49 protein-coding genes and 1 pseudogene (2 of these 50 running past the window's edge) are annotated in these 56,727 nt (G+C 68.7%); 21 read left to right on the top strand and 29 right to left on the bottom strand.

The window, feature by feature from the left end; genetic code table 11:
• Positions 1-897: the 5' portion of an extracellular solute-binding protein gene (locus ACQEVY_RS40620; protein ID WP_432954919.1), read on the bottom strand. 453 nt of this gene lie to the left of the window's left edge; only the first 897 of its 1,350 coding nucleotides appear in the window; the start codon lies at positions 895-897; its stop codon lies off the left edge, out of view.
• A 172-nt stretch (positions 898-1,069) separates the two neighbouring features.
• Here ACQEVY_RS40620 and ACQEVY_RS40615 point away from each other — a divergent pair, with 172 nt between their 5' ends.
• From ACQEVY_RS40615 to ACQEVY_RS40580, 8 genes are all read left to right on the top strand, one after another.
• Positions 1,070-2,311: an ROK family protein gene (locus ACQEVY_RS40615; RefSeq protein WP_432954917.1), complete on the top strand. Its 1,242-nt coding sequence runs from the start codon at positions 1,070-1,072 to the stop codon at positions 2,309-2,311.
• 365 nt (positions 2,312-2,676) lie between these two features.
• A complete protein-coding gene (locus ACQEVY_RS40610; RefSeq protein WP_432954915.1) occupies positions 2,677-3,483 on the top strand; it encodes an SDR family NAD(P)-dependent oxidoreductase in 807 nt (268 codons plus the stop codon).
• 38 nt (positions 3,484-3,521) lie between these two features.
• Positions 3,522-4,667 (top strand): galactonate dehydratase, encoded by a 1,146-nt coding sequence (dgoD, locus tag ACQEVY_RS40605; RefSeq protein ID WP_432954914.1) that lies wholly within the window; start codon positions 3,522-3,524, stop codon positions 4,665-4,667.
• A gap of 310 nt (positions 4,668-4,977) precedes the next feature.
• Positions 4,978-5,991 carry a hydroxyacid dehydrogenase gene (locus ACQEVY_RS40600; protein ID WP_432954912.1) on the top strand — a complete coding sequence of 338 codons (1,014 nt, stop codon included), beginning with the start codon at positions 4,978-4,980 and terminating at the stop codon, positions 5,989-5,991.
• A gap of 120 nt (positions 5,992-6,111) precedes the next feature.
• A complete protein-coding gene (locus tag ACQEVY_RS40595) occupies positions 6,112-7,197 on the top strand; it encodes a LacI family DNA-binding transcriptional regulator (RefSeq protein WP_432954911.1) in 1,086 nt (361 codons plus the stop codon).
• 389 nt (positions 7,198-7,586) lie between these two features.
• Positions 7,587-8,921 (top strand): ABC transporter substrate-binding protein, encoded by a 1,335-nt coding sequence (locus ACQEVY_RS40590; RefSeq protein ID WP_432954909.1) that lies wholly within the window; start codon positions 7,587-7,589, stop codon positions 8,919-8,921.
• Between the two features lie 10 nt (positions 8,922-8,931).
• Positions 8,932-9,816: a carbohydrate ABC transporter permease gene (locus ACQEVY_RS40585; RefSeq protein WP_432954907.1), complete on the top strand. Its 885-nt coding sequence runs from the start codon at positions 8,932-8,934 to the stop codon at positions 9,814-9,816.
• Complete coding sequence (locus ACQEVY_RS40580; protein ID WP_432954906.1) at positions 9,816-10,754, top strand: carbohydrate ABC transporter permease; 939 nt, start codon at positions 9,816-9,818, stop codon at positions 10,752-10,754. Before ACQEVY_RS40585 ends, ACQEVY_RS40580 begins: the two co-directional genes overlap by 1 nt.
• Before the next feature lie 91 nt (positions 10,755-10,845).
• Here ACQEVY_RS40580 and ACQEVY_RS40575 read toward each other — a convergent pair whose 3' ends face one another.
• From ACQEVY_RS40575 to ACQEVY_RS40545, 7 genes are all read right to left on the bottom strand, one after another.
• Positions 10,846-12,474, bottom strand: a complete 1,629-nt coding sequence (locus tag ACQEVY_RS40575) for a glycoside hydrolase family 43 protein (RefSeq protein WP_432954904.1) — start codon at positions 12,472-12,474, stop codon at positions 10,846-10,848.
• A 235-nt stretch (positions 12,475-12,709) separates the two neighbouring features.
• The gene (locus tag ACQEVY_RS40570) at positions 12,710-13,942 is read right to left on the bottom strand and encodes a MalY/PatB family protein (RefSeq protein WP_432954903.1); all 1,233 of its coding nucleotides are present in this window, start codon (positions 13,940-13,942) and stop codon (positions 12,710-12,712) included.
• A 97-nt stretch (positions 13,943-14,039) separates the two neighbouring features.
• Positions 14,040-15,350 (bottom strand): ABC transporter substrate-binding protein, encoded by a 1,311-nt coding sequence (locus ACQEVY_RS40565; protein ID WP_432954902.1) that lies wholly within the window; start codon positions 15,348-15,350, stop codon positions 14,040-14,042.
• Between the two features lie 117 nt (positions 15,351-15,467).
• Positions 15,468-16,352, bottom strand: coding sequence for an ABC transporter ATP-binding protein (locus ACQEVY_RS40560; RefSeq protein WP_432954900.1), 885 nt, complete (start codon positions 16,350-16,352; stop codon positions 15,468-15,470).
• Positions 16,349-17,257, bottom strand: a complete 909-nt coding sequence (locus tag ACQEVY_RS40555; protein WP_432954898.1) for an ABC transporter ATP-binding protein — start codon at positions 17,255-17,257, stop codon at positions 16,349-16,351. The genes ACQEVY_RS40560 and ACQEVY_RS40555 overlap by 4 nt, the downstream gene beginning before the upstream one ends.
• Before the next feature lie 112 nt (positions 17,258-17,369).
• A complete protein-coding gene (locus ACQEVY_RS40550; RefSeq protein WP_432954897.1) occupies positions 17,370-18,350 on the bottom strand; it encodes a branched-chain amino acid ABC transporter permease in 981 nt (326 codons plus the stop codon).
• 4 nt (positions 18,351-18,354) lie between these two features.
• The gene (locus ACQEVY_RS40545) at positions 18,355-19,605 is read right to left on the bottom strand and encodes a branched-chain amino acid ABC transporter permease (protein ID WP_432954895.1); all 1,251 of its coding nucleotides are present in this window, start codon (positions 19,603-19,605) and stop codon (positions 18,355-18,357) included.
• A 503-nt stretch (positions 19,606-20,108) separates the two neighbouring features.
• On the opposite strand from ACQEVY_RS40545, the gene ACQEVY_RS40540 reads away from it, so the two are divergent.
• On the top strand, positions 20,109-21,011 hold the full coding sequence (locus tag ACQEVY_RS40540; protein ID WP_432955652.1) for a LysR substrate-binding domain-containing protein: 903 nt from the start codon (positions 20,109-20,111) through the stop codon (positions 21,009-21,011).
• Between the two features lie 294 nt (positions 21,012-21,305).
• Here the strand turns inward: ACQEVY_RS40540 and ACQEVY_RS40535 are convergent.
• Together ACQEVY_RS40535 and ACQEVY_RS40530 are read right to left on the bottom strand one after the other, a co-directional pair.
• Positions 21,306-21,571 (bottom strand): annotated as a pseudogene (locus ACQEVY_RS40535) (DUF6192 family protein); the annotation flags it as partial.
• A gap of 100 nt (positions 21,572-21,671) precedes the next feature.
• The gene (locus ACQEVY_RS40530; protein WP_432954894.1) at positions 21,672-22,994 is read right to left on the bottom strand and encodes a mucin-1; all 1,323 of its coding nucleotides are present in this window, start codon (positions 22,992-22,994) and stop codon (positions 21,672-21,674) included.
• Positions 22,995-23,203: 209 nt separating this feature from the next.
• On the opposite strand from ACQEVY_RS40530, the gene ACQEVY_RS40525 reads away from it, so the two are divergent.
• The 4 genes from ACQEVY_RS40525 (at position 23,204) to ACQEVY_RS40510 (ending at position 27,597) form a co-directional block, all read left to right on the top strand.
• Positions 23,204-24,226, top strand: a complete 1,023-nt coding sequence (locus ACQEVY_RS40525; RefSeq protein WP_432954892.1) for a LacI family DNA-binding transcriptional regulator — start codon at positions 23,204-23,206, stop codon at positions 24,224-24,226.
• A gap of 106 nt (positions 24,227-24,332) precedes the next feature.
• Positions 24,333-25,676 carry an ABC transporter substrate-binding protein gene (locus tag ACQEVY_RS40520; RefSeq protein WP_432954891.1) on the top strand — a complete coding sequence of 448 codons (1,344 nt, stop codon included), beginning with the start codon at positions 24,333-24,335 and terminating at the stop codon, positions 25,674-25,676.
• 61 nt (positions 25,677-25,737) lie between these two features.
• Positions 25,738-26,736, top strand: a complete 999-nt coding sequence (locus ACQEVY_RS40515; protein ID WP_432954889.1) for a carbohydrate ABC transporter permease — start codon at positions 25,738-25,740, stop codon at positions 26,734-26,736.
• A gap of 6 nt (positions 26,737-26,742) precedes the next feature.
• Positions 26,743-27,597 carry a carbohydrate ABC transporter permease gene (locus ACQEVY_RS40510; RefSeq protein ID WP_432954887.1) on the top strand — a complete coding sequence of 285 codons (855 nt, stop codon included), beginning with the start codon at positions 26,743-26,745 and terminating at the stop codon, positions 27,595-27,597.
• A 1-nt stretch (position 27,598) separates the two neighbouring features.
• Here the strand turns inward: ACQEVY_RS40510 and ACQEVY_RS40505 are convergent, their stop codons facing one another.
• From ACQEVY_RS40505 to ACQEVY_RS40480, 6 genes are all read right to left on the bottom strand, one after another.
• Positions 27,599-28,573, bottom strand: coding sequence for a formylglycine-generating enzyme family protein (locus ACQEVY_RS40505; protein WP_432954885.1), 975 nt, complete (start codon positions 28,571-28,573; stop codon positions 27,599-27,601).
• Between the two features lie 42 nt (positions 28,574-28,615).
• Positions 28,616-30,958, bottom strand: a complete 2,343-nt coding sequence (locus tag ACQEVY_RS40500) for a SpoIIE family protein phosphatase (RefSeq protein WP_432954883.1) — start codon at positions 30,956-30,958, stop codon at positions 28,616-28,618.
• 114 nt (positions 30,959-31,072) lie between these two features.
• On the bottom strand, positions 31,073-31,597 hold the full coding sequence (locus ACQEVY_RS40495; protein ID WP_432954881.1) for a MarR family winged helix-turn-helix transcriptional regulator: 525 nt from the start codon (positions 31,595-31,597) through the stop codon (positions 31,073-31,075).
• A gap of 82 nt (positions 31,598-31,679) precedes the next feature.
• The gene (locus ACQEVY_RS40490; RefSeq protein WP_432954879.1) at positions 31,680-33,329 is read right to left on the bottom strand and encodes a hypothetical protein; all 1,650 of its coding nucleotides are present in this window, start codon (positions 33,327-33,329) and stop codon (positions 31,680-31,682) included.
• Positions 33,330-33,366: 37 nt separating this feature from the next.
• A complete protein-coding gene (locus ACQEVY_RS40485; protein ID WP_432954878.1) occupies positions 33,367-35,214 on the bottom strand; it encodes a flavin-containing monooxygenase in 1,848 nt (615 codons plus the stop codon).
• Positions 35,215-35,312: 98 nt separating this feature from the next.
• Positions 35,313-35,510 (bottom strand): ferredoxin, encoded by a 198-nt coding sequence (locus ACQEVY_RS40480; RefSeq protein WP_432954876.1) that lies wholly within the window; start codon positions 35,508-35,510, stop codon positions 35,313-35,315.
• A 480-nt stretch (positions 35,511-35,990) separates the two neighbouring features.
• Here ACQEVY_RS40480 and ACQEVY_RS40475 point away from each other — a divergent pair, with 480 nt between their 5' ends.
• From ACQEVY_RS40475 to ACQEVY_RS40450, 6 genes are all read left to right on the top strand, one after another.
• Complete coding sequence (locus tag ACQEVY_RS40475; protein WP_432954875.1) at positions 35,991-36,560, top strand: hypothetical protein; 570 nt, start codon at positions 35,991-35,993, stop codon at positions 36,558-36,560.
• Positions 36,561-36,663: 103 nt separating this feature from the next.
• On the top strand, positions 36,664-36,834 hold the full coding sequence (rpmF, locus tag ACQEVY_RS40470; protein WP_432954874.1) for a 50S ribosomal protein L32: 171 nt from the start codon (positions 36,664-36,666) through the stop codon (positions 36,832-36,834).
• Between the two features lie 5 nt (positions 36,835-36,839).
• Positions 36,840-38,012, top strand: a complete 1,173-nt coding sequence (locus tag ACQEVY_RS40465; protein ID WP_432954872.1) for a GTP-binding protein — start codon at positions 36,840-36,842, stop codon at positions 38,010-38,012.
• Positions 38,013-38,084: 72 nt separating this feature from the next.
• Positions 38,085-38,912 (top strand): class I SAM-dependent methyltransferase, encoded by an 828-nt coding sequence (locus ACQEVY_RS40460; RefSeq protein WP_432954871.1) that lies wholly within the window; start codon positions 38,085-38,087, stop codon positions 38,910-38,912.
• Positions 38,913-39,041: 129 nt separating this feature from the next.
• Positions 39,042-39,401, top strand: coding sequence for a DUF779 domain-containing protein (locus ACQEVY_RS40455; RefSeq protein WP_432954870.1), 360 nt, complete (start codon positions 39,042-39,044; stop codon positions 39,399-39,401).
• Positions 39,402-39,483: 82 nt separating this feature from the next.
• A complete protein-coding gene (locus ACQEVY_RS40450; protein ID WP_432954868.1) occupies positions 39,484-40,725 on the top strand; it encodes a phosphodiester glycosidase family protein in 1,242 nt (413 codons plus the stop codon).
• A 31-nt stretch (positions 40,726-40,756) separates the two neighbouring features.
• Here ACQEVY_RS40450 and ACQEVY_RS40445 read toward each other — a convergent pair whose 3' ends face one another.
• The 10 genes from ACQEVY_RS40445 to ACQEVY_RS40400 form a co-directional block, all read right to left on the bottom strand.
• Positions 40,757-40,951 carry a hypothetical protein gene (locus ACQEVY_RS40445; RefSeq protein ID WP_328773183.1) on the bottom strand — a complete coding sequence of 65 codons (195 nt, stop codon included), beginning with the start codon at positions 40,949-40,951 and terminating at the stop codon, positions 40,757-40,759.
• Positions 40,952-41,074: 123 nt separating this feature from the next.
• The gene (locus tag ACQEVY_RS40440) at positions 41,075-41,935 is read right to left on the bottom strand and encodes a phosphatidylinositol-specific phospholipase C/glycerophosphodiester phosphodiesterase family protein (RefSeq protein ID WP_432954866.1); all 861 of its coding nucleotides are present in this window, start codon (positions 41,933-41,935) and stop codon (positions 41,075-41,077) included.
• Positions 41,936-42,266: 331 nt separating this feature from the next.
• Positions 42,267-43,187, bottom strand: coding sequence for a carbohydrate ABC transporter permease (locus ACQEVY_RS40435; protein WP_432954865.1), 921 nt, complete (start codon positions 43,185-43,187; stop codon positions 42,267-42,269).
• A complete protein-coding gene (locus ACQEVY_RS40430; protein ID WP_432954863.1) occupies positions 43,184-44,563 on the bottom strand; it encodes a carbohydrate ABC transporter permease in 1,380 nt (459 codons plus the stop codon). Before ACQEVY_RS40430 ends, ACQEVY_RS40435 begins: the two co-directional genes overlap by 4 nt.
• 10 nt (positions 44,564-44,573) lie before the next feature.
• On the bottom strand, positions 44,574-45,929 hold the full coding sequence (locus ACQEVY_RS40425; protein ID WP_432954861.1) for an ABC transporter substrate-binding protein: 1,356 nt from the start codon (positions 45,927-45,929) through the stop codon (positions 44,574-44,576).
• 52 nt (positions 45,930-45,981) lie between these two features.
• Entirely contained in the window at positions 45,982-47,658 is a 1,677-nt protein-coding gene (locus ACQEVY_RS40420; protein WP_432954859.1) for a glycoside hydrolase family 13 protein, read from the bottom strand.
• A gap of 425 nt (positions 47,659-48,083) precedes the next feature.
• Positions 48,084-49,055: an ROK family protein gene (locus ACQEVY_RS40415; RefSeq protein ID WP_432954858.1), complete on the bottom strand. Its 972-nt coding sequence runs from the start codon at positions 49,053-49,055 to the stop codon at positions 48,084-48,086.
• A 184-nt stretch (positions 49,056-49,239) separates the two neighbouring features.
• Positions 49,240-50,568 (bottom strand): FAD-dependent oxidoreductase, encoded by a 1,329-nt coding sequence (locus ACQEVY_RS40410; RefSeq protein ID WP_432954856.1) that lies wholly within the window; start codon positions 50,566-50,568, stop codon positions 49,240-49,242.
• On the bottom strand, positions 50,565-51,257 hold the full coding sequence (locus ACQEVY_RS40405) for an SDR family NAD(P)-dependent oxidoreductase (protein ID WP_432954855.1): 693 nt from the start codon (positions 51,255-51,257) through the stop codon (positions 50,565-50,567). The genes ACQEVY_RS40410 and ACQEVY_RS40405 overlap by 4 nt, the downstream gene beginning before the upstream one ends.
• Complete coding sequence (locus ACQEVY_RS40400) at positions 51,254-52,033, bottom strand: sugar isomerase domain-containing protein (RefSeq protein WP_432954854.1); 780 nt, start codon at positions 52,031-52,033, stop codon at positions 51,254-51,256. The genes ACQEVY_RS40405 and ACQEVY_RS40400 overlap by 4 nt, the downstream gene beginning before the upstream one ends.
• Positions 52,034-52,328: 295 nt before the next feature.
• Between ACQEVY_RS40400 and ACQEVY_RS40395 the strand changes: the two genes are divergently transcribed.
• Together ACQEVY_RS40395 and ACQEVY_RS40390 are read left to right on the top strand one after the other, a co-directional pair.
• Complete coding sequence (locus tag ACQEVY_RS40395) at positions 52,329-53,033, top strand: GntR family transcriptional regulator (RefSeq protein ID WP_432954853.1); 705 nt, start codon at positions 52,329-52,331, stop codon at positions 53,031-53,033.
• Positions 53,034-53,197: 164 nt separating this feature from the next.
• Positions 53,198-54,148, top strand: a complete 951-nt coding sequence (locus ACQEVY_RS40390; protein WP_432954852.1) for a phosphotriesterase family protein — start codon at positions 53,198-53,200, stop codon at positions 54,146-54,148.
• Positions 54,149-54,227: 79 nt separating this feature from the next.
• On the opposite strand, the gene ACQEVY_RS40385 is transcribed toward ACQEVY_RS40390, so the two are convergent.
• The 3 genes in view from ACQEVY_RS40385 to ACQEVY_RS40375 are tightly spaced (each overlapping or abutting the next) and all read right to left on the bottom strand, a layout consistent with a single transcriptional unit that may run on beyond the window.
• Entirely contained in the window at positions 54,228-55,340 is a 1,113-nt protein-coding gene (locus tag ACQEVY_RS40385) for an acyl-CoA dehydrogenase family protein (RefSeq protein ID WP_432954850.1), read from the bottom strand.
• On the bottom strand, positions 55,337-56,518 hold the full coding sequence (locus tag ACQEVY_RS40380; protein WP_432954849.1) for an acyl-CoA dehydrogenase family protein: 1,182 nt from the start codon (positions 56,516-56,518) through the stop codon (positions 55,337-55,339). The genes ACQEVY_RS40385 and ACQEVY_RS40380 overlap by 4 nt, the downstream gene beginning before the upstream one ends.
• Positions 56,515-56,727, bottom strand: the 3' end of a protein-coding gene (locus ACQEVY_RS40375; RefSeq protein ID WP_432954847.1) for an NADPH:quinone oxidoreductase family protein. 765 nt of this gene lie beyond the right edge of the window; the window shows 213 of its 978 coding nt (coding positions 766-978); its start codon lies off the right edge, out of view — the gene reads right to left on this strand; the stop codon is at positions 56,515-56,517. The genes ACQEVY_RS40380 and ACQEVY_RS40375 overlap by 4 nt, the downstream gene beginning before the upstream one ends.

Raw genomic sequence — 56,727 nt, 5'->3', positions numbered from 1 at the left:
CGGGTCTGCGTTGATCATGCCGCCGAGCCAGTAGCCGTTGCCGGACATGGCCATGCGGTTCGCGACGTAGGTGGGGCCGTCCCAGGTGTCGGGGTTGGGCTGGATGAGGCTCGGCCCGGTCTTGGTCTTGGCGTACTCGACGTACCAGGTCAGGGCCTTGCGGGCCTCGGGGCTGGTGAAGTCGACCCGGCTGAAGTCATCGGAGAACAGGCTGCCTCCGGCGGCGGCCGTCAGGTTCGTCAGGAGGATGGTGAGGTTCACACCGTTGTAGCTGCCTCCGTACACGGTGGTCTGGCCGTTCTTGCGCTGGACCAGCCGCTTGGCGTTCTCCAGCCACTCCTCGTAGGTGATCGGCTCGGTGTCGGAGGGGTAGTCGACGCCCGCCTTGTCGAAGAGCGCGGTGTTGTACCAGAACATCGCGTCCTGGGAGAAGTCCTTCGCCATGCCGTAGCGGGGGCCCTTGCCCTGGGTCGTGCCGTCGAAGCGCCACACGTCGTTGGCCGGGTCCAGGTCGTCGGTCCTGAGGATGGTCGACTTGGCGAAGTACGGGTCCAGGTCCTCGGCCACACCCCGGGCGGCAAAGTACGGCGCGTCCAGGGCGCCGAGGCCGCGGACCAGGTCCGGAGGGTTGCCGTTGGTCAGCATCGCGATCAGTCGGGTGATGTCGTCCTGAACCACGGTGATCCTGATGCCGAGTTCCTTCTGGGCCTGCTGGATCAGCTCCGGGGAGATGTCGTCGAGTTTGACCATCATCGTGACGCTCTCGCCGCCGCCGGGTGCGGCTCCCGCCGTCGACAGCGCGCAGCCGCTGAGGGCCGCCGCTCCGGCCGCGGCACCGCCCGCCGAGAGGGCGAGGAATCGGCGGCGGCTGGGAGGAGCACCAGGGTGTGCGTGCATGTACGCCTCACCTTCTTGCTGGGAGTTGGGCAGGCCGATGGGAGTCGGCACGGAGCCGAGCGACTCTGGACAACCGGTTTCTATGGAGCCAGGTGGGCAGAGCTTCTTCCTGTCTGGAATCTGCGTCAAGAGTCTTGACGAACTTTCGAAAAGTCTGGGTAACCTCGGCGACATGAGCCACAAGGCCGGAGGGTCGCTCCGGAGTCTGCGGCGAACCAACCAGGAGCAGCTCCTGGCGTTGCTGCTCGATCAAGGTCCCCTGCATCGGGCCGCGCTTGCGCGGCTGGCGGGCGTCTCCCGTACGACGGTGTCGACGATCACCAATGAGCTGATGGAGCGCGGTCTGGTCGCCAAAACCGAGCGCAAACCGACTGCTGATCTCGACGGACGTGCCGGTGATCTGCTGTCGGTCAATCCGCGTGCGGCCGTCGTGGCCGGGATGAACCACACCTTCGACGGCGTGTGGGTGCACCTCGGCGACCTCTCCGCGCGGGAGGTCGCGAGCGCCGGTACGGCCCTGGATCCCGACACCGGGCCGGCCGAGCGGATCGCGGCCGGTGCGTCGATCCTCGAGCGGCTCCTGGACGAGGAGGGACTCGGCCGAGGACAGGTCCTCGGCGTGGGCGTCGGAGTCCCGGGGCCCATTCACCGCGGTACCGGAGTGGTCGGAGTGTCCCTGCCGGGGCAGCCCTGGTCGGATGTGCACGCCGCCGACGAGTTCGAGCGGGCGCTCGGGCTGCCGGTCACCGTGGAGAACAACACCCGCCTCGAAGGCGTCGCCGAGTCCCGCTGGGGCGCGGGCCGCTCGGTGGCGAACCTGCTCTACTTCGGCCTGTCCAGCGGCATCGGCTCCGGGCTGATCCTCGACGGACGCCTGTACCGCGGGGCGGTCGGCGCCGCGGGCGAGCTGGGCCATGTCTCGGTGAGCGTCAACGGCCCCGCCTGCCGCTGCGGCAACCGCGGCTGCCTCGTACTGCGCGCCGGCATCCCGGCCGTACTCGCCGCGCTGCGCCCCGTCTTCGGCGAGACCCTGACCCTCGACGAGATGCTGGACCGCACACTCGCCGGAAACCGCGCGGGCGAGCGGGTGCTAGCCGACGTGGGCACCGTGGTCGGCCAGGCCCTGGCCAACCTGTGCAACCTCCTCAACCCCGAACGCATCGTCGTAGGCGGCGAGTTGTCCCGCGCCGGCGAACTCCTCCTCACCCCGATGCGCACGGCGATCCGCCGCTACGCACTCGCCCTGGTCCGCGAAGTGGACGTGGTCCAGGCGGAGTTGGGCCGTGACGTGCCCGCTGAGTCGGGCCTGGGCGCCCGAGTCGGTGCGCTCGGAGGCGCGGCGCTCGTACTGAGCGAGACGCCGGACCTGGCGGCGGCACTGAACCAGGTGGCGGCCAAGGGGGCGACGGCGTGAAGGGCGGTACGGGGCGGGGGCTGGGCGAGGGGGTGGGGCGGCCGGGGGCTGCGGGCCAGGCGGGCGCCGCAGGCCGAGTTGAGGCCGCAGGCGAGACTGAAGCCTCTACCCAGGCTGGCGCCGCCGTCCGGGTGGAGCCCCCATTCCAGACGGAACCCTCAGGCCTGGCCGGCGCCGCGACGGCGACACCCGCCGGGCGCCCGTCGGCCCCGGCGGAGGCGACGGCCCCGACAGAGCCCCCAGCCCAGACAGGCACCGCAGCCCGGACGGAGCCCCCAGGCCGGGCAGGCGCCGCGGCGACGACGCCCGCAGGGCGCCCGACTAACCCGCCGGCGCCGGCGGACGCGACGGACCCGACGCAGCCGATGGACCAAGCGGTCCCGAAGGACCCCACGGACCCGGCGATCCCGCCACACTCCGCCCCCACCCCCACCCGCTTCGACGGCAAGGTAGCCATCGTCACCGGCGGCGGTAGCGGTATCGGCGCCGCCTGCGCCCGGCGGCTCGCCGCCGAAGGGGCCGCCGTGGTCATCGCGGAGGTCGATGACGAGGCAGGCGAGCGCGTGGCCGCGGAGCTCCGGGCGCGGGGGCAGCGCGCCCGCCACGTGCGCTGTGACGTGGCCGTCGCTGACGACTGGCGGCGGCTGGCCGAGGTCGTGCTCGGCGAGTACGGGCGGGTCGACGTCCTGGTCAGCAACGCGTACGCGCTGATCACCGGCGCCGCGCACGAGTTGGCCGAGGACGACTGGGACCGGGTCGTCGACGTCTGCCTGAAAGCCACCTACCTCGGAGTGCGGGCCCTGCACGCGCCCCTGCTCGCGGCCCGTGGCAGCGTCGTCGCCGTCTCCTCCGTGCACGGGCGCACGGGCGCCCCGGGTTTCACCGCGTACGCCGCCGCGAAGGGCGGACTGGAGGCGCTCGTACGGCAGTTGGCGGTGGAGTACGGCCCGCACCTGCGCGTCAACGCGGTGGCGCCAGGCCCGATCGCCACCCCCCAGTGGGCCCGTACCCCCGAGCAAGGCCGGCGCGCCGAAGCCGCGCGCACGGTCCTCGGCAGATTCGGCGAACCGGAGGAGGTCGCCGCCGCCGTCGCGTTCCTGGCCTCGCCGGAGGCCGGGTTCATCACGGGCGCCGCCCTGCCCGTGGACGGCGGCTGGAGCATCCGGTCCTGAGACCACGCGCGGCGACCCCGCCCGACCAGAGAGGCCCCATGAAGATCGTCAAGATGGAGACATTCCGTGTCCCGCCGCGCTGGCTGTTCCTCCGGATCGAAACCGACGAGGGCATCGTCGGCTGGGGCGAACCCATCGTCGAGGGCCGCGCCGAAACGGTCGCCGCGGCCGTCGCCGAACTCTCCGACCTCCTCATCGGCACCGACCCGCGCCGCATCGAGGACCACTGGCAGGTCCTCGCCAAGGGCGGCTTCTACCGAGGCGGCCCGGTCCTGTCCAGCGCGCTGGCCGGCATCGACCAGGCCCTGTGGGACATCAAGGGCAAGTCCCTCGGCGTACCCGTGTACGAGCTGCTCGGCGGCCCGGTGCGAGACCGCGTCCGCGTCTACCGCTGGCTCGGCGGCGCCACAGCGAGCGAACTGAACGACTCAGCACACCAGGCCGTCGCCGAGGGCTACACGGCAGTCAAGCTGAACGCCTCCGACCAACTGCGCCACCTCGACACCCCCGCCACCGTCCGCGGCATCGTCGCCCGCCTCACGGCGCTGCGCGAGGCGGTCGGCTGGGATGTGGATATCGCCGTGGACTTCCACGGCCGCCTCTCCACCGGCATGGCCCGCCGCACCCTGCCGCTGGTCGAGCCGCTGCTGCCGCTGTTCGTCGAGGAGCCGGTGCTGCCCGAGTTCTCCCGCGACCTGGCCCCATTGGCCGCCGCGACCGCCGTCCCGCTCGCCACCGGTGAACGCCTCTACTCCCGCTGGGACTTCAGAGACGTACTGCCCACCGGGATAGCCGTGGCCCAGCCCGACCTGTCGCACGCGGGCGGCATCTCCGAGGTACGCCGCATCGCCGCGATGGCCGAGACGTACGACGTAACCCTCGCCCCGCACTGCCCGCTGGGGCCCATCGCCTTCGCCGCGAGTCTGCAGATCGACTTCGCGACCCCGAACTTCCTCATCCAGGAGCAGAGCCTGAGCCTGCACGCCCCGTACGACAACCCGCTCCTGTCCCACCTCGTCGACCCGGCCGTCTTCCAGTACGCCGACGGCCACGTCACGCCCCCGCCCGGGCCGGGCCTCGGTATCGAGATCGACGAGGCGGCGGTGCGGCAGGCCGCGACCGAGGGCCACCGCTGGCGCAACCAGATCTGGCGCCACGAGGACGGTTCCTTCGCCGAGTGGTGAACCGAACGGTGTGCCAAGCGGTGCGCCGCGCAGAGCCTGGTCCGGTTCGCGCCAACCGGTTGGAGTAACCGATTACGACGAGATTCAATGGTTCCGTCACCGTGCACAGCAGCTGGAGAACTGACCGCCCTATTGCGGCAGATACGCCGCACTAGCTGCTACGCCGCCCTGCCGCGGCATTGGCGCCTACGCCCGGCACCATCGCGAATCACCGGACCCAGGGAACACCCTGCGCATTGACCGCCCTATGCGTCAGACTTACGGTAGAAGACGCTTTCAGAAAACGTTTCCCCAGCACCTCAGGAGAGTCATGTCCAGCGCCCAGCTGCCGAGGGCCGTGTTCGCCATGGATCCGGTGCACCTCCCTCTGCTCTTTCCTCCGCCGCTCATGGCACGGCTCCAGCAGGTCGCCGAGATCGACACCTCGCTCGTCGTACAGGACTTCACCGCCCCCGACGCCGCCGCGGCACTGGCCAGGACCGAGGTGCTCATCACGGGCTGGGGCTGCCCCCACCTTGATGAGGACGTCCTCGCCGCCGCCCCGAACCTGCGCGCCGTCCTGCACGCCGCGGGCTCGGTCCGCTCGCTGGTCGGCGAGGCGCTGTGGAAAGGCGGGCTCACCGTCTCCAGCGCGGTGACCGGCAACGCGCTGCCGGTCGCGGAGTACACCCTCTCCATGATCCTGCTCGCCGGAAAGGACACCTTCGCGCACCGCGAGCGCTTCCGGGACACCCACGCCTACCCGTCCACCGCCGAGACCGCGGCCACGGGCAATCTCGGCCGCCGCGTGGGCATCATCGGCGCCTCACGCGTAGGCCGCCGACTGCTGGAACTGCTACGGCCCTTCGACCTGTCCGTCGCGTTGTACGACCCCTATGTGGACGCGGACGAAGCAGCCTCGCTGGGCGCCGAGTTGCTGTCGCTCGAGGACCTGCTCAGACGCAGCGACATCGTCAGCCTGCACGCCCCCGACATCCCCGAGACCCACCGCATGCTCGACCGCGACAAGCTCGCCCTCATCAGGGACGGCGGAGTCGTGATCAACACCTCCCGCGGCGCCCTGGTCGACCCCGACGCTCTCGCCGACGAACTGACGAGCGGCCGCCTGAGCGCGATCCTAGACGTCACCGAACCCGAACCACTGCCCGCCGACTCCCCGCTGTACAAACTCCCCAACGTCTTCCTCACCCCGCACATCGCCGGCTCCCTCGGCAATGAGCTGGCCCGCCTCGGCGGCATCGTCGTCGAGGAGCTGGAACGCGTTTCCGCGGGCCTGCCACCGGCCCACGAGGTACGGCACGCAGATCTGTCCCGTGTCGCCTGATCCCGGCCCCGAGCACCAGCCACCGCCTCGGAGAAACAATGGGATACGGTTCCAGCACCGGCCCGGGGCAGAGGCCCCAATCGCCCGGTGGGGAGTCGCAACGGAGAAGGAGCCGCAACGGTGAGCGAGCGCACGGCGTCGGGTGACTCCGGACGGGCCACCATCCGGGACGTGGCGGCACGGGCGGGCGTCTCGGTCGCGAGCGTCTCGCGCGTGCTATCCGGCAACTATCCGGTGTCGGAGGAACTGCGCCGCCGCGTGATGAAGGTGGTCCAGGACCTGGACTACGTCACCAACGCCCACGCCCGCTCACTCGCCGGCGGCGGCACACCGACGGTGGCCATCCTCATCAACAACATCACCGGCGCCGCATTCACCCACGTGGCCAAGGGAGTGGAGGGCGCGGCCTCGTTGCGCGGCTGGCTCTCGCTGGTCGGCACGACCGGAGACGACCCGGAACGCGAACTCGCCCTGGTCAACCTGATGCGCCAGCAGGGCGTCACCGCGGTGATCCTGCTCGGCGGCGCCTACGACTACGACGAGTACCAGCTGAGGATGGCCCGCTTCGCCCGCTCCCTGGACGCGGCCGGCTCGCACCTCGTCCTGGTGGGCAGGCCTCCGCTGGAGGGCGACGTACCAGCGACGACGGTGGACTACGACAACGAGGGCGGCGCCTACGCCATGGCCAGCCACCTCCTGTCCGCCGGCCACCGCCGCGTCCTGGTACTGCCGGGTCACGCCGAACTCACCACCGCCCAGGGCCGGTTGAACGGCGCCCAGCGGGCCTTCGAGGCGTACGGGGTGCCCTTCGACCCGAAGCTGGTGCTGCACGGCCCGTACGACTACGAGCACGGGTATGACGCCGTCGAGGAGAGCCTGCGTCTCGGGCTTGACTTCACGGCGGTGCTCGCGGGCACCGACGTGGTCGCCGCGGGCGCCATGCAGGCCCTGCGTGCGGGCGGGCTCAGGGTGCCCGAGGACGTGTCGATCGTCGGCTACGACGACATCCCGCTGGCCTCGCAGCTCACCCCCCAACTGACCACCGTCCACGTGCCGTACGAGGAGATGGGCCGCGTAGCGCTGCGTGCGGTGGCCAACCGGCGCGAGAGCGGTGCAGGCCGCCGGAGGGGCGGCGACGGCGACCATGTGGTGCTGGGCACGCACGTCGTCGTACGGCAGTCCGTCCAGCCTCCGCCAGTGCCTTAAGGGCCTGGTAGGTGCCACCAGCACGGCAGTCGTAACAGGTCTGATGATTGCTGTTACGTAAACGGCTTCTAAGTCGATCGAAAGCGCTCGAGGGCGCCCCCGGACTGCCACAAGCCCGCGCCTGCGCACCGCTGACCTGTGCTTTCGCTGCCATGCGCGGGCACCACGCGACCACGACGACCTGCCACATCGCCGACAACCGAACTTAACAATTTGCCGTCGGACTCTTGCGTGAAACAGAGCAGGCGACCTACGTTTCACAGCAACCGTTTTCTACAGCTTCCGCCAGAGGGTTTCCGAGACACGAGCCGACGTCTTCCCCGCTCGCCGTCGCCCCACCGAGCCACCCCTCTTCCGCGATCGTCTACGCCTCGAAGGATGACCGTACGATGAACTTCACCAACCCCCGGAGAAGGTTCGCTCGCGCCGCTGTCGCGGGCATCGCCCTGACAGGTCTGCTCGCCGCCTGCGGCGGATCCGGAGACGACGAGCCCGCCGAGTCCTCGGGTCCGGTCACCCTCGACTTCTGGGGCTGGGCCAACGGCCAGGAGGCCGTCGTGAAGGCGTTCAACGCCAGCCACAAGGACATCCAGCTGAAGTACACCAAGGTCACCGACCAGCTGACCATGCAGAAGCAGCTGACGAACGCCGTCAAGGCCGGCAACCCTCCGTGTCTGATGCAGAACACCGGTGAGTACGTGACGAGCTGGGTCTCCCAGGGCGCGCTCGCCGACATCACCGAGTACGTCGAGGGCGAGAAGGACAAGTTCAACCCCGGCTCGTGGGCCACCGGTCAGGTGCAGGGCAAGGTCTACGGCGTTCCCACCGCCTCGGCGCCCGCCTTCACGATCTACCGCACCGACATCTTCGAGAAGTACGACCTGGAGCCGCCCCAGACCTGGGACGACTTCATCGCCGCGGGCAAGGAACTGAAGAAGCACGACATCAAGGTCACCAACTACGCCGGTGAGGACCCGAGCACCCTCGAGGTGCTCGCGATGCAGGCCGGAGCCAAGTGGTACTCCGTCGAGGGCGACTCCTGGGCGGTGAACTTCAAGGACGAGGGCACCCTGAAGGCCGCCGACGTGATCCAGCAGATCATCGACAACGACCTGAACTCCAAGCTCTCCTTCGCCGACTACGCGGCCGTGCAGCGCAACTACGACAACGGCGGCACCGCGACCCGGCAGATCTCCACCTGGCAGATGTCCGGCATGGTGCAGAACTTCACCAAGTCCTTCGGCGACTGGGCGCTGTCCCCGTGGCCGACCTTCAAGGGCGAGGCACCCAAGACTCCGGCCGGCACCAACCAGAGCGGCAACCTGACGCTGGTGTCCGAGCAGTGCAAGAACAAGGAGCAGGCCGCCCAGGCGGCGCTGTGGATGTCCACCGACACCGGCGCGGTCAAGACTATGGCGAGCCCCGAGACCGGCAGCGGTGTGATGCCGGCGCTGGCCGACAGTGACGCGTACGTCTCCGAGGCGATCTCCGAGAAGCTGCTCGGCAAGAACTACGAGCCGGCCAAGAAGATCGTCACGGACAGCCTGAGCACCATCAACACCGACTGGACCTTCGGCCCGAACTGGACCGCGATGTTCACGGAGATGCAGGACGAGTGGGCCAAGGTCGTCAACAAGGAGCAGAAGGTCACCGACCTTCTCGACCACATGCAGCAGTGGACGGTCAACGACCTGAAGCAGCGCGGCATCAGCGTCAAGGGCTGAGGCACACTTCATGATTCGCTCACTGCGCTGGAAGGGTGCCGCGTTCACGGTGCCCTTCCAGCTCGGCTTCGTCTTCCTCTACCTGCTTCCGATCGGCTACGCGGTCTACCAGTCGCTGTTCCTGCAGAAGCAGTCCGGGCTCGGTCTCGGTGGCGCGACCAGGGAGTTCGTCGGGCTGGAGAACTACCAGCAGGGGCTGACCGACTCGGCGTTCATGACATCCATCCTCAGGGTGGTGCTGTTCGCCTGCGTGCAGATCCCGTTCATGCTGCTGATCAGCCTGGTGCTGGCGCTGTTCCTGGACGCGGTCACCTCGAAGGCGGCCGGCCGGTTCCGGATCCTGCTGCTGATTCCGTACATGATCCCCGGCGTGGTCGCCGCCATCGTGTGGGTCAACCTGTACAGCCCCGAGGTGGGCCCGCTGACTCCGCTCGGCGAACTGTTCGGCTTCGACTGGAACTTCTTCGCGCCCTCGATGGTGTGGCCGGCCATCGGCAACCTGCTGACCTGGCACGGCATCGGCTACAACATGGTGATCATCTACGCGGCGCTGCAGGGCGTACCCCGTGACCTCTTCGAGGCCGCCCGGCTCGACGGCGCCTCCGAGATGCGGATCGCGCTGAGCATCAAGATCCCGTTCGTGCGCGGGGCGCTCGTCCTGACCGCTCTGCTGTCGATCATCCAGATGCTGCAGATCTTCAACGAGCCCGCGCTGTTCCGGAACGTGACGCCGCAGACGGTCAGCGACAGCTTCACCCCGATCATGATCATCTACAACCAGGCGTTCAACGCCGGCAACTACCACTACGCCGCGGCCCTGTCGGTGCTGCTCGCCCTGATCCTCGGTGTGGCGTCCTTCGTCTTCTACCGACTGACCTCGAGGGAGGTGGACTGATGGCGCTGACGGAAAACCGTAAGGAAAAGGGCACGGAAACCGCCGCCGTGCCACCCAACGGGCCTGCCATGCGGCGACGCACCCGCCCCGACCCCGCTGCCCGTTCACGGGGCGGGCAGCGGTTCATCCTCGTCGGTCTGGTCCTGGCCAGCGTCTACAGCCTGTTCCCGGTGTACTGGCTGATCATCGCCGCGACCAAGGACCGCGTGGGGCTGTACCAGAGCAACGGGCTGTGGTTCTCCGGCTTCCACCTGTGGGAGAACCTGCAGCAGGTGTTCACCTACGAGGACGGCATCTTCCTGCGCTGGACCGCCAACTCGTTCCTGTACGCGGGAGTCGGCTCCCTCGGCGGCACCCTCATCGCCCTCCTCACGGGCTACGGGCTTGCCCGCTTCGACTTCCCCGGGCGGGGCGTGGTGTTCGCGGCCGTGGTGGGCTCCTTCCTCATCCCGATCGCGCTGCTCACCCTGCCGCTGTACCTGATGTTCTCGGAGATCGGCCTGGTCGACACCCCCTGGGCGATGCTGATCCCCTGCCTGATCAACCCGTTCAGCGTGTACCTGGCGAAGGTCTACACGGAGGCCACGATCCCGTTCGAGCTGCTTGAGGCGGCCCGGATCGACGGCGCGGGTGAGCTGCGGATCTTCTTCAGCATCGTGCTGAGGATGATGACCACGGGCGGCGCCACGGTGTTCCTGCTCGCCTTCGTGAACACCTGGAACGCCTTCTTCCTCCCGCTGACCGTGTTGCGCGGCGAGGAGAACTGGACGCTCAACCTGGGTCTGTACAACTGGTCCGGCAAACGCCTGGAGTCGGGCATCGACGTGACCAGCCTCGTCCTGACCGGTGCGCTGCTGTCCATCATCCCGATGGCGATCATGATGGTCGCGATGCGCCGCTACTGGCGGAGCGGCGTCACCCTGGGCGCGCTCAAGTAGCCAAGCTTTTGGAACGCAACTCGGCGGTCAGCGACGTAACTTCGTCGCTGACCGCCGAGGCGTTTCGCCAGGCACTACTGACGGAGAACCCCTACTCCTGCCCGCCGTCCCCGCCCTCTCCGCCGTCCAGATCCCGCACCTCGAACCAGTCGAAGTCGGCCGGAGCGCGCGTCCCGCCCAGGTCCTGTGCGCAGATCCCGACGAAAGCGCCGGTGAATCGCAACCGGTTCCCGTAGTCGTCGGAGAGCTTGCTCGCGTCCAGGACCGGGCCCACGGCCTGCCAGTCGGTCCCGTCAGGGGACGCGAAGAAGCGCAGTTCCGTGCCGTCGAAGCGGGCCCGCAGGTACGCCAACGGCCAGTCATCGACGTCGAGTTCGGACTCCTGGAGTTCCCGGTACGCCCCGTCATCGGTGAGCACCACGCCCAGGACGCGCCCCCTTCCCTCGGTGCGGGTGAGGCGCAGGTAGTAGTGCGTCGACGTGTCGTACCAGCAGATGAGGCCCGCGCGCTGGCTGAAGTGGGAGGGGCGGAAGTCGACGACCGTCGTCACCTCGCACCGCACCGAAGTCAGCCGCCGCGCGACCAGGCTCTGGTCGAAGAGCGACTGCGGACTCTGCCGGCCACGCAGCCGCAGATGCCCGGGGCGCTCGCCGAGCGTCAGCCACCCGGAGGTCGCGGGGGCCCGCAGAGTGCTCCAACCCCCGTCCAGGGATGGCGAGTTGAAGTCGTCACGGGCCGGAGGCCGGGCGGCCGGGCCTGGCGATCCTGGCTCCACCCCCGTGGGTGCCGGGACCTCCAGGCTCGGCCGCCGTCCGCCGTCGGCCAGCCGCAGCCAACCGTCGTCCGTCCACGTCACGCGCTGCAGGCAGGTCTCCCTGCCGAGAACGCAGCGCGGCCCGTCGGGCGTCTTTACGGGGCGGGAGGCGAGGTGCGCGAGGTACCACTCCCCCGCCGGCGTCTCGACCAGCTCGCCGTGACCGGCCTTCTGGAGTGGCCAGTCCGGGGTGTCCCGGGTGGTCAACAACGAGCCGAGCGGGTCGAGTTCGTACGGTCCGGTCAGCTCGCGTGAGCGGGCCATCAGGATGCCGTGGTTCCAGCCGGTGCCGCCCTCGGCGAGCATCAGGTAGTACCAGCCGTCCCGGCGGTAGACGTTGGGGCCCTCGATCAGCTCGTCGTGCTGGAGGATCGTGCGGGGCTGTCCGATGAGGGCCCGCTTGTCGGAGTCGTACTCCTGGAGCAGGATCCCGGCGAAGGACGGACGGTCGTCGCGCGGGTCCCACTGGATGTTCAGCAGCCAACTGCGGCCGTCCTCGTCGTGGAAGAAGGACGGGTCGAAGCCGGAGGAGTTCAGGAACACCGGCTCGGACCACGGGCCCTCGATCGACGGCGCCGTGATCAGGTAGTTGTCGAGGTCCTTGAAGGGGCGCCCGGTGGTGCGGACGATCGTGTAGACCAGCCAGAACTGCCCGTCGTGGTACGACAGTGAAGGCGCCCAGACGCCGGCCGAGTCGGCGACTCCGCGCAGGTCGAGCAGATCCGGGCGGTCCAGGATGTGACCGGCCGGCTCCCAGTGGACGAGATCCTTCGAGCGGTGCACGGGCACGCCCGGGTACCACTCGAAGGTCGAGGTGGCGATGTAGTAGTCCGCGCCGACGCGCAGGATGCTCGGGTCCGGGTGGAAACCGGGCAGCACGGGGTTGCGGAGGTGGCCCGAGATCATGCCGGTCCTTTCACAGATGACTCAGGTGGCTCAAGTGGCTTACGGGGGTGGGGTCAGCCCTTGACGGCGCCCTGCATCCCCCCGTAACGATCTGCTTCGCCAGCAGAAGGAAGATGATCAGCTTGAGCACGCTTAGTTTAGGAACCGGTTGCTATCGAGTCAATATTTCCGGAGCTTGAGCTGCGCTATTCGAAACTTTCGCGGTAGTCACTCGTGGCGGTGGGGTCGAGGAGCGCTATCGCGACAGCGCACGATCGATGCGTTCGAGCGCCTCAGTCAGCACCATCCGGGGGCAACCGATGTTGAGTCGGACGTAACCCTCTCCTCCGGGGCCGTAGACCCGGCCGTCGTAGAGATTGACAGCTGCACGGTCGACAAGGAACTGGTGCAGCCCGCCCACACGAGCGTCAAGTTCACGAGCCTCCAGCCAGACCAGGAACGATGCGTCCGGCGGCATCGGCGTGATCTCGGGCAGGCGCTCTTGGACGAACTCGTGCACGAAGGCCACGTTGCCCTTGAGATAGTCGGTCAGCCGGTCGAGCCACGGACCACCCGTCGTGTAGGCGGTCTCCAAGGCCAGACGACCAAAGTAGTGCGCGTTGATCATGAACGATGCCCGCATGACGTTCAGCAGTTCCGAGCGCATGGTTGGATCGGCAACCGAGAGCGTGGCCGATGGCAGGCCGGCTAGGTTGAACGTCTTCGTGGGGGCAGTGCAGATGAATGCTCGGCGGGCGGCGTCGCTGCTGATCGAGGCGTAGACGACGTGGGGCCGACCGTTCAGTCGGATGTCACAGTGAATCTCGTCGGAAATCACCAGAAGGTCGTAGCGCGCACAGATGTCGTTCACGGCGAGCAACTCGTCGGCCGTCCAGCTCCGGCCCGAGGGATTGTGGGGGTTGCAGAGCAACAGCACCTTCGCGCCGGATGCGGCCAGTTCGGCCAGGTTGTCGAGGTCGAACTCGTAGCGGTTGTCGATGAGCCGTAGCCGGTTCACGAGCAGCCGCCGCTGGTTACCGGTAATAGCCTCGAAGTTCGGCGAGTAGACCGGTGATTGGACGATCACCCCATCTCCAGGGGCGGTGAAGGTGCGCAAGATTGCTGCGACCGAGGACATGATCGCAGGGGCCGGGAGGAGCGTTTCCACCGGTGGTGTCCAGCCGTGCCTGACGGTGAACCAGTTCTGCACGATCTGGAAGTGTTCCGGGTCTCGCAGGGTGTAGCCGTAGATACCGTGGTCCGCAGCGGCGCGCAGGCGGTCGATGACGGTCGTCGGCGCCCGGAAGTCCATGTCGGCCGTCCACAGCGACAGCAGATCCTCGCCCCGGACACGCGGGGAGAATTCGTCCCATTGGTTTGCCCATTTGGCTGACCCGAAAGGGGCGCGGTCGTACACCGTGTCAAAGTCGGGGTCGGCACCGTACTCTGCGGTGGCGGTGGGCATGGCTTTTGCCCTTCTGGTGGTCATGCGAAACCCTTCTCCACTCCGCGGGCGATACGGCAGTCCGGGTGGTCGTGGCTGCGGGGCGGAATCCGGAGCCACGACCACCGGCTTGGGTACTGGCTCAGCCGTTCTGACCGATGCCGGCCTTGATGAGTTCCGGGACGATCTTCTTGCTCTCGTCGAACGAGATCAGCACGATGGCGTCCGGGTGCTGGGCCTTCACCTTCTCCACCTCGGCCGTGTAGTTGGCTGCGTTCGCGTCGTAGAGGGCATAGGAGACGACTTTGCCGCCGGACTCTTCGTAGAAGGAGCGGACGTTCTTCGCCAGTGCCTCGCCGTAGGCGTCCTGTCGGGCGAGGATTGCGATGTTGCTGTGACCGTCCTCGCTGATGGTCTGGGCCATCACCTGCCCCTGCAGGACGTCGGAGGGGGCCGTGCGGAAGTACATGCCCTGGTCGGGGTAGGTGTCGAATGCGGTCGAGGTGTTCCCGGCCGATATCTGGACGACGCCGGCCCCGGTGATCTTGTCGATGACCGACAGCGACACCGACGAGGAAGCGGCGCCGATGATGACGTCGGCACCACCGCGGAGCAGTTTGTCGGTCTCGGATGGCGCGATGTTCGGCGACCCGTCACCGGAGTCGCCCTTCAACTGCTTCACGTCCTTGCCGAGCACACCCCCGCCCTTGTTGATTTCATCCACGGCCAGGTCCACGCCCGCGAATTGCGGGGCGCCGAGGAAGGAGCTGTCCCCGGTGGCAGGGAGCAGGGTGCCGAACGTAAGGACGCCGTCCCCCTTGGGGATGGGGCCGCTGACCTTCTGATCGGCTCGGATGTTGGCCTGGTCCGGGGTGGTGCCGTTGACGTAGCCGACATTCTTGTAGTTGTTGTCCTGCCCGAATTGGTAGATGCCGACGGTCGCCGCGGACGGGCTTCCTGTCGAGTTCATCTCGATCGGGCCGGAAGGGCCGTCGTAGTCGATGTCCGTTCCGTCGGCGAGGAGGTCAGCGCACTGCTTGAAGCTGGTGCACTTTGTCCCATCCCTGGTGACGCCGATCTCCTTCCCGGCGATCGCCTTGCCGGAGTCGCTCTTGGCAGCGACCGCGGCCAGGGCTGAGAGGATCGTGGCGTCGTAGGCCTCCGGAGCGTAGGTGAAGTCCTTCACCTTGCTGTTGATCTTGAGGATCCTCTGCCGGAACTCGTCGCCGATCTTGCCGCCGGGGAGCGTGGCGCGCACACCCTTGAGAGTGCCGGGCTCGAAATCACCGGAGTAGTCGGCGGTGTTGCCGTCTACGAAGTAGAGCTGGGTGCCCGCCTTGGCTGGCGGCTCGCTGCCGGCTGCGGTGGGGCTGCTGTTGGAGCTGCAGGCGGCGGTTGCCAGCGCGGCGGAGGCCAGAACGGCGATACAGGTGATGCGTCTCGGGAGCGACATGGGACCTCCAGGGTGGGTGAGGACTGCTGCGTTACTGGTGTGGTGCACGACCGTGCCGTGGCGGGTGTCAGGATCGAACGCGAGGGGACAGTTCGACCGGCATGTGGAGTCGTGTTCCTAGTTCCGCCTGCCGCCAGGCGTGCCTTCTGCCTGGGCGGCCTTGGCCAAGGTGCCGAGATACAGCTCGATCACCCTGGGGTCACGGGCCAGCGACTGTCCGGACCCGGTGTAGGCGTTGCGTCCTTGGTCGAGGACGTATCCGCGGTCGCAGATCTGCAGGCAGCGGCGTGCGTTCTGTTCGACCATGACGACCGATACACCGGTGCGGTTGATGGCTCGGGTCTGGACAAACACCTCGTCCTGCATCGCCGGGGACAGGCCCGCTGAGGGTTCGTCGAGCAACAACACGGAGGGTTCCATCATCAGAGCCCGGCCCATGGCCACCATTTGCCGCTCACCGCCTGACAGTTGTCCGGCCCGCTGCTTGCGGCGTCGGCCCAGCGCAGGGAACAGATCGGTCACGAACGCAAACCGAGGGGCGAACTTCTTGGGGGACTGATAGCACCCCATCTGCAGGTTTTCCTCGATGGTGAGCGAGGGGAAAATGTTGTTGGTTTGCGGTACGAAGCCGATCCCTTGGGATACCAGTGCGTCGGCGCGCTGGTTCGTGACCTCCTCGCCCCGCAGGCGAACCGTTCCGGTGGTGACCTTGACCAGCCCGAAGAGTGCTTTGAGCAGTGTCGACTTGCCAGCGCCGTTGGGTCCGATGATGCCGACCAACTCGCCGGGCTGGCAGTACAGATCAGCGCCATTCAAGATGTTGACTCCGGGGAGGTACCCGGCGATCAGATTGTCTGCGCGAAGGGCTGCGCCCTCGGCCGCCTGCAGATGCCTTGTCCGAGCTGCCTGGTCGATCTTCGGGGCGTTGGGATCGGGGTCAGCCACGATCTCGCCTTGATCGGTGAGCTGTGAGTCCGATGGGCCGTGATGGGCAGAAGTCATCTCGGGACCTCCCGGTCGACCCTCTGCTCGGCGTGGTCGTGCGCGTGCTCGACCTTGAGCACGTGTTCGAGCTCGCTGATGTCGGTGTCGTGGCGAGCTCCGAGGTAGGCGTCGATGACACGTTCGTCGGACATGATGGATGTGGGGGGTCCCTCGGCGATTACCTTGCCCTGGGCCATGACGACCACCCAGTCGGAGATCTCTCGCACCATGTCCATGTCGTGTTCGACGAACAGGACGCTCATTCCCTGATCCCGCAGCGACTTCACATGCCCGAGCAGGGACTGCTTCAGCGCTGGGTTGACGCCGGCCATGGGTTCGTCGAGCATGACCAGCTTCGGTTCGACCATGAGCGCTCGCGCCATCTCGAGCAGCTTTCTCTGACCGCCTGACAGGGACCCGGCGAAGTCTTGCTCCTTGGCGTCGAGCTTGAACCGCTTGAGCAGGTGTCGGGCCCGGTCGGTGATGTCTCGTTCCTGCGCCCGCCACAGGGCGGGGAGGGCGGCGGCCCACAAGCGTTCGCCACGCTGACCTGTGGCGCCCATCCGCATGTTCTCCAGCACTGTCAGTTTCGAGAGCACTCTGGTCAGTTGGAAGGTCCGGACCATGCCGAGGCGTGCCACTTTGTAGGCTGCTTTGCCTTTGAGCGGTGTCCCGTCGAAGGACCATGAACCGGCGTCGGGTTGATCGAAACCGGTGAGCAGGTTGAAGAACGTGGTCTTGCCTGCACCGTTGGGTCCGATCAAGGCGGTGATGACCCCGCGTTGGATTTCGAGGTGTTCCACGTCGACCGCGGTGAGGCCTCCGAAGGTGCGGCGGATTCCGTTCACGATCACAACGGGGTCGGGTTTGGCAGCGCCGGGCTCATGCGGCACCGACTGCAAAGCAATCCGGCACTCGCGCATCGACTTGGCCTCCGCGGTGCCGGGGCCGGGCACCCTGGGCTGGGACGTATCACCGGCAGCGGAGACGTCCTTGGTTGCGGTGCTCGAGGAGATGTGGTCAGCGGGGAAGTTGTCAGTGGGCATCGAGCGCGAGCTCCCTTCGATCACCGAAGATGCCTTGCGGCCGGTAGATCATCAGCAGCATCAGCACCAATCCGACCAACATCAGCCGGATGATTGACGCTTGGTCGGCGTTCATGAACTGAGCCACGACCGGGTAGCCGGCCAACTGCGTCAAGACCGATCCGAGGAACGACAGGATCGCCCAGAACATCACCGCGCCGACGACCGGACCAAGGATCCGAGCGGCGCCACCGAGGATGAGCATGGTCAAGGCGATGAAGGTGAAGTCCAGGTTGAACGTGTCGGCCTGGACCGAAGCGGCCCCGAACGCGCCCACGAAGCCTCCGGCGCATCCGACCACTCCACCGAGGATGAGGGCCTGGATCTTGTAGCCGTAGACGTTCTTGCCCAGAGACCGCATCGCATCCTCGTCTTCACGGATGCCCCGAAGAACCCTTCCCCACGGTGATCGCATCAGGGCCCAGGTGAGCAGACTGATCATGATGACCAGGCCCCAGCCGACGATGACCGTCCACAGTTCCTCCCGGCTGTAGGTCAGGAAGAAGCCGTCGTAGTTCGGCAGCGGGTTGAGGCTTCGGAACCCGGCGGTGAAGCCGGTCACACCGTCCTTGCCGTGAAAGTACGTCCGGAACGACGTCCCGAACACAAGTCGTAGGATCTCTGCCGCCGCGATGGTGACGATCGCCAGGTAATCCGCCCGAAGACGCAGAGTGGGGATACCCAATATCAACGCCAACGCCACGCTGAAGGCGATCGCGAGCAGGATCGCCAGGACGGTGGGAACTCCGCTGGTGGCGATCGCCGCGCCCATGATGTAACCGCCTACCGACAAGAAGGCGGCCTGACCGAAGTTGACCAGCCCGGCGTAGCCGAACTGAATGTTCAAACCGATCGCAGCCAGGCAGAACGAGACGGCCAGATAGCCGAAGCCGTCGTGCAGTGCCCCCGTGAAGGCGCCGATGATGTCCATGTCCTCACCCGATCCTCTCGGCGCGGCCGAGCAGGCCTTGTGGTCGGACGAGCAGGACCAGCACCAGCAGAACCATCGCGCCTGCGAACTTGAGTTCCGATGGGATGACCAAGGTCGAGGTCTCGACGAACAGCCCGATGATGATCGAGCCGATCAGCGCGCCCCACACTGATCCCAGACCTCCGACGCAGGTAGCGGCGAAGATCAACAGCAGTACTTGCGCGCCCAGTTGGTAGCTCACCGACTGGGAGAATCCCAGGAACGCTCCGCTCAGTCCCGCCAGCGCGGTACCCACGATCCACACCGTGGCTATGACACGACCGACGTTGATCCCCGTCGCAGAGGCCAGGGCCGGATTGTCCGACACCGCGCGTGTGGCGCGACCGAGCCGGGTGTACTGCAAAGCAAGAGTGACCGCCACGAGCGCAAGCCCGCTGATGGAGAAGACGACGACATCTCGCATGGTGTAGGTGAACAAGCCGAAGGCGTCCCGGCCGACGGGCGTGACGTAGTCGCGGTAGGTCAAGGCGCGGCCACCTGTGAAGTACTGGTAGAAGTTCCGGAGAAAGAACTGCAGACCGATCGAGACGATCATCATGGCGATCAGTCCCGTTCCGCGGCGTCTGAGTGGCCTCCACAAACCCTTTTCGTTCAGGTAGCCGAACAGTGCCGACAGCGCTACCGCCACCACGACCGCCACGACGATGGGCAGCCCTACGACCCGGTTGCCGAGATAGGTGGCGAATGCCCCGAAGGTCACCAGCTCGCCGTGGGAGAAGTTCGACAGTCCCGTCGTGCCGAAAACCATGGACAGGCCAAGAGCCCCCAATGACAGCACCAGGCCGAACAGCAGACCGTTGTAGAGCAGTTGGGGGACCCGGTCCCACACCGTCGACACTTGACGCGTATCGGGACCGAGGGGGAAGTTGACGGTGATCGTGCTCAAGCTGCCCGTTGGCCGCAAGGTGTTCGACGCTCCGTCGCGGATCTGCACGTCATCAGGAAGCGTTTTGGTGTCCAGGATGACGGCCAGAGTGCCAGAGTCACTGCCGGGCACGGTGATCGCGAACCGGCCTTGGTCGTTGCTGGCGCCCGTGTAGGTCTTCCCCGTGCTGGTCCGGACACTGATCTTCACCCCGGCGACCGGGGCGTTGTTGTCTGCAGAGTTGCGCAACGTTCCCTGCACGGTCCGATCGCCGGCCGCATACGTCGGAGCGCTCGCTGCCACGACGCCGAGCAGGGCGACCAGGATCATGACCGCTCCCAGCAGTGGTGACAGGCGAGCAGGATGGCGGCGTACGCGCCAACGTGCACGGGGTGGTGTCATGGCCTCTCCGAGGTTGCATGGCGGGATATCTGATCGGCCTGCGGCGGGCGGGCGCGCCGGCAGGCAGCGACGACAGCGTGGGGAGACTGACGACCAATACAAGGCGCTGCGGACTGCGGCGGCCGTAGCGCGGATCTCGGGGTGGCCGATTCTCGCGGTTCTGGAATGCTAGGCGCCCCCCATTGTCCGGTCCAGTCGTCGTTATCGATGCGCACTCATCGGTTTTTTCGACCAATCAACGGCGCGTGATGATGTTGCCGGCCTCGGCGGGTGGGAACCGGTTCCGGTAATCGCCCGACTGGTGCAGGGCGACGAGGACACCGTGCGCGATGTGATCAGGCACTGCTCAATGCAGGGCAGCAAATGCTTTCGCGTACGATTGGTTGTCTCAAGTGACGAATCGGTGGTCGCGGGCGGCGATTGGGTGCGTGATGTACGACCTTCACCGGCTCCGGTTGCTGCGCGAACTCAAGCACCGCGGCACCCTTGCAGCTGTGGCTTCGGCCCTCTCGTACAGTCCTTCGACCATCTCCTCGCAGCTTTCGCAGCTGGAGGCCGAGGTGGGCGTCCCGCTCCTGGAACCAATGGGACGTCGGGTCCGTCTGACGCCCGCGGCGGAGATGCTGGTCGGGCATATCGAGGTGATCCTGGACCGGCTCGAGCAGGCCGAGGCTGATATCGCGCGGGCCAAAACGGTGCTCGAGGGGGATCTGCGGATCGCAACCTTTCAGACTGCTGCCAAGACTCTGGTCCTGCCTGCCGTAGAGCTGCTTCAGCGCGAGCATCCGCAGCTTCGCGTCCACGTGCATCAGGAGAACGAACGCACACCGCTGCGGGCGCTTGTCGCGCACGAATACGACCTGGTCATCGCCGAGGAGTACCCGGGAGAGCCGCCGTCGGCTCTGACCGGCCTGCACACTCAGCTTCTCCTCGAGGATCCTCTTCTTCTGGCCACCCCACCGGACGGCGAGCCGCCGCAACTCGCAGCTCTCGCACACCTGCCCTGGGTCATGGAGCCAGAGGGCAATGCCGCCAGGCGCTGGGCCAGCGCTGTCTGCCGCCAAGCCGGCTTTGAACCCCACGTTCGCTACCAGTCGACCGACCTCACCTTCCATGTGAGATTGATCGAAGCCGGGCAGGCGGTCGGATTTCTCCCCAAACTTGCCTGGGGCGTCCACGCTCCTACAGTGACGCTTTCCGAGCTGACGCCGCCGAACACTCGGCGAGTCCTCATCGCTACCCGCACTGGCAGCCACGATCACCCGGCCGTCGTTGCTGCCCGCGTCGCGCTCGCCCGAACCAGCCGCAGCGCACGGGACCTGACCCGGAGTTGACGCCCGAGGGGGCCTCCCATCGTCCGCAGCCAGATCCGAGCCTTTCGCCTGACCGAGTCCGGCGTGGGCGGAGGAGGCTCTGCACGCCGTCGACGTCCGGGTCGCCCGCCGGCGGCGAGGGTGTTGAGCTGGTCATCAACTGGGTTACCGAGCGAGGGCCGCACGCCTTCCGACGCCCTCGTCGAGGCCATGCACGACTGGGTCAGTAAGAAGCGGTGCCGAGGGGCGTGGCGAGGGAGGTGGGCCGGAGTCCGCCGAGTAGATCCGTGTCAGCAGGCGGCCGGGGAGCATGGCCTACTCGCCCTTGAGGAGCTGGACGAGTTGCTCGTCCAGAGTGAACTCGCGGTTGTCGAGAGCGCCTTCGGGCCGGTCCGCCGCGACGCTGACCCGGCCGCTCCACCGGCGGACGGCCTCACGCTCGTTCTCGGTGAACCCTGCCCGCGCAGCTGCGGGGCCGGCCGGCCCAGGGTGGCCACGAAGCTTAGGCAGGAGCCTCCAAGGTCGAGGTACTCGGTGGTGTGCTCGATCGCGCGGACCGCGGGGTGCGTTCGCGGATCTTCTCTCGCGTCTCGGCGGAGTTGTCGAACTGGGCGCGGTTGACGAGCATCCGTGTGGTGTCGTCACGGATCGTCAGTCCGACCAAGGGCAGGCCCCCGCGCGTCACCGGAGTGTGGGACCGGGCCAGACCGCCGAGGCGTCGTCGCGGTGCGGGTCGGCCAGCCGGATCGGGCGGACGGGGATGGAGTGTGCCCGCCCTTCGGTGACGGCGGTCCACGGGGTCGGGTGGCCGGAGTAGCACAGTGCCGTCAGGGCGAAGACACCGTCGGCGTAGACCTCGACGTACTCGCCGATGGTGAGGATGCGCAGCGAGGCCGCGGGTTCGCTCAGTACGGTCTCGCCGAGCCGGGTGCCGTCAGGACCGGTGACCCAGAGGTTCTTGCCGTCACAACCCACGGCTAGGGCAGCCCGGCCGGCCCCTGCTGCGTCGGTGCGCAGGGTGATCTCGACGGGCCCGGTGACACCGATGTCGCCGACCGCGTGCAGGGCGGGCCCGTCGGTCTCTTCGCCGAGCCAGGTGTTCAGTCCGGGCCACCACTCCAGGCGGGGAGCCGAATCGCCTTCCACCACAAGGGACTTGGGCTGCGCGAGCATGCCGCGGCAACGCTCCCCGTCGTCACTGAGGCCGACCTGGCGGGGTGTGGTGTGCACGACGACACGGGAGCCGTCGGGAGCGGCGATGACGCGCGGAGCGTACGAACCGGTTGGGCCGAGCTGGCCGCGGCGGCTCCACGGCCCGCGCAGTGCCGGAGCGGTCCACGCCTCGAAGCCCCGGGTGGAGCCGATGGAGCCGAGCAGCAGCCAGCTGCCGTCGTCGAGGCGTTCCAGGACCGGGCACTCCAGCTCGTTGACGTCGCCCGGTGAGATGAGCGGCGGGTGGACGGTCCAGTGCTCCAGGTCGTCGGAGGTGGCGAGGGCCACGCAGCCGCTGACCTCCACCGGGAGGGAGGCGTCGCTGGCGCAGACGGCCATGACCCAGCCGTCGCCCTCGTCGTCCCGTACGACGAAGGGGTCACGCCAGCCCATCCCTTCGCCCGTGCGGTACCAGCGCGGGTCCGCCTCGACGACCGGGCCGGTGCCATGCCGGCGCCAGCCGGTGCCGTCGGTGCGGTCGGAGTACGCGAGGCCGACGGACTGGAGCGGCGTGCCGCCGGGCAGGAGGCCGCTCACCCCCGTGTAGAACATCGCCATTCCGTCGCCGTACCGGAACGGATGCATCGTCCAGACCGCCTGCGCGTCGAAGCGGCCGGGCAGCCCGTTGCCGAAGGCGGGTCCCTGCGGCTGCCAGTGCACCAGGTCGGTGGAGGTCGCCCGGCCGTACGAGGTCTCCATGCGCAGATGGTCGAACTCGGCGGTCCAGGGCCCTTGCAGGTGCAGCACCGTGTAGGTGCCGTCCTCGTCCCGCAGCAGGGCGAAGTCGTTCACGCAGTGACCTGGCGGGGCGTATCGCATGCACAGTTCCTGTCGGCTCACAGCGCCCAAACGCATGCGCTGACCATCGATTAAAAACGGACTCGCTTTGGAATCGGCCCAAGTAAATCTGAACGCAAACGCTTGCGCAACAGCGAGGCCGGGTTTACGGTCTCGTCACCCCCACATCACACCGACGTGAAATCAACGGGAGGAAGTGCGCCGTGACGGCCAGCATCAACGACGTCGCCCGCGCCGCAGGCGTCTCGGCGTCCACCGTGTCCCGCGCCCTGCGCGGCCGGAGCGGTGTCTCCGACGAGGTGCGGGACAAGATCGTGGCCGTCGCCGACCAGCTCGGCTACACCGCGTCCCGCTCCGCCGCCAGCCTGGCCAGCGGTCGTACGTACACCATCGGCGTCCTGGTTCCGTATGTGGGCCGCTGGTTCTTCGGCACCGTGCTGGACGCCGCCGAGCGCGTGTTCAGCGCCGCCGGATACGACGTGCTGCTGTACAACCTGGGCTCGCCGGAGATACGCAAGCGTTTCTTCACCAGGCTGCCGGTGCGCAAGCGGGTCGACGCGGTACTCACGCTGCTCATCCCGGACGAGGAGGAGTCGGCCGCCCTGCGCTCGCTGGGAGTGCCGCTGGCCACCACGGTCGGCGGGTCACGGCCGGGATTCACGGTCGTCGGCATCGACGACCGGGCCGGCACGGAGAGTGCCGTACGGCATCTGGTGAACCTCGGTCACCGCCGGATCGGCATGATCAGCGGGGCCAGCGGACCACTGCACTGGACCACCCCCATCGAGCGGCGCAATGCCTACCTGGACGTTCTGGCCGGTGCCGGAATCGAGCACGATCCGGCTCTGGAGGCGGACGGCGACTACACCGTCGAGGGCGGTGAGCGGGCCATGACCGAACTGCTGGCCGTCGCTCGCCCGCCGACCGCCGTGTACGCGCAGTCCGACGAGATGGCGATGGGTGCCCTGCGCGCCCTGCGCCGCCACCGGCTGAGGGTCCCGGAGGACGTGTCGGTGGTCGGTTTCGACGACCACGAACTCGCCGATGTGGTCGGCCTGACCACCGTCGCCCAGCCGGTCGCCGACCAGGGCGCCGAGGCCGCCCGGCTGCTGCTGCGTCAGCTGGAGGAACCCGGCGCCGAACCACCCGCTGCGCAGGTGCAGATGCCCATCCGTCTCGTCCTGCGAGAGACAACCGCTCCGCCCCGACCGCGCGGACCGCAGTAACCCGCCACACCCCTTGAGACCCCTCGAGCCCCACACCCCCACGACCGGACAGCACATCAGCACGTCAGCAAGGCAAACCCTCGCCACAGCACGGAAGGCACAGCCCATGAGTTCGTCCAGCAGAAATGTCCGCCGCACAGCGAGTACGGGCCTGGCCCTCGTCCTGCCCCTTGCGGCGCTGGCCGCCTGTGGCGGGGGTGGCAGCACCGATACGTCCGCGGAGGCGGGCAGCGGCAAGGGCACCATCAGTGTCTGGGCCCACCAGGGCCAGAAGAGCGAGGACACCGCCATACAGAACGCGGTGAAGTCCTTCAACTCCTCGCAGAAGGACATCAAGGTCGAGCTGAAGCTGATCCCCGGCAACGACTACACCAAGACCATCACGACGACGGACGCCTCAGAGCTGCCGGACGTGATGGAGTTCGACGGCCCGACCATGGCGAACTTCGTCTTCAACCAGAAGCTCGCCCCGATCGACGCCTACGTCTCCCCCAAGACGCTGAGCAACGCCACCGACGCCATCAAGGCGCAGGGCGAGATCGACGGCAAGCACTACGGTCTGGGCCAGTACGACTCGGGCCTGGGCATCTACGGCAACAAGAAGCTGCTGGACGCGGCGGGCGTGAAGTACCCGACGAGCGTGGACGACGCCTGGACGGCGGACGAGTTCACGGCCGCGCTCAAGGCGCTGAAGGCCAAGGACTCTGACGGCAAGGTCCTCGACATCCAGGAGAACAACGGGCTCACCACCGAGTGGGGCACCTACGGCTTCTCCCCGATCGTCTGGTCGGCCGGCGGTTCGCTCCTCAAGGACGGCAAGGCGGAAGGCGCCCTCGACTCGCCCGAAACCGCGTCGGCCCTGAAGACCTTCCAGTCCTGGAAGTCCAGCGTCGACCCCAACACCGACGGCAACGCCTTCGCCAAGAGCCGTGTCCCGCTCAGCTGGGTCGGCCACTGGATGTACCCCGCGTATGGCGAGGCGCTCGGCGAGGACCTCGTCGTGCTGCCGCTGCCCGACTTCGGCAACGGTCCCAAGTCCGGCCAGGGTTCGTGGGCCTGGGGCATCGGCGCCGACTCCAAGAACGCCAAGGCCGCGGGCAAGTTCCTGGACACGCTCCTGAACGACGAGAACGTCGCCGCGATGACGAAGGCCAACGGCGCCCCGCCCGCCACCAAGTCCGCGCTCGCCGCGAGCGAGCTCTACAAGCAGGGCGGCCCGCTCCAGCTGTTCGCCGACCAGCTCGCCAAGCCCTGCGGCGACACCGACATCTCCAAGTCCTGCGTCGCCGTGACCCGGCCGCTGACCGCCGGATACCCCACCGTCACCGCGAAGTTCGCCGAGGCCCTCAACTCGGTCTACGGCGGCGCCGACCCGAAGGACGCCCTGGCCAAGGCCGCCAAGGCCATCGACCAGGACTTCTCCGACAACGCCGGCTACGAGATCCCGTAGGACCCATCGGCCGGGGCGGGCCGCGCACGCCGCGCCCGCCCCGCCGGGAACAGGACTCCCCGTGAAATCCGTCGAACCCGCGCACGCCGCGCCCCATGCCCGGGAGCAGGCCCCACCCGTGACCTCCGTCGAACCCGCGCGACCGGCGCGCCCTGTGCGCAAGAACCGCGACTGGTTGCACGGACTGCTCATGTCCACGCCCGCCGTCGTCGGACTCATCGCCTTCGTCGGTATCCCGTTCGGCTACGCCGTCGTCCTCTCCTTCTACAACGTCCGCCTCGGCTCCCCGCTGGAACCGACCTGGTTCGGCATCGAGCACTACCGGCGGCTGTTCACCGACCCCGACCAATCCGGCCCGTTCCTCAGGTCCCTGTTCAACAACCTGACCTTCGCCGCGGTCGTCGTACCCGTGCAGACCGGTCTGGCGCTCGGCCTGGCGATCCTCCTCAACCGCAAGCTCAAGGCGATCGGCCTGTTCCGGTCCCTGTTCTTCATGCCGGTCGTCTTCCCGATGGCGCTGGTCGCCGTGATCTGGCGCCTCATCCTCGCCCGCAGCGATCAGGGCATGCTCAACTCCGCGCTGGACGCGGTGAGTTTCGGCAACTGGGGCGCCTTCGACTGGCTCGGCGACTCAGCCACCGCGATGATCTCGATCATCATCCTCTCCATCTGGCAGGGCGTCGGCTTCCAGATGGTCATCCTGCTCGCCGGACTCCAGAGCATCCCGAGCGAGCTCTACGAGGCCGCCGAGCTCGACCGCGCCTCCCGCTGGCAGCAGTTCCGCCATGTCACCCTGCCCGGCATCCGCGGCACCCTCGTGTTCGTCGCCATGCTCACCTCGGTGCTCTCCTTCCGCGTCTTCGACCAGATCTACGTCCTCGTCAAGGGCGGCGGCCTCAACGAGGACGCGGCCCGCACCGTGATGTACCAGGCGGTCACCACCGCCTTCGACCAGAACAACATCGGCCAGGCGTCCGCGATCACCGTCGTCTTCTTCCTGATCGTCCTCGTCCTGTCCCTCATCCAGCGCCGCGTCGTCCGGCCCGACAACGAGGACTGAGCATCCATGAGCATGAACCCGGGCCTCTCCCGCACGCCCCTGCGCCGCTTCCTGGACTACGCCGTCCTCTCCGTCCTGGCGTTCGTCTTCGCGCTGCCCGCCATCTACCTGCTGGTCGGCAGCCTCAAGCCGTCCGACGAAGTCCTCGACGGTCTGTCCGGCTTCCTGCCCACCAACCTGTCGTTCGACAACTACACGGCCGTCCTCGACAGCCTCAACTCCGACAGCACCGGCTACTTCTGGCGCTTCATGGGCGTCTCGCTGCTGCTGGCCTTCGTGGTCGTGACGGGCGGTCTCTTCGTCAACTCGATGGCCGCGTACGGGCTTTCACGGCTGAAGTGGCGGGGGCAGAACGCGGTCTTCACCCTCGTCCTGCTGCTGATGCTGATCCCGTTCGAGTCGGTGGCGGTCCCGCTCTTCTACATGTTCAACGACCAGCGGAACACGCTCCCGATCCTGGCGCTGCCGTTCATCGCCAACGCCTTCTCGGTCTACCAGTTCCACACGTTCTTCAAGACGATCCCGCCGAGCATCGAGGAGGCCGCCCGCATCGACGGCGCGGGCCCTTGGCGTACCTTCTTCGCCATCATCGTCCCGATGTCGAAGCCGGCCTTCGCCTCGGTGGCGATCCTGACCTTCCTCATCCAGTGGGGCTCGTTCCTCTGGCCGGTCCTGATGGTCTCGGATCCGTCGGTACGGCCGCTGCCGCTGGAGATGAGCGTGTTCCAGGCCCAACTGCCCCCGGACTGGGGTCAGATCCTCGCCTTCGGCGTGCTCCTGGTGCTGCCCGTGCTGATCGTCTTCATGTTCTTCCAGCGCTGGTTCGTGCAGGGCGTCGCCAGCTCGGCCGTCAAGGGCTGAGTCAGCTCTTCGCCGGGTCCCGTACGCAGCGGAAGCCCAGGTTGCCCACCGAGCTGTCCGGGGTGTTGCTGGTGCGCGCGGCGACGCGGTAGCGGTTGCAGTAGGAGTCGTGGCACAGGTAGGAGCCGCCGCGCATCACGCGAGCCGTGCCCTGCTCCGGTCCCTTGGGATCGGTGTGGGGCCCGGTGCCGTGGTCGGTGCCCCACCAGTCGGCGCACCACTCCCAGACGTTGCCGGAGGTGTTGAACAGGCCGAATCCGTTGGGCGGGAAGGCGTCGACGGGGGCGGTGCCTTTGTAGCCGTCCTCGGCGGTGTTGCGGAACGGGAAGCGGCCCTGCCAGATGTTGCAGCGGTGTTCGCCGCCCGGCGTGAGCTCGTCTCCCCACGGGAACCGCTTCTGGTCGAGGCCGCCGCGAGCCGCGTACTCCCATTCGGCCTCGGTCGGCAGCCGGGAGCCCTCCCACCGGCAGAACGCGAGTGCGTCGCCCCAGGAGACATGGACGACGGGGTGATCCCAGCGGCCGTCGAGCCCGCTGCCGGGCCCTTCCGGCGCCGCCCAGTACGCGCCCTGGACCCCGCACCACCAGGGCGTGCCCTCCGGCCGCGGCGACACCTTGCGCAACTCCCCCGGCAGGAACCTGGCGAAGACGTACGACCAGCCGAACCGCTCGGCGTCGGTGCGGTAGCCCGTGGCGTCCACGAACGCGGCGAAGCGTTCGTTGGTGACACAGCGGGTGTCGATCTCGAACGGCCCGACGGTCACCTCCCGGACCGGGCCCTCACCGTCACCGGGGTTGGCGTCGGCGTCCTCGCCGCCCATACGGAAGGTGCCGCCGGGCAGCGCCACCCTGGAGCCGCCGGGCGCCGTGCCGCTGCCGGAAACGGGAGCGGATGGCTGCGGCTCGGACGCGGCAGACGCCGCATCGGAGGCCCCCGTTTCGGAGGAGCGACCGGGTGCACAGCAGTGGGAATTCACGCGGCCAGTACAACACGCCCCCTGTCGGCCGACGCGAGCGAGTCAGCCCGGCGGCAGCGGCTGCTGTGCCCAGATCGTCTTGCCGTTGACGGTCTGGCGGCTGCCCCAGCGCTGGGTGAGCTGGGCGACGAGCAGCAGACCGCGGCCGCCCTCGTCGTAGACGTGCGCCCGGCGCAGATGCGGTGAGGTGGAGCTGCCGTCGGAGACCTCGCAGATGAGTGCGCGGTCGCGGATCAGGCGCAGTTGGATGGGCGGTTCGCCGTAGCGGATCGCGTTGGTGACCAGTTCGCTGACGACGAGTTCGGTGACGAAGGCGGTCTCGTCCAGGCCCCATTCGGTGAGCTGGTCGGTGGCGTACTGCCTGGTGGCGGCCACAATTTGGGGGTCCGGTTCGATGTCCCAGGTGGCCACCTGGCCGGCGCCGAGCGCACGGGTGCGGGCCAGCAGCAGGGCCACGTCGTCGGCGGGCTGCGGCGGGAGTACGGACTTCAGCACCGCGTCGCACAGGGCGTCCAGCGAGTCGGCGGGCACGGTCAGCGCACGGCACAGTTCAGCGGTGCCCTCGTCTAGGTCGCGGTCGCGTCCCTCGATCAGCCCGTCCGTGTAGAGGGCGATCAACGAGCCCTCGGGCAGCTCGAGTTCGGTCGCCTCGAAGGGCAGGCCGCCCACGCCGAGCGGCGGCCCGGCGGTCATCTCGACAAGCCGCGTAGTGCCGTCGGGCAGCAGGACGGCCGGTGGCGGATGCCCGGCACCGGCGACGGTCAGCCGGCGCGAAACGGGATCGTAGACCGCGTACAGACAGGTTGCTCCCAGCTCCGCGACGTCGTCGGTGGTGCTCTCGTCCGTCGCCAGGTGCGTCACCAAGTCGTCGAGGTGGGTGAGGAGTTCGTCCGGCGGTAGATCCACGTCGGCGAGGGTCCGTACGGCCGTACGCAGCCGCCCCATGGTCGCCGACGACTGGAGGCCGTGACCGACGACGTCACCGACGACCAGGGCGACCCGGCTGCCGGACAGCGGGATCACATCGAACCAGTCGCCGCCGATACCGGCCATGGATCCGCTCGGCAGATAGCGGTGGGCCACTTCCACGGCCGCCTGCCCGGGCAGGCCCCTCGGCAGCAGGCTGTGCTGGAGGGCCAGCGCGGTCGTGCGCTCGCGGGCGAAGCGCCGGGCGTTGTCGATGCAGACGGCGGCCCGGCTCGCGACCTCCTCGGCGAGCACGGCGTCATCGGCGGCGTACGCATCCGGGTGGCCTATGCGGACGCACACCGCGACGCCCAGCGTGGTGCCGCGGGCCCGCAGCGGCACGGTGACCAGCGAGTGGGCGCCCACGCGGTGGGCAGTGCCCTCCGGCGCCCGCTTGTTGCGCTCGCCGACCCACCGGTCGAAGTCGGGATGACCGGCCGTGGCGAGCAGCGCCCGGCCCTCCGTGAGGGCCCGCGCGGGCGGGGAGTACGGCGGATAGGTGTCCGCCGCACCCAGCCGTACGGCCGCCTCCGGCGTGCCGTCGGTCACGGATCCGTGGGCGACCCGGCGCAGGACGACGTCGCCGGCGAGCGCCGCGGGGGGTTCTTCCGTGCCGAGGACCCAGTCGAACAGGTCCACACTGGCGAAGTCGGCGAAGCGCGGCACCACGAGCTCCACCAGTTCCTCGGCGGTGCGCACCACGTCCAGGGTGGTGCCGATGGAGGCGGCGGCCTCATTCAGCAGGGCAAGCCGCTGCCGGGCCCAGTGCTGCTCGCTGCTGTCGAACGCCGCCAGGGCGGTGCCGATCAGCTCGCCGGAGGGGTCCCGGACCGGCCACATCTCGATGTTCCAGGCGTGGTACCGGGTGCCGGAGGGTGCACGGGTGAAGCTCTCGTACTGGACGGGTTCGCCGGTCTCGGCGACCTGGCGCAGATGCCGCAGGAAGCCCCGGCTGTGGTCGGCGTCCTCCACGGTGTCCGGGTAGTACCGGCCGATGAGGGTGTCCTCCGGGACCCCCATCACCTGGCAGGCCACGTTGTTGAGCCGCAGGTAATGCTGCCGAGCATCGAAGATCGACATCGACATCGAGGCCTGGTCGAAGGCCTGCGCCGCGAGGCTGGGCTCCTGCCCGTCGGACGCCTCGGCGGTGACCACGAAGCCGGTGGCCGCGCCGTCCGCGCCCAGCAGGGGGCTCGCGTTCAGGGCCAGCGCGAGCCGGGTTCCGTCCCGGTGCCGCAGTACGACGCTGCCCGTCAGCGCGGCGACGAGTTCGGGCGGCGCGTGCTCGGCGAGCAGCTCGCCCGCCGTCCGGCCCACGGCCTCCTCGGCCGCGTATCCCGTCAGCCTCCGGGCACCCTCGCTCCACCCCGTCACGGTGCCCTGTGCATCAAGGATCGCCGAAGCGGCGACATGCTCCATACGCCCCAGAATGAGGGCTTCGCGGCTTCCCAACAACCCGGCTGCCACCGGCATCTCAACCGACTGTCGCCGGCTCTCAACCGGCTGTCACACGAGGAAACTCCAGCCCGCAGGTCAGGGCTTGCGTGCCGCCGGTCCGGCTTCCTCACCCGCGCCGATCTCGGCGGCGTAGGAGAGGAAGTCGTCGACCATGCGGTGGAAGAGCGTGGCGAGCTTCTGCAGTTCCTCGGGCGACCAGTCGGACAGGGCCAGCTGCATACCGCGGGCACTCATCTCGCGGATGCGGTCGACGGCTTCCTGGCCGGCCTCGGTGATCTGGATGCGCTGGGCACGGCGGTCGTCGGGGTCGGGTACGCGGGTGACGTAACCGCCCTTCTCCAGCTGCTGCACCTGCCGGGTCACATGAGAGGCCTCCACGGCCAGCCGGTTCGCCAGCTCGCCGGGGCGCATCGGCTCGGAGTCGCCGATCTGCCGCAGGAGGGCCACGGCGGCACGGTCCAGCGGCACTCCGGCCAGCGCCATGAGCCGGTCGTGCTGACGCGTTCGGCCCATGAGATACGCGATGCGCGTGAGCGCCCGCTCGATCTCGATCACTTCCGTGGAAGCGGGGGTGGTGGGGGCCGGAGTTGGTGTGGACATACGGATCACTTTACCAGCTTCTTGCCTAACTCAACTAAATCCGCCCGTCGCCCACCGGTTGCTCGCGCTCCTGTACTGCCCCTCATGGCTGTCGCTTGGGCGACAGCTTGAGCACGCTGCCCTCCCCGTTGGCCGAGAGGAGCAGGGAGCCTTCCGGAGTGACGGCGAGACCGGCGAACTGGCCGGGCGAGCCGGGCATGCCGTGGGTGAACAGCGCGGGCTGTTCGGTGCGGCCGATCCCCGGAGGCAGGCCGACCGCCAGGTCCTCGGCGTCGACCCTGATCCCGCCCGTGGCGAGGGAGATCGCCAACAGCCTTCGGTGCTCGGTGTCCACCGTGAACAGTTCGTCGCCCAGGACGGCCAGGCCCTGCGGTGCGCCCAGCCCCTCCGCGACGGCCACCGCCTCGCCCTCATCTGTCCCCTTGTTGATCCGGTTGTTGATCCGGAGCACCGCCCCGCGACGGTCGTCGCTGACATAGCAGTGGCCCTCCGCGTCGAAGGCAACGTCCACGGGGTGGTCGAGCCCTTCCGCGAGCACGGTGACGGAGTCGTCCCGCTCGTCGATCCGTACGACCCTGCCGGCGCCCGCCTCCGCGACCACGAGCGAGCCGTCCGGCCCCACCGCGATGCCGAGCGGCTGGTTCAGCCCGGTCGCCCGTAGCCGCCTGGTCTTCTCGACGGGGTCGTAGGTCTCGACGTTGCCGTACTGGGAGGTGAGGTGCAGGAGTCCGTCCGCGGCGGTGATGCCGTGGGTGAAGACGAGCAGCTCCTGTGTGGTGACGTCGCCGGGTTCGCCGTCGGCGGTGGGCTCCGGGCGCGCTATGCGGTAGTGGTCGGCGGCGTAGACGGTGCCGCCGAGGTCGATCGTCACCCCGTAGGGGCCGTCGAGTCCGCGGGGAACGATCTCGCGGATCCGCCCGTCGGGGTGCATCTCCGTGACGCCGCCGCTGGCGAAGCTGGAGACGAACATGCGGTTCTCGGCGTCGAAGGCCGCGTTGTCCAGGCCGACGACACCGCTGGTGACGATCGACGTGTCGCCGCTGCCGAAGAGGTCGATACGGGTCACGATGCCGGCCTCGCCGCGGGACAGCACCGTCAGCACCCCGCCCTGGTCGAAGCGCACCGCGACCGGCTCGTGCACGTCTTCCGCGACCCGCTCGGGGGCGCCGCCGTCGGGGGGTATCCGCCAGACCTCGTTGGTGAGCATGTGCGGGTAGTAGAGGTAGCCGTCCGGGCCGAGTTGCATCGCGTTGCCGAAGACCAGCCCATCGGTGAGCACCACCGGGTCGCCGCCGTCCGGGAACAGCTCCAGCAGGCGGCCGTCCATCTTCATCTCGTTGACGAAGAGGCGGTCGCCGACGCAAGTGATGCCGTTGGGCACCTTCACCTCGTCGGAGACCAGGGTGTACTCGCCCTCGGGACTGCGACGCCACACCCGGCCCGGCGTCAGATCCGCGATGTACATCGAGCCGTCCGCCCCGAAGGCCAGGTCGTCCGGCGCCTGGACCGGACCGTCCAGCGGCACGACCACATCGACGTCCCCCGAGACGGGATCGACGGCGCTGATCTGCCCGGCGATGAACTGCGCGACGTACAGCCGCCCGTCAGGGCCGAAGGTCACACCGTTCGAACCCCACAGCCGGCTCGGCCGGTTGAGCCGTCTCATGTCCCACCGGCTGCTGGTGGCGGACCGGCGGCCGGTGTCGTCGTAGCGGCTGGGCTGCATGCTCATCCCACTCACCCTGTCCTTGTCCTTCGGCCTGACTCATTCACCGCGACTCGGCTTCGGCTTCGGCTTCGACGAGGACGTCGCGCATACCGCCGCTCTCGCGCCAGCGCCGGAGCAGTTCGTGGAACGCGACCGGCCCGTCGCCGTACGACTCGCTGCGCTCCCTCGGCCTGCCCTCGTTGTTGTAGTAGCCGGGTGTGCACTCGGCCTGGAAGGCGTACAGGTCGGCCGCCTTCTCGCGGATCGTGGCCACCCAGGCGGCCTCCGCCTCTGCACTGGGCTCGATGTAGCGGGCCCGCCGCCTGCGGGCTTCGCCGACGACCGCGGCCACATGCGTGGCCTGCTCGTCCAGGATGTGCACGTAATTGACGGCGCTGGCGTTCTGCACCGGGCCGAGCTGGAAGAGGTTCGGGAAGCCATGGCTGTAGAAGCCGTGCAGCGTCTTCAGGCCCTCCGTCATCCAGGTCTCCAGGAGGCCGGCACCGCCACGGCCGTGCACCGGGACGAGTCCGGACAGGATCCCCGAGATACCGACCTGGAAACCGGTCGCGAAGATGATGCAGTCGACCTCGTACTCGTTCCCGCCGACCACGATCGCGTCCTCGGTGATGCGCTCGACCCCGCCATGGTCGGCCGTGTCGACCAGGGTCACATTGGGCCGGTTGAACGTGTCGAGGTAGTGGTCGCTGAAGGTGGGCCGCTTGCACATGTAGCGGTACCAGGGCTTGAGGAGCTCGGCCGTGGCCGGGTCGTCCACGATCGCGTCGACGCGGGCGCGGATCTCGTTCATCTTCTGGAAGTCGGCGAGCTCGTACAGCCGTTCCCGCTCCTCGGGAGAGACGTCCGCGTAGCTGTTGCTCGGAATGAGCTTCTGCTGCAGTCGCGCGCTGGAGGTCCAGCCGTCGTTGACCAGGTCCTCGTCCGCCTGACCGCCGGTGACGAGCCGGAGGAAGTTCTCCCTGCGGCGCTTCTGCCAGCCGGGAGTGAGCGACTTCGCCCACTGCGGATCCGTGGGGCGCTGACCGCGTACATCCACCGAGGACGGGGTGCGCTGGAACAGGTACAGGTGCCGTGCGTCGCGTCCCAGATGGGGCACGATCTGGATCGCGGTGGCGCCGGTGCCGATGACCGCCACCCGCTTGTCGGCCAGCTTGTGCAGGTTCCCGTTCGCGTCGCCGCCGGTGTACTCGTAGTCCCAGCGGCTGGTGTGGAAGGCGTGCCCCCGGAACGTCTCGATGCCGGGGATGCCGGGGAGCTTGGCCTGGCTGAGCGTTCCGCTGGACACGACCACGTATCTCGCCCGCATGCGGTCGCCGCGGTCAGTGGAGACGATCCACTCCAACTCGCCCTCGTCCCAGCGCAGTTCGGTCACCTGGGTCTGGAAGCAGGCGCCGTCGTAGAGGTCGAAGTGCTTCCCGATGGCCTGAGCGTGCTGCCGGATCTCCTCGCCCGGCGCGTACTTCCACTTCGGGACGTAGCCGATCTCCTCGAGCAACGGCATGTAGACGTACGACTCGATGTCGCAGTGGATGCCGGGATACCGGTTCCAGTACCAGGTACCACCGAAGTCCCCCGCCTGCTCGACGACCCGGATCTCCCGCACGCCGGCCTGCCGCAGCCGCGCACCGGCCAGCAGCCCGCCGAACCCGCCCCCGACGACCAGCGCCTCGACCCGGTCGTGCAACGGCTCCCGGGGCACGAACCGGGTGTACGGATCGTCGGCGTACGAGGCGAACTCGCCGACGAGTGGCTTGTACTGCCGGTTGCCGTCGGGGCGGATCCGGCGATCGCGCTCGGCCCGGTACTTCTCACGCAGGGCGTCCGGGTCGAAGCCCAGCTCCTCCGGGGTTAAGGGGGTGGCGGCGGACGGTTCGTGGGGGGTGGTCATCCGGGTCCTCTCTGCTGTCCGTGCTATCCGTGAGCAATTACCGTCGTACGGTGCGCCGTTGGCCGATATCCGACCGTCTGTTGCGGCCAGGAGCTGTCTCACTCCTCCACCAGCCGAATGGCCGCAGCCGGGCAGACAGACACGGCCTCGCGCACCTCATCCAAGAGCTCGTCGTCAGGCGTCTCGGCCAACACGACGGCGACGCCATCCTCGTCCCTCTGGTCGAACACATCCGGCGAGGCCATGACGCACTGCCCCGACGCCACGCATTTCGGCTCGTCCAGTTCCACACGCATGGTTGCTTCCTACTGCGCTGATCCCCTTCTCCGCTCGCATGGGCTCCACGGCGGGAGGCGGCGCCAGCGGGCATTCCGCGGCCCGGGCCATCGGATACTCGGGAAGCGGCCCGCTCGCCTGGACGGGACAACCGGTCGCGGTGTCGGCCATGTCTCTCCTCGGTGGTGGGGGCTCCGAAGGGATCGGATCGAAGACCCGGAACACGGTGGCCACAGGCCTCGATGCCCACATGGAACCGGACCGAACTGACACCTCCCGGACAGTCCCCTGACAGAAAGCTGACGTGATCCAGATCACTCGCGAGCGCCCTCGCGCAGGCACCCGAGCCACAGCGGCACAGACATACCACCCGGAGTAAGGGAAAGGAACAAACGACCCCAATACCGGTCGCCCGAGCGGCCGTTCGGGACCCCTCCCGGTGGCCCCTCAATAGACTCGCCGCCTGCTCTCTGATGAGACGCGAAAGGGATGGGGACACCATGACGAGGCTGACCACGGCTGGACGTACGGGACGGCTGGCGGGCTCTGCGCTGCTGGCGACGTTCGCCCTGCTGAGCGTGGCCGGCTGTGGTGGCGGCACTGGCGAGGAATCCGGTGATGCGGCCGCGGGGGCGGGCGGCACCGAGTCCCCGGCCTCCCCCGCCGACAGCTCCCCGAAGAAGCCGTCCCCGTCTCCGTCCCCGACGGTGACGGCGGCGGACGGCACCGACACGGGCGCTTGCGCCGACGGCAACTGCGAGATCGCGGTGTCCAAGCCCGTGACGTTCGACATCAAGATCCCGGACGGCCCCGCCAAGCTGTCCGTGACCAAGGTCGGCGAGTACGAGGTCGGCTACAAGGTCACTCACGGCACCAGCAAGAACGGCGGCTCGGCCCGCGGTTCGGCGAGCGGCAAGGGCAGCGGCTGCGTCACCTACTTCTACGAGAACGGCAGCGGGACCCAGTGCGGAGGGGCCGCGGGGCGACCCGAGAAGGAGGCCGGCACGGTCGCGCTGCAGATGCTGTCGGGACCCGACAACACCGCGATCCTCCGCCTCGTCTCGGGCTGAGGCGTCCTTTCACTGCGCCCGCCCGCCGTCCCTGGCGGAACATTTCGTAATGGGATCCATTTTCATGTAGCGTCTGGGTCGCTCGCTCACCAAGGAGGACCCCATGGCCGTTCCCAAGCGGAAGATGTCCCGCAGCAACACCCGTCACCGTCGCGCCCAGTGGAAGGCCAGCACCCCGCAGCTCGTGCCGGTCACGATCGAGGGGACCGTCCACCAGGTGCCGCAGCGGCTGGTGAAGGCGTACGAACGCGGCCTGCTGCACCCCGAGGACTGACCGGCATGGCGGACGACCGGCTGCCCGTGACCGTGCTGTCCGGATTTCTCGGCGCGGGCAAGACCACCCTGCTCAACCATGTCCTCGGCAACCGTGAGGGACTGCGCGTCGCGGTCATCGTCAACGACATGAGCGAGATCAACATCGACGCCGCCCTCGTACGCGGCGGCGAGGCAGCCCTCTCGCGCACCGAGGAACGCCTGGTCGAGCTGACCAACGGCTGCATCTGCTGCACGCTGCGCGACGATCTGCTGGAGGAGGTCGACCGGCTGGCCCGCGAAGGCCGCTTCGACTATCTCCTCATCGAGTCCAGCGGCATCTCCGAGCCGATGCCGGTCGCCGCCACGTTCGCCTTCGCCCGCGACGACGGAGCCGTACTCGGCGATCTGGCCCGGCTCGACACCATGGTCACGGTCGTCGACGCCGCCAACTTCCTGCCGGAGCTGGCGAACGGCGACGAGCTCGCCGAGCGGGGCCTCGACCAGTACGAGGACGACGAACGCACCGTCAGCGATCTGCTGATGGACCAGATCGAGTTCGCCGACGTCATCGTGCTGAACAAGCTCGATCTGGTCGACGACGAGAGCGCGGCCCGGCTCCGCGCGGCCCTCACCCGCCTCAACCCCGTGGCGAGGATCGTTCCCGTCGCGCACGGCCGGGTGAACGTGGGCGAGGTACTCGGCACCGGCCTGTTCGACCTCGATCGCGCCCAGCAGGCGCCGGGCTGGGTCATGGAGCTGAACGGCGACCATGTCCCGGAGACCGAGGAGTACGGCATCTCCTCCACGGTCTTCCGCTCTCAAGTGCCGTTCCATCCGGGGCGGTTGTGGACGTTCGTCACCGAGGAGCTGGACAGCGGGGCCTTCGGGCAGGTCCTGCGGTCCAAGGGCTTCTTCTGGTTGGCGAGTCGCCCGCAGGTGACGGGTCTGTGGTCGCAGGCCGGTTCCGTCGCCCGCTTCGAGCCCTCCGGTGCCCTCGGCGCGGAGAGCCCCTCCGGCCAGGAGCTGGTGTTCATCGGCACCGGGCTGCACGCCGAGGCGCTGCGGGCGGCGCTGGCCGACTGCCTGATGAGGGACGGCGAGAGCACACCGCCCGTCGATCCGTTCCCCGCCTGGGACACGTACGGCATCGACGATGCCTGCGAGCACGAGCACTCTGAACTCGTAGCAGGAGCCTGAAGATTCCGGGTCGGGCGGTGGTCGGCCACGGCGCCGCCCGGCCCGGTTCGGACAGTGATCTGGGAGGTTGGCATGACCGAGCGTGATGTACGCCTGGGCACGGTCCAGGAGACCCTGCTGATCCCGCTGTACGGCCGGGCGGTGGAGAACCGCAAGAAGGAAGCGGCCCTGCGTGACGCGCGGGCCGAGGAGATCGTCGCGTCGATCGACTACGACTTCACGCGCTTCGAGAACCTGCCCAGCCTGGTCGGCACCGTACTGCGCACCTCCCTCTTCGACCGATGGGTGACGGACTTCCTCGCCGAAAACCCCACCGGCACGGTGGTGGAGCTCGGCGTCGGCCTCAACACCCGCTACGAACGCGTCGACAACGACAAAGCCCGCTGGTTCGACCTCGACCTGCCCGACGTGATCGAACTGCGCCGCACCCTCTTCACGGACACCCCACGCCGCACGATGATCGCCGCCTCGGTCACTGACGCCACGTGGGCCGACACTGTTACCGCCGGGTCCACGGGCCCGTACCTCTTCGCGGCCGAAGCCGTGCTGCCCTTCCTGGACGAGCAGGACGTACGGCATGTCGTGGACCTGATCGCCGACCGGTTCCCCGGCTCGCTGCTGGCCCTGGACAGCGCCGGGCCCGGAATCGTCGGCGCCCAGGACGAGCATGACGCGCTGAGCAAGGTCGAGGCCCGGATGCGCTGGGCCTGCGCGGACCCGGCCGAACTCGCCGACTGGCGGCCGGGTTCCAGGATCCTCGCCTCCCACCGGCTCACCAGCCTGCCGCCGCGGCTGCACGAGGAGCTGCCCTCCGCGTACCAGGAGATGCTCGCCGGTCTCGCCGAACAGCGACTGCCCGCGGTGGACGAGTACTGGATGACCCTGCTCCAGTTGCCCTGACGGAACCGGTCCGAGAGAACGGCCACTCCCCCGTACGTCACTTCTCCCCGTGCAACCTTCTTGCAACGGGACCGGTGGTTGACTTCAGTCACCGCCCCCGCACCGGCAAGCGCTGAGGAGTGATGCACGGTGAACTCACCCGCCGCGCGCGTGGAGTTGACGCCCGCCGCTGCCAAGTTGCTGCGTCACCTCCGTGCTGCTCATGGCCCGCTGATGTTCCATCAGTCCGGTGGCTGCTGCGACGGCAGTGCGCCCATGTGTTACCCGGAGGGCGAGTTCCGGACCGGCGACTCCGATGTGCTGCTGGCCTCGCTCACCGTCGACGGCGTCGACGAGCCGGTGTCGTTCTGGATGTCGAAGAGTCAGTACGAGGTGTGGAGTCACACCCGGCTGATCGTCGACGTGGTGGAGGGGCGGGGCAGCGGCTTCTCGCTGGAGGCGCCCGAAGGGGTGCGTTTTCTGATCCGTTCGCGTCTCGTCGGTACGTAGCATCGTCACGTCAACCGCTTTGTGGTGAACTCCGCCGTGTCCTGGGCTTTTTGAGGAGACGTCGGAACCATCAGGGGGCGGTATGGGACGCGGACGATTCAGAACCGTGCTGACGGTTCTCGCGGTATGGAGTGTGCTGGCCGGTGCCGCCCTGGTGGGGGCGGCACCGGCCAGCGGTGTGGAGGGCGCCACGCCCTCGGTGGCCCGGGTCCCGATCGCGCCGGGCGTGACGTACTCGGAATTCGACATTCCAGCAGCCAAGGGGCCGGCTCACGCACATGTGCTGAGCGTCGATCTCCGCGATCCCCGAGTGGGTGTCGACCTCATGTACCCCGGCGCGGTGGCGGCCCGCGCCCCCATCTCTCAACTGGCCGACGCGCGCGGCGCCGTCGCGGGCGTCAACGGCGACTTCTTCAACATCACCGAGACCCAGCATCCGGGGGTCGAGGCGACGGGCGCGTCCGTCGGTCCGGCGATCGCTAGCGGGCGCACGCTCAAGGCGGCGGTTCCGGACGGTCAGCGGTTCGGTCCCGCTCTCCCGCCTGGTAGGAGCACGAAGGATGTGCTGGGCGTGGGCATCGACGGGCGGGCCCGCCTCGACAGCATGGCTCTCGACGGTTCGGTCCGTACGAGTGGGGCACGGCTGCCGCTAGGCGGGCTCAACCAGTACGCGCTGCCGGTTGGTTCCGTCGGCGCGTTCACCTCGGACTGGGGCCGTGTCTCCCGGGTGCGGGCCACCTGCGGCACGGACACCGAACGGGCGGCGCCCTGCAGTGCGGACACCCATGAGGTGACGGTCAAGGACGGCCGCGTCGTGTCCCGTGCCGACATGCCCGGCAGCGGTCCGATCGCGGCCGGCACCACGGTCCTGGTCGGCCGGGAGGCGGGCGCCCAGCAGTTGCGGAAGGTGTCGCTGGGCGAACGAGTCACGGTGACGCACCGCCTCGTCGCGGCCGCGTCCAAGATTCCGTACCGCTTCGTGGTGGGCGGCTACCCGGTCCTGAGGAGTGGTCAGCCGCTCGCCGGTCTCGACAACGCGACCGCGGCGGTGCGTACCGCGGCGGGCATCTCGGACGGCGGCAAACGCCTGACGCTGCTCGCGCTGGACGGTGCGCCGGAGTTCCGTACCGGTCTTACGATCGCCGAAGTGGCCGCCATCATGCGGCAGTTGGGCTCCGTCGACGCCTTCAGTCTGGACGGCGGCGGGTCCTCGACGCTGGTCGCCCGGGAGCCCGGTGCGGCCGCGGTGAGCGTACGCAACCATCCCAGCGCCGGAGCCGAGCGCCCCGTGCCGAACGGGATCGGTGTGTTCTCCCGGCCGTAGGCGGCTGCGAGCCCTGCCGGGGCCTCAGTGCTCAGGGCCTCAGGCTGCTGACCATGTCCGTTGTCGCCGAGATGCCATCGTGGATGGTCGGCGCCATGCTCGTGCTCGCGAGATAGAAACCGAGCAGGATGCACACCAGGGCGTGCGGGATCTTCAGCGCGCCGGTGCGCATGAAGATCACCGCCAGCACAAAGAGCAGCAGCACCACAGAGATGGAAATGGCCATCGTCAACCTCCTCCGCCACGCCCACATCGCGGCTTTCGGCCGCAAGTGTGGCGTAGCGGGAGGTTCGTCCAGGCGGCTGACGTGTCCGCCGATCGTGTGTTGACTGCTTGTGCAAGCGCTGGGCTACGCCCGCCTGTTGGCGTCGAGGAACTTCTCGAGCCCCGCGAGATCATCGGTGTTGATGTAGTCGACGTCGGCGGCGAGGAGTTCGCCCCAGAGCGCGTCGCGGGCCGGGCCCGCCAGGTCGGGCGTGGCCCAGAAGCGGACCTTCTGACGGCGCTGGTGGGCGGTCGCGATGATGCTCCGCAGCTTCTGGCGCTCGGCTTCGGGGAAGGGACCGGTGCCCTGCCAGGTGAAGTTGAGGTTCCAGTTGTCGCTGATCAGCGGGATGAAGGAGGCGGGCGCCGCGCCGCCGAGGTCGGCGAGACGGCCGTCGTAGAAGGCGCGCCGTACCTTCTGGGCCTCCATCGGTATACGGGCCGCACGGTCGCCGGAGATCACGGCGGTGACCGCGCCGGGGAACACCCGCCCGTGCGCGTACGTCGTGAACAGGTGCTTGTAGCGGCGCAGATGGCGGTCGAGCTCGAGGTAAGTCGAGGAGCCCTCGGTCTTGAGGTCGATGAGGAGCTGGATCGGCTTGCGGTAACCCCGGTACACCGAGCCGTGGTTGGCCTTCACACGGCGGGCGAGCGGCTCGAGGTACAGCGACTCGAGGGTGCGGGCCGGGTCGAGATCGACCGCGTCATGGGCCACCAGAAGCTGGTCGCCGACGAGGAAGATATCGGCCTCGAGGCTGCCGAACCGGTGGTCCAGGGCGTCGAAGAGGGGCCTGGGGTGCAGGTAGTCGTTGTGCGCGTGGGCACGCCACAGCGGGCGCGGACCGTGCTGCCGCTCGCTCGCCTGCGCGTACGCGGGCACGGCGACCGAGCCGGCGAGGGCGGCGGCGAAGGTGGTGAGCGCTCTGCGACGGGTGGTGAGGGCCATGTTCTGCCTCCCTGAGGGTCTGCCATACGTGGAGCCTCAGCGAGTATGCGGTCCCTCGGGTGCCAAGCAGCAGTGCCGTGTGGGAAGTTGGCTGGACTGCCGCTGTGCGTTCACTTCGGCGCAGCATCGGGCGCGACAACGCCCATCCCCACAAAGAAATTGGAAAAGGCCCGCCTCCATAGGCGCTTCCCGAGGCGCTTCCCAGGGATCGGCGCAGGTCACCATCACTTGGCGGTACGGCCCTCTGGGGCAGGGTCTGGAAGGCCTCGCGTCTCCGGGCCCGGACCGGGCAGTTGTCCGGTCCGGGCCCGGAGACGCGGGCACGAGCGGCTTACTTCAGCGCTCCTGCCATGACGCCGCTGACGAACTGCCGCTGGAAGGCGAAGAAGACCACCAGCGGGATGATCATGGAGAGGAAGGCCCCGGAGGACAGGACGTCGATATTGGTGCCGAACTGGCGGGTCTGCTGTTGCAGGGCCACGGTGAGCGGAGCCGAATCCGCGTCGGCGAAGATGAGCGCGACGAGCATGTCGTTCCAGACCCACAGGAACTGGAAGATGCCGAGCGAGGCTATCGCCGGCCCGCCGAGCGGAACCACCACCCGGACGAAGAGCCACAACTCGCCCGCCCCGTCGAGACGGGCGGCCTCCAGCAGTTCGCGCGGGATGCCCGCGAAGAAGTTCCGAAGCAGGAAGATCGCGAACGGCAGGCCGAAAGCGACGTGGAAGAGGACGACGCCGACGATACTGCCGAAGATTCCGAGATCCCCGAACAGGCTGGTGATGGGCACCAGCGCAACCTGCAGGGGGACCACGAGCAGGCCGACGATGAGCAGAAAAACCCAGTCCCGGCCTGGGAATTCGACCCAGGCGAAGACGTACCCGGCGAGTGAGCCGACAACCACCACCAGCAGCGTGGCGGGGACAGTGATCAGCAGACTGTTCAGGAACGAATGCGTGATCGTCGGGTCGTCCATCAGGCTGGTGTAGTTGTGCAGGGTCAGCTGCGCGGGCTTGGTGAGCACGGTCCACCAGCCGGACGACCCGATGTCCAGTGGCCCGCGCAGCGAGGAGAGCAGCAGGCCGACGGTGGGCAGCAGCCAGAACATGGCCACCACCAGCAGGACCAGACGTGTGGATCCGCCGACGAGCCGACGCGCCGCGCGGGCGGCAGCTCCCGGACCCGGGCGGCCGGAGGCAGCGGGGACGGTGGCGTCGGTCTGGCCGGCCTGGGCGGTCTGAAGGGTTGTCATCGTGACCTCTCCTTTCGGAACCGCTTGATGTTGAGGAACATGGCCGGAGCCACCAGGGCGAGCAGGAGCACGGCGAGCGCGCTGCCCGTGCCCTGGTCGTTGCCGCCGCCGAAGGAGGACAGATAGAGCTGCAGGGCCAGTACGTTGGCGTCCTGCTGGCTGGCGCCGGGCGCGATGACGTACACCAAGTCGAAGATCTTCAGCACATTGATCACCAGCGTGACCAGGACGACGCCCAGCACCGGCGCCAGGAGCGGCACCGTGATGCGGCGGAAGACCTGCCACTCCCGCGCGCCGTCGACACGTGCGGCCTCCAGCAACTCCCGGGGAATCCCGGCCAACCCGGCGGCGATGAGGACCATCGCGAAGCCCGTCCACATCCAGACGTAGGCACCGATGATCGACCAGGTGACCAGGGTCGGGCCGAGCCAGTTGACACCCGCGTACTGCTCGGTGAAGTTCGTGGTGGGCAGGCGCAGTTGAACCGGTGAGGCGTCGAGCCGGGTCGCGGGCAGGGCGAAGGTGCCGTCCTTGGAGGCGGTCGCCGTGGCGATGACGTCCCCGTCACGCACGGCCTCGACCCGGACGCCGGACAGTGCCTTCTCCCCCTTGTCGATCTTTCCGGGGGTGCCGCCGCCCGGCTGGAAGTCCAGCCAGACCGTGCCGCACAACGCACCTTGCGGGCAGGAACTCGGCGGAGCGGCCTGCGTCGCGCCGGTCAGCGTGCTGGGCTGCACACCGACCAGTGGCAGTGTGGCCGGACCGCCATCGGCGCTGACGGGCCTGCTCGTGTAGGGGCCGCCGACCGGCCCGGCCAGGGTGCCGCTGCCGGGGCCCGCCACCCGGGGGTGGGCCCCGGGGTACGCCGATGCCTTGAAGAAGGTGTCGTGGACGCCGGTCGCCACTGCGTTGGCCACGCCCTTGCCGGGGTCCTGGTCGTAGACCAGCCGGAAGATGATGCCGGCGGCCAGCATGGAGATGGCCATCGGCATGAAGACGACCAGCTTGAATGCCGTGCCCCAGCGGATCCGATCGGTGAGCACGGCGAAGATCAGGCCCAGTCCGGTGGCCGCGACGGGTGCGACCACGACCCAGATCGCATTGTTCTTGATGGCGGTGAGGGTCTGGTGGTCGGTGAAGACGTCGGTGTAGTTGGAGAGCCCGACGAAGTGCGCGAATCCGTCGGGACCGAAGAGACTGCGTACCACCGACCACACGATCGGATACACCACGAGTGCGCCGAGAAGGACCAGCGCGGGCAGCAGGAAGAAGACCGCGATCCAGCTACGGCCTCGGAACGTCCTCCTCCTGCGGCGGGCGGGTGCCCCCGCCGCCGCGGGGGCGGCGGGGGACGGAGGGGAAAGGGTCTGTGACATGGCGGCTGCCTCAGCCGGCCTTGGCGAACGCCTTCGCGGCGTCCGCTTCGAGCTGCTTCTGCGCGCCCGCGACGTCGGAGGGCTTGGCGAGGAAGTCCTGCAGGTCCTTCCACTCCCCCTGCCCCTTGGTTCCGCCGAACGCGGCCGGCGCCTGATCGGACATGTCGAACCGGATGTTGTCGCCGGCCTTGATCAGGTTCTTCGCGATGCCCCGCACGGTGTCGTCGCGGTAGTTGGAGAAGGCGACCGCCTTGTTCGGAGACAGGAAACCGCCCTGCTGTACGGCGATTTCCGCGGCCTCCGGGGAGACCAGGAAGCGCATCAGCGCCTGCGCGCCTTCGCCGTCCTTGAGCGCGACCGCGACGTCGCCGCTGCTCACCACTGGCGCCTTGCCGCCGTCCACGGACGGGAAGGGGAAGACCTTGGCGTCGGTGCCGACCTTGGCCGTGGTCTCCTGGGTGATGTTGGTCGCGATGAACTCGCCCTCGTAGACCAGCGCGGCCTTGGGCGGGTCGGAGAAGACCTGGCCGACCGAGGTGGGGAAGTCGGTCTGCAGCGTGCCGCGTGTGCCTCCGGCCATCAGATCGGGCCTGCCGAAGATCTGGCCCAGCGTGGTCAGCGCCTTGGTCACCGATGGATCTGTCCACTTGATCTGGTGCTTCGTCAACTTGTCGTACATGGCCGGGCCGGCCTGGCTGAGGTAGATGTTCTCGAACCAGTCGGTCACGAGCCAGCCCTCGGCGCCGCCTATGGAGAACGGCGGGGTGCCGGAGTCGGAGAGTGTCTGACCGTCCTTGAGTAGTTGATCCCAGGTGGTCGGGGTGGTGGTCAGTCCGGCCTGCTCCCAGATCGCCGTGTTGTACCAGAACAAGGACTTGTTGGTGACCTTGAAGAACACGCCGTACTGCTTGCTCTCGTACGTACTCAGGTCGCGCCAGGCCTTGCTGTAGTTCTGGTCCAGCTCCTTGGTCACGGCGGGCTGGAGCGGCTTGAGCCAGCCCTCCTTGGCGAACTGCTGCAGCACGCCGGGCTGGGGCAGCAGGGCGACGTCCGGCGGAGAGCCGCCCTGGATCTTGCTGCCGACGAACGTCGACACGTTGTCGCCGGTGGGCACGAAGGTGGTGCTTGCCCCCGTCAACTCGTCGAAGCGGGCCAGTACCTTGAGGAAGTTCTTCTGCTCGGCGCCTGTCCAGACGCCGGCCACCTGCAGCTTCTGCCCGTCGAGCTTGGGCAGGTCCAACGTGGAGGCGCCGCCCGCACCGGTGGTCGCGGGGGCGCTGGAGGCGTCCTTGTCCGAGGAGCCGCACCCGGCGGCCCCGATCATCAGGACGGCGACGGCCGTCAGTACTGCCGCTCTGCCATTCATTGGGTCACTCCTTTGTGAAAGACGGACGGAACGTGTTGCGACGGACAGCGGGTCAGCCCGTGAGGCCGTCGGCCACCCACCAGGCGGCAGTGCTGCCAGGGAGAGTGCCGGGCGGGCAGGGACCGCTCGCGAGCAGCGGTGTGCCGTGGACCGGGGCGGGACAGGGGACGTCGCCGAAGTTGACGGCGCACACCAGACCGTCACCGCGGACGAAGGCCAGGACCTGCGGCGGAGACTCCAGCCAGCGCAGCGTCCCGTTGCCGAGCGACGGCAGGCTCCGGCGCAACCGCAGCGCGTCGCGGTACAGATGCCAGAAGGAATCGGGATCGGCCATGCCCCGCTCGGTGGTGTGCTCCGCGAACCACTCGGGCTGCGGCAGCCACGGCTTGGCGACGCCTTCGCCCGAGGTGAACCCGAACGGGGACATGTGCCCCGACCACGGCAGCGGTACGCGGCAGCCGTCCCGGATGCCCACGCGGCTGCCGCTGCGATGGAAGATCGGGTCGGTGAGCACCTCGTCCGGCAGGTCGACGACCTCCGGCAGGCCCAGCTCCTCGCCCTGGTAGATGTAGGCGGCGCCGGGCAAGGAGAGCATCAGCAGCGCGGCGGCGCGAGCGCGCGCGGAGGCCGCGTACCGGGTGACGGTGCGGACCTGATCGTGATTGTTGAGCACCCAGGTGATGGTCGACCCGGTGTCGGCTATGTCCCGCAGCGCGTCCTGGATGACCCGGCGGAAGGTGGCGGCGTCCCAGGGGGCCGTCAGCATGTGGAAGAAGAACGCCTGGTGGAGCTCGTCCGGGCGGACATAGGCGGCCTGCTCGGCCGGGGTGCGCACGGACACCTCTCCGACGAGCAGCCGGTCGATGCCGTCCCGTGCGGCGTACTCCTCGCAGATGGCGCGCCAGGTGCGCCAGACACCGTGGGTCTCGGGCTGGTTCCACGCCAGGGGGTTGACCGTGTCCCGGGCGCGCGCGTCGGCTGCCGGGTCCGGGGAGTCCGGCAGTGCGGGATGCTTGAAGAGGCCGGTGGCCACGTCGATGCGGAACCCGTCGACGCCACGGTCCAGCCAGAACCGCAGTACTTGCCCGAAGTAGCCGCCGACTTCGGGGTTACGCCAGTTCAAGTCCGGCTGTTCCGGCCCGAACAGGTGCAGGTACCACTGGCCCGGCGTGCCGTCTGGCTCGGTCACGCGGGTCCAGGCGGGTCCGCCGAACATGGAGTGCCAGTTGTTGGGCGGCAGTTCGCCGCCCGCACCCCGGCCCTCCGCGAAGTGGAAGCGGGATCTGCCCGGACCGCCGTCCGGGCCTTCGGCCAGGGCCTGCAGGAACCACGGGTGGCGGCTGGAGCAGTGGTTGGGGACGATGTCGATGAGCACCTTGAACCCGAGTCGGTGCGCGTCGTCCACCAGGCGGCCGAACTCGTCCAGGTCTCCGTAGACCGGGTCCACGTCGCAGTAGTCGGCGACGTCGTAGCCGTGGTCGTACTGCGGCGAGGGGTAGAACGGGTTGAGCCATATGCCGTCGACACCGAGTCGCTTGAGGTACGGCAGGCCCGCGCGGACACCGGCGAGGTCGCCGATGCCGTCCCCGGTGCTGTCGAGGAAGCTGCGGACGTACACCTCGTAGATGACGGCGGTGCGCCACCACTGCTGTCGTGCGGTGTGCTCTGGCCGCTCGGAGGGGCGCGGTTCGTTCTGTACCGAGCCGTCGTCGACGAACGCGTCGATCATCGGGAAACCGTCCTGGGCTGGGCGTGATGGAAACCGGCCGCCGAGCGGGAAGGGCGACGGCCGGCCGACTGGGCGCCGGATCCCGCGCCGCGGAAGGCGCGTTGGGAGGGGATGGGATGCAGATGAGATGCGGATGGGGAGGCCGGTTGGCAGGTGGGGCTGACGGCTGACGGCTGACGGCTGACGGCTGACGGCTGACGGCTGACGGCTGACGGCTGACGGCTGACGGGCAAGGATTCGTTCGGCTTCGTTCGCAGGGCAAAGCAGAGTCGCCGGGTGTGAGGCCCCCGATGAGGACGGAAGCCCATTCGCCGGCGCGATGCCCGCCCGTGAGGCCGGAACGCCGTTCGCCGACGCGACACCCGCCGATGCGGAGGAAGGGCGGTCCGCCGATCGCGCCGCTCGCCGAGGGTGCTAAGGGGCCGTCAGATCACGGATAACCGAGGCAGTGCCGAAGCGACGGCGAGGGGCTGCACCGTGGCGTTCAGCGCCGCTCCCATCGCGCCGGCGTACGGGCCGAGTGCGGCGGCCAGGAACGTCACCGGTCCGATCAGTCGCCGACGGTCGCGCAGTGCCAGTTCGACGGCCGGTCGCATCACGCTGAAGGCCGGCGCCACGCCACCGCCGACGACGACCGTCGAGAGACCGAGCTGGGTCAGCACGCTGCCCAGGACCGTACCTACTGCCGTGGCGGCGGTATCGAGGATCTCCCGGGCCGTGGTGTCGCCTGACTGGGCGGCCTGGACCAGGTCTTCGGGTGTCGCGGTCCGGTCCTGGTCCGCGGTCCCGCGCGAGGCGAGGACGCGGGACCATGCGACTGACAGCGCCCGCCCGCCCGACACCGCCTCCAGGCAGCCGCGGGCTCCGCACGCACAGCGACTTCCGCCGGGCACGGCGGTCATGTGCCCGATTTCGCCGATCCTGTCGCCGGGCCCGCGCAGAACGCTGCCGCCCAGGGCGATCGCACCGCCTATCCCGGTGCCTATGGTCATGAACACCACGTCGGTGTGACCGCGCGCTGAGCCCAGAGCGAGTTCCGCCGAGGCGAAGGCGCGTGCATCGTTCATCAGCAGGACGGGCTTCGCGGTCGCGCGTTCGAGCGTGTTCGCAAGCGGGTAGCCGTGCCACTCGCCGTCGATGTTCGGAATGGTGGTGGTGGAGCGCAGGTCCGGGCTCAGATGGCCGGGCAGCGCCACGCCGATGGCCTCGGCGGTGCGCGCGCCCACGAGTTCGGCGATGGTGGCGGCGACCTGCGCGGGACCGGCGGCCGGTGTGGGCAGCGTGCCTCGCGCGACGACGACCGCGCCGGCACGGTGCACCCACTTGATGTTCGTGCCCCCGATGTCCACCCCAAGGGCGGACCCTTCGGGGCGAGGACCGCCCCTGGTCGCGACCATACGATCTCCTGATGGATCAGTATTGCCTGTATAGACTTAACGGGAAGTTAAGGCGCGCAAATCGTCCAGTCAATCAGTTGAGACGTAAAGAATCAGAAACCTTGACTGATTTGAGTCGCCACGATCGACCTTGAGTTGGTCAGCGGCTCACGCACAACCTGTCTAGCCTTTTATGCAGAGACGGTCAGTCGGGTCCGATCAGGGCGCCGTCGGCTGCGAGTTGCTCACGCAGTTCGACGATGTTCGCGTCGCGGGGCCGGCATCCGGCGGAGACCGCCAGGGCCGCCGCGGTCCCGGCGGCCTGCCCCATCGCCATGCACTGTCCGATGGAGCGGACGGAGGCGTGGGCGTCGTGGGTGGCAGACAGGCACCGGCCTGCGACGAGCAGACCGTCAACGCCACGGGGAAGCAGGCATCGGTAGGGCACACCGTAAGTGCGGCCGGTGGGCGTCTGGTCACCGGAGCCGACGTACTGCCAGATCGTCCGCTGTCCGGCGGCATGGTCCTCGATCGGAGCGCCACAGCGCGCGATGGCGTCATCGAACTGACGGGCACTCAGGACGTCCTCCTTGCCCAGGACGTACTCGCCGATCAGACGGCGGCTCTCCCGCACGCCGATCCGCGGCGCAGAGGCGATGAGGAAAGCCCGTTCATATCCCGGCACTTGCTCGACGAGGAACCGCGTGTACTCGACGACCTGGCGGCGCCCCTCCTGCTCGGCTGCCGAAAGCTGCCAGGGGTCGGTCGGGTCGATGCCGCTCACGCGAGTCACGTTGGTGTGGACGACCCCGGGTTCGGTGGTCCGGTGGACAGAACCTTCGCGCCGGGGCAGCTCGTACGCTCCCGAGTCGGCGTGCAGAGCCATCAGGCGGTGCAGCTCCGCCGTCGACGTCGCCTCGGCGTCGACTCCGGCGAGCCGGAAGGTCTGGGTGAGCGGTTGCACGACACGGTCCTCGGCGGGTCGCTCCAGCGCAGCCCCCGCGCGCCAGGCGATGTCGGCATCACCACTGGCGTCGACGACGACCCCGGCCCGTACGAATCCGGGGCCGGCGACCGTCTCGACGACCACCCCGACAACGTCCTGACCCTCCATCACCACCCGTGACGCACGCGCATGGAACAGGACCCGCACATCGGCCCTGCCGGTGAGTTCGTCCCAGACCAGCTTGAGTGTCTCGGGGTCGTAGGTGATGCCGGTGCCCGCGCCGTAGGTGTTGGGGCGTTCGAAGGCCGCCTTGCGATCGGTGAGCTCCTGGCACACTTCCCAGCCCACGCCGCCGACGACGCGCTCCCCCGTGCCGGGCGCGTAGAAGCCGTAGAAGGTGTCCAGGACGCTCACCCCGGTGCCGCCCAGGTGAGCGGCACCCTCCACGAGCAGGGTGGAGGCGCCCCGTCGGGCGGCCGCGACGGCTGCCGCGGAGCCCGCCGAGCCTCCGCCGACGACCACCACATCACCGTCCCACAGCAGCGGATGGCGCTCGGCCTCCGCCTGGTTGACGCGTGTGCCGTTCACCTCAGGTGCCACCCTCCGTCTACGGGGACGACCGCGCCGGTCGTGCGGCAGGAAGAGTCCGACAGCAGCCACATGACGGTGTCGGCGATCTCTTCGGGGCTGCAGGCCCGCGCCCCGAGCGGCATCAGCCGCGGCAATCGGTCCTGGATCGCGGGATCGGTCATGGCACGGGCGGCCATCGGGGTGTCCACCAGGCCGGCCGCGACGATGTTGACGCGCACCCCCTTGGGGGCACCGGTGAACGCGGCCGAGCGCACCAGGGGAACCAGGGCGCCCTTCGCGCTGGCGTAGGCCGCGGTGAGGAAGTCCTGGTCGAGCGTGCTCGCCAGGGCGGAGCCGATCACGACGATCGACCCGCCCGAGCCGGACAGCCGCCGTATGCCGGCACGCAACAGGTAGAACACCGAGTCGAGATCGACCCGGTGCACTTCACGCCATGCCTCGTCGCCGCACTCGTCCACCGGCCCGTCGCCGAGACGCCGGCCGGACATGCCCACCGCGTGCACGATGCCGTCCAGACCGTCCAGGGCCTCGGCAGCTCGCGCCACGGCCGCATCGGCACCCGCGGATACGGTGATGTCGTGCGTGTCGCGGTCGGCCTCGAAGACTTCGGCACCGGCGGCGCGCGCCGCGTTGACGCACGCGGCACCGATCCCGCCCTGAGCGCCGGCCACCAGCAGCCGCTTCACGGCGCGCCGTCCGCGGTGCGCAGAGCGGCGGCGGAGCGGCGGGCGAATTCGAGATAGGCGCCCTCGAACAGCTCGTTGCTGCGGTCCGCGCCGACCAGGCGGGAACTGGTGATGACCGGCGGCATGGCGCCCCGCTCGGCCAGCAGTTCGGCGACCCGGACCTTGATCTCGTTGACCACGGCGATCGCGGTGAAGGTACTCACCGGGCCGACGGGAACGTCCAGGCCGTCGACGTGGCAGATGGCGTCGCCGACCGGCGATCCCAGGTCGATCACCACATCGGCGTGGTCGGCGAGCCGGGAGCCGCTCGGATGCCGTGGTTCGGCGGCGTTCGTCTCCTGCAGCGAGGTGGCCGCGATGACCGGCAGCCCTGCCTTCTTCGCGCCCATCGCCATCTCGATGGGGACGGCGTTGAGCCCGCTGACACTGAAGATGAACATGCTGTCCGAAGGACGCAGCCGGAAGTTGGCCAGGATCTGGTCGGCCAGTCCCTCGACGCGCTCGATGAACATCGCCTGCCGCTGTCCGTTGGCCCCCACCACCTGGGTGTGGAACGTCATCGAGAGCTCCACCAGCGGCTGGAAGCCGGGATAGGAGCCGTAGCGGGGAAATATCTCCTCCACCGGCATGCGCGAATGACCGGTGCCGAAGGTGTAGACGACGCCGTCGGCGGCGATCGACCTGGCGGCGATCTGAGCCGCGGCCTCGACGGCGTCGGCCTGGGACTCGGCAATCTGCTCGACGATCCCGACTGCGGTACGGATCCACGATGACACGTGCAGATACCTCTCGGTACGAGGGTGGAGACGGACGGAGACAGGGCGCTCCTGTGGAACGACCTCCGGCGACTCATAAGTCTAGACAGGTAGAACACCTCTGGACGCTAGAGCGGCGACCAGCAGAACGTCAAGCATCTGTACCGGTTGATCACTGGTTACAGCCGAGCGGCACTGGTGTGGACGCGCGCCGAGGGAACGGCCTATGCTGCGGGGGCATACCGGTATAGACAGCAGCGGCGCCTATCGCTATAGACAGCGGGGGCCAACCGGTACAGACAAAGGGAGGAAAACCGTGGCTCGGCGGCCCATGCCGCGACATGAAGCAGTGGAACGGCACATCCGCGGCCGGATCGCGGGGCTGAAGCCCGGGGATCAGATCGAGTCCGACGCGGAACTGTGCGACTTGTTCCAAGTCAGCCGGATGACCGTCCGGCAGGCGACCCAGCGTCTGGTCGCCGAGGGTGCGATCTACCGGATCTCCGGAGTCGGCACCTTCGTGGGGGAACCGCAGGTCCACCGCCAGATGGGCAAACTCCGCTCCTTCACCGAGGAGATGGCCCTGCGCGGCATGACCGTGTCGTCGACCGTCCTGGCGAGTGAACTGCGCGTGGGCAGCCAGGAGGAGACCACCGCGCTCAGACTCGCTCCTCAGTCCAACGTCGTTCATGTACGGCGGCTGCGGTTGGCCGACGACCAGCCGATGGCGATCGAGAACGTCGTGCTGCCACCGTCCTGTGCCTGGCTGTTGCGCGAGGACCTGGCCCATGGCTCGCTGCACCAGGCCCTCACCGAGCAGGGTTTCGCCCCCTCCCGGGCAACCGGAACGCAGATAGCGGCCATCGCCACCGAGGACGACGCCGCCCTGCTGGAACTGCCCGTCGGGGCGGCCATCTTCGTCGAGCGCCGACTGATCACGACCGGCGACGGCACACCCGTCGAACTCACCGAATCCCGCTATGCGGGTTCCCGTTTCGTGTTCCACATCGAACTGGCCTAGGCGCTTCCGACCTGGCCTGGCCGGTCGGTCCCGGCCACCGGTCATGACCGCCGGTACCAGTACCACGGCTGCAACTGTCGGTCGTGGCGCCCGGCTCCCCCTGCCCGAGCCAGGGTGGGCCCCCGACACCCGGTCGGAGGGTCGGCATCGTGAAGGAGAACAGCATGCCTGTCGTCGAGACAGTCCTGGGCCCTGTCGCCGCTGACGAACTCGGCGCGGTGGATGCCCACGAGCACGTCTTCCTGCGTACCCCGGTCAACCCGGGTGACGAGTTCCTCGACACCGGCAAAGCGGCGGCCGAACTCCTGCGCGTGGCGGCGAGCGGCATCCGTACCGTCGTCGACCTGACCCCGGTCGGCCTCGGACGCCGCCCCGTCCAGCTCGCCGAGGTCTCCCGCACAAGCGCCGTCCATGTCGTGGCCGCGACCGGCTTCCACCGAAGCGCGCACTACCCGGCCGCTCACTGGGCCCGCCACGCCGACGACGCCATGCTTCTCGACGTACTCCTGGACGACCTCCGGACCGGCATGGACAGCCACGACTGGGACTTTCCGCGCCCCGTCCCCAGCCCTCACAAGGCGGGCGTCATCAAGCTCGGGGCTTCGTACCACCGGATCGACCGCCACGAGGAACGCTGGTTCGCCGCGGGAGCTGCGGCGGCCCGGCAGACAGGCGTGGCCGTGGCGGTCCACACCGAGGTCGGGACCGCCGCGCACGCCGCCCTGGACCTCCTGGACAAGCACGGCCTGCCGGCCGGGCGGGTTCTGCTCGCCCACACCGACCGCAACCCCGATCCGGAACTCCATCTCGACCTGATCGCCCGCGGCGCCCACCTCGTCTACGACACGATCGGGCGGATCAAGTACCGGCCGGACTCCGTCGTCCTCGACCTGATCGAGCGCATGGCCGAGGCCGGCAAGCTGGGTCACGTCTGCCTGGGGACCGACGTCGGACGCAAGTCCTCGCTCACCGCGTACGGCGGCGGGCCGGGAATGGACGTACTCGGCCGGGAGTTCGTCCCGCGGCTGCGCCGGCGCCTGGGCGACGAGGCGGTCGAGACCGTTTTGAGGTACGCCCCTCAGGCACTCCTGGGCAAAGAGACACCCGCCGTGTGAGGGCAGCACCGAGCCGCAGCCGCGCCGCCGGCCCCGCCCCAGGTGGGGCGGGCTTCTCACAGGTGTAAACAGGTGTACGTCAGGGTGCCGGCAGGTCAACCAGTTCGGCCAGCGCCTCGCGATGGCGGCCGGCCGTTCCGTACGCGATCGAGTCGGCCTTGGCCCGCTTCAGGTAGAGGTGCACGGGGTGCTCCCACGTCATGCCGATCCCGCCGTGCAACTGCACTGCCTCCTCGGCGGCGTGGACCGCGACGGGTGCCGCGTACGCCTGGGCGAGCGCGACCGCCAGATCCGCGTCCGTGCTCCCGGTGGCCAGCGCGTCGGCGGCGTTGCGCACCGCGGCACGCGTGTTGACGACCTCCAGCCACAGCTGGGCGAGCCGGTGCTTGAGCGCCTGGAAGCCGCCGACGGGCCGGTTGAACTGCTTACGGTCCTTCAGATAGCGGACCGTCTCGGTCAAGCACCAGTCGGCGAGGCCCAGTTGCTCGGAGGCGAGCAGTCCGGCTCCGGCCCGCAGACCGCGTCGTACGGCGGGCTCGGCATCCCCCAGCAGCCGGCCGGGCGCGCCGTCCAGTACCACCGTCGCCACCGGCCGAGTCAGGTCCAGGGACACCTGAGGGCTGATGGTCACGGCGTCGGCCTCCACCGCGTACAGGCCGCCGTCGTCCGCGGGCACCAGCAGTACGTCGGCGACGGCCGCGTCCGCGATGCCGGTCAACTCCCCGTGCAGGGCGCCGTTCTCATGTCGTACGAGCCGGTAGGCGGCGCCGGGAGCGACGTTCAGCGCGACGGCGAGGGCGCCGATCCTCCGCCCGGACGCCAGCTCGCCGAGGAGGTCATCGGCGGTGGGGGTCCCCCCGCTCGAGCGAAGCCGAGAGTGGGGGAAAGCGAGCAGGGCCTCCGTGGCGACGACGGCGCTCGTCAGATAGGGCGCGGGAGCGACCGCGCGGCCCAACTCCTCGAGCACCACGGCGACTTCGCGGTGCGTGGCGCCCTGGCCGCCCAGAGCCTCCGGGACGAGCAGGCCCGCAAGGCCCATGCCGTCGGCGAGGGCCTTCCACAGCTCGGGGTCGTAGGGTGTGCCGGACTCCGCGCGAGCGAGCACGTCCGCCGGGTCGCAGTGGTCGGCAAGGAGGTCGCGTACGGCCGCGCGCAGCGCCTCTTCCTCCTCCGAGTACAGCAGATCCGTCATCGGGCGAGGTCCTTCCAGGCGACGTCCTTGTCGGTGCGCGGCTCGGCGGGCAGGCCCAGGACGCGCTCGGCGACGATGTTCAGCAGGACCTCGTTGGTCCCGCCCTCGATGCTGTTGCCCTTGGAGCGGAGGTAGCGGTAGCCGGCGTCGCGCCCGGTGAAGTCGACGAGTTCGGGCCGCCGCATCGTCCAGTCGTCGTACAACAGGCCCTCCTCGCCGAGGAGTTCGACCTCAAGGCCGCTGATCTCCTGGTTGAGGCGGGCGAACGCGAGCTTCAGTCCGGAGCCCTCGGGGCCGGGCTGGCCCGCGACGAGCTGCTGGCGCAGCCGTTCGCCGGTAAGACGGGCGACCTCGGCCTCCACCCACAGGGTGAGGAGCCGCTGGTGAAGGTCGTGGGTGCGCAGCTCCGGGCGCTCACGCCAGGTCTTCGAGATGGGGCCGATCATGCCGCCCTCGCGCGGGATGCGCATACCGCCGATGGACACGCGCTCGTTCATCAGCGTCGTCTGCGCCACCCGCCAGCCGTCGCCGATCTCCCCCAGCCGGTGGCTATCGGGGATGCGCACATCGGTGAGGAACACCTCGTTGAACTCGGCTTCGCCGGTGATCTGGCGCAGCGGCCGTACCTCGACGCCTGGGTCGGTCATGTCGCAGATGAAGTACGTGATCCCGCGGTGCTTGGGCACGTCCGGGTCGGTACGGGCGATGAGGATGGCCCAACGGGCGACATGGGCGCTGGACGTCCACACCTTCTGCCCGTTGACGACCCAGCTGTCGCCTTCCCGTACGGCCCGCGTGCCGAGCGCGGCGAGGTCGGACCCGGCGCCCGGCTCACTGAACAACTGGCACCAGACCTCCTCGCCCACCCAAAGAGGCCTGAGGAAACGGCGCTTCTGCTCCTCCGTACCGAAGCCGAGAATCGTCGGCGCCGCCATGCCGAGGCCGATACCGATGCGCCGCGGTTCGTTGTCGGGAGCGCCCGCGGCCTCCAACTCGGCGTCCACGACGGCTTGGAGGGAGCGCGGACCGCCGAGTCCGCCGAGGCCTTCCGGGTAGTGCACCCAGGCGAGTCCGGCGTCGAAGCGGGCCTTGAGGAAGTCGAGGCGTTCGGTGGTGGCGGGAGGGTGAGCGGCCAGCAGTTCCTGCGTACGATCCCGCAGTTCGGTGGCGTCAGTCATGCCGCTCCTCCTTCAGCGAGACCAGGAATGACGGCAACGCGACCGGTGGTGACCCCATCGGCGACCCGCTGCACAGCGGCAGCCGCACCGCCCATCGCCACGCGCTCGCTGACCAGCGGCTTGATCGCGCCGCGGGCGGCCAGTTCGGTGAGCTGCTCGTGGCAGCGCTGGACGAGCTTCGGGTTCTTGGTGTTGTAGAGGCCCCAATG

This window comes from Streptomyces sp. CA-288835 (assembly GCF_050936385.1).
Lineage (GTDB): Bacteria > Actinomycetota > Actinomycetes > Streptomycetales > Streptomycetaceae > Streptomyces.
The sequence above is the reverse complement of the archived record's forward strand: the minus strand, read 5'-3'. Positions and strand labels throughout refer to the sequence as shown.

What these genes read in the sequence shown, in the direction of transcription:
- ACQEVY_RS40580 (WP_432954906.1), top strand. Translation starts at nt 9,816, where the DNA reads ATGGCGCTGACGGAAAACCGTAAGGAAAAGGGCACGGAAACCGCCGCC.
- ACQEVY_RS40585 (WP_432954907.1), top strand. Translation starts at nt 8,932, where the DNA reads ATGATTCGCTCACTGCGCTGGAAGGGTGCCGCGTTCACGGTGCCCTTC.
- ACQEVY_RS40415 (WP_432954858.1), bottom strand. Translation starts at nt 49,055, where the DNA reads ATGGTCGCGACCAGGGGCGGTCCTCGCCCCGAAGGGTCCGCCCTTGGG.
- ACQEVY_RS40475 (WP_432954875.1), top strand. Translation starts at nt 35,991, where the DNA reads ATGACGAGGCTGACCACGGCTGGACGTACGGGACGGCTGGCGGGCTCT.
- ACQEVY_RS40490 (WP_432954879.1), bottom strand. Translation starts at nt 33,329, where the DNA reads ATGAGCATGCAGCCCAGCCGCTACGACGACACCGGCCGCCGGTCCGCC.
- ACQEVY_RS40590 (WP_432954909.1), top strand. Translation starts at nt 7,587, where the DNA reads ATGAACTTCACCAACCCCCGGAGAAGGTTCGCTCGCGCCGCTGTCGCG.
- ACQEVY_RS40390 (WP_432954852.1), top strand. Translation starts at nt 53,198, where the DNA reads ATGCCTGTCGTCGAGACAGTCCTGGGCCCTGTCGCCGCTGACGAACTC.
- ACQEVY_RS40485 (WP_432954878.1), bottom strand. Translation starts at nt 35,214, where the DNA reads ATGACCACCCCCCACGAACCGTCCGCCGCCACCCCCTTAACCCCGGAG.
- ACQEVY_RS40550 (WP_432954897.1), bottom strand. Translation starts at nt 18,350, where the DNA reads ATGGACATCATCGGCGCCTTCACGGGGGCACTGCACGACGGCTTCGGC.
- ACQEVY_RS40570 (WP_432954903.1), bottom strand. Translation starts at nt 13,942, where the DNA reads ATGACCACCAGAAGGGCAAAAGCCATGCCCACCGCCACCGCAGAGTAC.
- ACQEVY_RS40480 (WP_432954876.1), bottom strand. Translation starts at nt 35,510, where the DNA reads ATGCGTGTGGAACTGGACGAGCCGAAATGCGTGGCGTCGGGGCAGTGC.
- ACQEVY_RS40435 (WP_432954865.1), bottom strand. Translation starts at nt 43,187, where the DNA reads ATGACAACCCTTCAGACCGCCCAGGCCGGCCAGACCGACGCCACCGTC.
- dgoD (WP_432954914.1), top strand. Translation starts at nt 3,522, where the DNA reads ATGAAGATCGTCAAGATGGAGACATTCCGTGTCCCGCCGCGCTGGCTG.
- ACQEVY_RS40385 (WP_432954850.1), bottom strand. Translation starts at nt 55,340, where the DNA reads ATGACGGATCTGCTGTACTCGGAGGAGGAAGAGGCGCTGCGCGCGGCC.
- ACQEVY_RS40510 (WP_432954887.1), top strand. Translation starts at nt 26,743, where the DNA reads ATGAGCATGAACCCGGGCCTCTCCCGCACGCCCCTGCGCCGCTTCCTG.
- ACQEVY_RS40575 (WP_432954904.1), bottom strand. Translation starts at nt 12,474, where the DNA reads ATGATCTCGGGCCACCTCCGCAACCCCGTGCTGCCCGGTTTCCACCCG.
- ACQEVY_RS40445 (WP_328773183.1), bottom strand. Translation starts at nt 40,951, where the DNA reads ATGGCCATTTCCATCTCTGTGGTGCTGCTGCTCTTTGTGCTGGCGGTG.
- ACQEVY_RS40430 (WP_432954863.1), bottom strand. Translation starts at nt 44,563, where the DNA reads ATGTCACAGACCCTTTCCCCTCCGTCCCCCGCCGCCCCCGCGGCGGCG.
- ACQEVY_RS40495 (WP_432954881.1), bottom strand. Translation starts at nt 31,597, where the DNA reads ATGTCCACACCAACTCCGGCCCCCACCACCCCCGCTTCCACGGAAGTG.
- ACQEVY_RS40500 (WP_432954883.1), bottom strand. Translation starts at nt 30,958, where the DNA reads ATGGAGCATGTCGCCGCTTCGGCGATCCTTGATGCACAGGGCACCGTG.
- ACQEVY_RS40600 (WP_432954912.1), top strand. Translation starts at nt 4,978, where the DNA reads ATGTCCAGCGCCCAGCTGCCGAGGGCCGTGTTCGCCATGGATCCGGTG.
- ACQEVY_RS40450 (WP_432954868.1), top strand. Translation starts at nt 39,484, where the DNA reads ATGGGACGCGGACGATTCAGAACCGTGCTGACGGTTCTCGCGGTATGG.
- ACQEVY_RS40615 (WP_432954917.1), top strand. Translation starts at nt 1,070, where the DNA reads ATGAGCCACAAGGCCGGAGGGTCGCTCCGGAGTCTGCGGCGAACCAAC.
- ACQEVY_RS40425 (WP_432954861.1), bottom strand. Translation starts at nt 45,929, where the DNA reads ATGAATGGCAGAGCGGCAGTACTGACGGCCGTCGCCGTCCTGATGATC.
- ACQEVY_RS40460 (WP_432954871.1), top strand. Translation starts at nt 38,085, where the DNA reads ATGACCGAGCGTGATGTACGCCTGGGCACGGTCCAGGAGACCCTGCTG.
- ACQEVY_RS40420 (WP_432954859.1), bottom strand. Translation starts at nt 47,658, where the DNA reads ATGATCGACGCGTTCGTCGACGACGGCTCGGTACAGAACGAACCGCGC.
- ACQEVY_RS40560 (WP_432954900.1), bottom strand. Translation starts at nt 16,352, where the DNA reads ATGACTTCTGCCCATCACGGCCCATCGGACTCACAGCTCACCGATCAA.
- ACQEVY_RS40545 (WP_432954895.1), bottom strand. Translation starts at nt 19,605, where the DNA reads ATGATCCTGGTCGCCCTGCTCGGCGTCGTGGCAGCGAGCGCTCCGACG.
- ACQEVY_RS40565 (WP_432954902.1), bottom strand. Translation starts at nt 15,350, where the DNA reads ATGTCGCTCCCGAGACGCATCACCTGTATCGCCGTTCTGGCCTCCGCC.
- rpmF (WP_432954874.1), top strand. Translation starts at nt 36,664, where the DNA reads ATGGCCGTTCCCAAGCGGAAGATGTCCCGCAGCAACACCCGTCACCGT.
- ACQEVY_RS40520 (WP_432954891.1), top strand. Translation starts at nt 24,333, where the DNA reads ATGAGTTCGTCCAGCAGAAATGTCCGCCGCACAGCGAGTACGGGCCTG.
- ACQEVY_RS40555 (WP_432954898.1), bottom strand. Translation starts at nt 17,257, where the DNA reads ATGCGCGAGTGCCGGATTGCTTTGCAGTCGGTGCCGCATGAGCCCGGC.
- ACQEVY_RS40440 (WP_432954866.1), bottom strand. Translation starts at nt 41,935, where the DNA reads ATGGCCCTCACCACCCGTCGCAGAGCGCTCACCACCTTCGCCGCCGCC.
- ACQEVY_RS40380 (WP_432954849.1), bottom strand. Translation starts at nt 56,518, where the DNA reads ATGACTGACGCCACCGAACTGCGGGATCGTACGCAGGAACTGCTGGCC.
- ACQEVY_RS40540 (WP_432955652.1), top strand. Translation starts at nt 20,109, where the DNA reads ATGTACGACCTTCACCGGCTCCGGTTGCTGCGCGAACTCAAGCACCGC.
- ACQEVY_RS40465 (WP_432954872.1), top strand. Translation starts at nt 36,840, where the DNA reads ATGGCGGACGACCGGCTGCCCGTGACCGTGCTGTCCGGATTTCTCGGC.
- ACQEVY_RS40610 (WP_432954915.1), top strand. Translation starts at nt 2,677, where the DNA reads ATGGACCAAGCGGTCCCGAAGGACCCCACGGACCCGGCGATCCCGCCA.